Origin of the sequence: Shewanella sp. Iso12 (genome assembly GCF_012030025.1) — a bacterium.
Classification (GTDB): domain Bacteria; phylum Pseudomonadota; class Gammaproteobacteria; order Enterobacterales; family Shewanellaceae; genus Shewanella; species Shewanella algae.
This window is the reverse complement of the sequence record NZ_JAAUHW010000004.1, coordinates 230687-286117: the sequence shown is the minus strand read 5'-3', so window position 1 is coordinate 286117 and position 55431 is coordinate 230687. Positions and strand designations below refer to the sequence as shown.

67 protein-coding genes and 3 tRNA genes (2 of these 70 only partly in view) are annotated in these 55431 nt (G+C 51.1%); 26 read left to right on the top strand and 44 right to left on the bottom strand.

Annotated features, from left to right (window positions below; genetic code table 11):
• The 34 genes from HCX89_RS10155 to HCX89_RS09990 form a co-directional block, all read right to left on the bottom strand.
• On the bottom strand, positions 1–2846 hold the 5' portion of the coding sequence (locus HCX89_RS10155) for an LPD38 domain-containing protein (protein ID WP_167715962.1). The gene continues 5356 nt to the left of window position 1, outside the view; the window shows 2846 of its 8202 coding nt (coding positions 1–2846); its start codon is at positions 2844–2846; the stop codon falls past the left edge of the window.
• Between the two features lie 62 nt (positions 2847–2908).
• Positions 2909–3733 (bottom strand): hypothetical protein, encoded by an 825-nt coding sequence (locus HCX89_RS10150; protein ID WP_167715960.1) that lies wholly within the window; start codon positions 3731–3733, stop codon positions 2909–2911.
• Between the two features lies 1 nt (position 3734).
• On the bottom strand, positions 3735–4256 hold the full coding sequence (locus tag HCX89_RS10145; RefSeq protein WP_045282808.1) for a hypothetical protein: 522 nt from the start codon (positions 4254–4256) through the stop codon (positions 3735–3737).
• Between the two features lie 3 nt (positions 4257–4259).
• A complete protein-coding gene (locus HCX89_RS10140) occupies positions 4260–4697 on the bottom strand; it encodes a hypothetical protein (protein ID WP_167715958.1) in 438 nt (145 codons plus the stop codon).
• The gene (locus tag HCX89_RS10135; RefSeq protein ID WP_167715956.1) at positions 4637–5056 is read right to left on the bottom strand and encodes a hypothetical protein; all 420 of its coding nucleotides are present in this window, start codon (positions 5054–5056) and stop codon (positions 4637–4639) included. The genes HCX89_RS10140 and HCX89_RS10135 overlap by 61 nt, the downstream gene beginning before the upstream one ends.
• Positions 5057–5272: 216 nt before the next feature.
• Entirely contained in the window at positions 5273–5734 is a 462-nt protein-coding gene (locus tag HCX89_RS10130; protein ID WP_045282811.1) for a GNAT family N-acetyltransferase, read from the bottom strand.
• Positions 5735–5736: 2 nt separating this feature from the next.
• Positions 5737–7092 (bottom strand): hypothetical protein, encoded by a 1356-nt coding sequence (locus HCX89_RS22760; protein WP_217351528.1) that lies wholly within the window; start codon positions 7090–7092, stop codon positions 5737–5739.
• 112 nt (positions 7093–7204) lie between these two features.
• Positions 7205–8527, bottom strand: coding sequence for a hypothetical protein (locus HCX89_RS10120; protein ID WP_167715954.1), 1323 nt, complete (start codon positions 8525–8527; stop codon positions 7205–7207).
• Positions 8524–9483: a hypothetical protein gene (locus HCX89_RS10115; protein ID WP_167715952.1), complete on the bottom strand. Its 960-nt coding sequence runs from the start codon at positions 9481–9483 to the stop codon at positions 8524–8526. Before HCX89_RS10115 ends, HCX89_RS10120 begins: the two co-directional genes overlap by 4 nt.
• Positions 9483–9929, bottom strand: coding sequence for a hypothetical protein (locus HCX89_RS10110; protein WP_167715949.1), 447 nt, complete (start codon positions 9927–9929; stop codon positions 9483–9485). The genes HCX89_RS10115 and HCX89_RS10110 overlap by 1 nt, the downstream gene beginning before the upstream one ends.
• Positions 9929–10576 carry a hypothetical protein gene (locus HCX89_RS10105; protein ID WP_167715947.1) on the bottom strand — a complete coding sequence of 216 codons (648 nt, stop codon included), beginning with the start codon at positions 10574–10576 and terminating at the stop codon, positions 9929–9931. The genes HCX89_RS10110 and HCX89_RS10105 overlap by 1 nt, the downstream gene beginning before the upstream one ends.
• An 8-nt stretch (positions 10577–10584) precedes the next feature.
• Complete coding sequence (locus tag HCX89_RS10100; RefSeq protein WP_167715945.1) at positions 10585–12174, bottom strand: hypothetical protein; 1590 nt, start codon at positions 12172–12174, stop codon at positions 10585–10587.
• Positions 12174–12800, bottom strand: coding sequence for a hypothetical protein (locus HCX89_RS10095; protein ID WP_167715943.1), 627 nt, complete (start codon positions 12798–12800; stop codon positions 12174–12176). Before HCX89_RS10095 ends, HCX89_RS10100 begins: the two co-directional genes overlap by 1 nt.
• Positions 12800–13306 carry a hypothetical protein gene (locus tag HCX89_RS10090; protein WP_167715940.1) on the bottom strand — a complete coding sequence of 169 codons (507 nt, stop codon included), beginning with the start codon at positions 13304–13306 and terminating at the stop codon, positions 12800–12802. Before HCX89_RS10090 ends, HCX89_RS10095 begins: the two co-directional genes overlap by 1 nt.
• Before the next feature lie 68 nt (positions 13307–13374).
• A complete protein-coding gene (locus tag HCX89_RS10085; RefSeq protein WP_045282820.1) occupies positions 13375–14385 on the bottom strand; it encodes a N4-gp56 family major capsid protein in 1011 nt (336 codons plus the stop codon).
• An 11-nt stretch (positions 14386–14396) separates the two neighbouring features.
• Entirely contained in the window at positions 14397–15371 is a 975-nt protein-coding gene (locus HCX89_RS10080) for a hypothetical protein (RefSeq protein WP_167715939.1), read from the bottom strand.
• Positions 15372–15463: 92 nt separating this feature from the next.
• Positions 15464–15646 carry a hypothetical protein gene (locus tag HCX89_RS10075; protein WP_045282823.1) on the bottom strand — a complete coding sequence of 61 codons (183 nt, stop codon included), beginning with the start codon at positions 15644–15646 and terminating at the stop codon, positions 15464–15466.
• Positions 15647–15649: 3 nt separating this feature from the next.
• Entirely contained in the window at positions 15650–17878 is a 2229-nt protein-coding gene (locus HCX89_RS10070) for a hypothetical protein (protein ID WP_167715937.1), read from the bottom strand.
• Entirely contained in the window at positions 17878–19380 is a 1503-nt protein-coding gene (locus tag HCX89_RS10065; RefSeq protein ID WP_167715935.1) for a terminase family protein, read from the bottom strand. The genes HCX89_RS10070 and HCX89_RS10065 overlap by 1 nt, the downstream gene beginning before the upstream one ends.
• Positions 19381–19386: 6 nt before the next feature.
• Entirely contained in the window at positions 19387–19929 is a 543-nt protein-coding gene (locus HCX89_RS10060; protein ID WP_167715933.1) for a terminase small subunit, read from the bottom strand.
• Complete coding sequence (locus HCX89_RS10055; protein WP_045282901.1) at positions 19922–20185, bottom strand: HP1 family phage holin; 264 nt, start codon at positions 20183–20185, stop codon at positions 19922–19924. The genes HCX89_RS10060 and HCX89_RS10055 overlap by 8 nt, the downstream gene beginning before the upstream one ends.
• 83 nt (positions 20186–20268) lie before the next feature.
• Positions 20269–20808, bottom strand: coding sequence for a hypothetical protein (locus HCX89_RS10050; protein WP_167715932.1), 540 nt, complete (start codon positions 20806–20808; stop codon positions 20269–20271).
• Between the two features lie 80 nt (positions 20809–20888).
• Positions 20889–21401 (bottom strand): lysozyme, encoded by a 513-nt coding sequence (locus HCX89_RS10045; protein ID WP_167715930.1) that lies wholly within the window; start codon positions 21399–21401, stop codon positions 20889–20891.
• Positions 21398–21826, bottom strand: a complete 429-nt coding sequence (locus HCX89_RS10040; protein WP_045282826.1) for a hypothetical protein — start codon at positions 21824–21826, stop codon at positions 21398–21400. Before HCX89_RS10040 ends, HCX89_RS10045 begins: the two co-directional genes overlap by 4 nt.
• Positions 21826–22434: a Gp49 family protein gene (locus HCX89_RS10035; RefSeq protein ID WP_167715928.1), complete on the bottom strand. Its 609-nt coding sequence runs from the start codon at positions 22432–22434 to the stop codon at positions 21826–21828. Before HCX89_RS10035 ends, HCX89_RS10040 begins: the two co-directional genes overlap by 1 nt.
• A gap of 143 nt (positions 22435–22577) precedes the next feature.
• Entirely contained in the window at positions 22578–22901 is a 324-nt protein-coding gene (locus HCX89_RS10030) for a hypothetical protein (RefSeq protein ID WP_144406715.1), read from the bottom strand.
• Between the two features lie 20 nt (positions 22902–22921).
• Positions 22922–23131 (bottom strand): hypothetical protein, encoded by a 210-nt coding sequence (locus HCX89_RS10025; protein WP_167715926.1) that lies wholly within the window; start codon positions 23129–23131, stop codon positions 22922–22924.
• 169 nt (positions 23132–23300) lie between these two features.
• Positions 23301–23894 carry a hypothetical protein gene (locus HCX89_RS10020; protein WP_167715923.1) on the bottom strand — a complete coding sequence of 198 codons (594 nt, stop codon included), beginning with the start codon at positions 23892–23894 and terminating at the stop codon, positions 23301–23303.
• 84 nt (positions 23895–23978) lie between these two features.
• Complete coding sequence (gene ssb, locus HCX89_RS10015; protein WP_167715921.1) at positions 23979–24545, bottom strand: single-stranded DNA-binding protein; 567 nt, start codon at positions 24543–24545, stop codon at positions 23979–23981.
• A 5-nt stretch (positions 24546–24550) separates the two neighbouring features.
• Positions 24551–24811 (bottom strand): hypothetical protein, encoded by a 261-nt coding sequence (locus HCX89_RS10010; RefSeq protein ID WP_167715918.1) that lies wholly within the window; start codon positions 24809–24811, stop codon positions 24551–24553.
• 10 nt (positions 24812–24821) lie between these two features.
• Entirely contained in the window at positions 24822–25253 is a 432-nt protein-coding gene (locus HCX89_RS10005; RefSeq protein ID WP_129978509.1) for a hypothetical protein, read from the bottom strand.
• A 307-nt stretch (positions 25254–25560) separates the two neighbouring features.
• Positions 25561–26250 (bottom strand): replication protein P, encoded by a 690-nt coding sequence (locus tag HCX89_RS10000; RefSeq protein ID WP_167715915.1) that lies wholly within the window; start codon positions 26248–26250, stop codon positions 25561–25563.
• A complete protein-coding gene (locus HCX89_RS09995) occupies positions 26247–27128 on the bottom strand; it encodes a DNA-binding protein (protein WP_167715912.1) in 882 nt (293 codons plus the stop codon). Before HCX89_RS09995 ends, HCX89_RS10000 begins: the two co-directional genes overlap by 4 nt.
• Before the next feature lie 105 nt (positions 27129–27233).
• On the bottom strand, positions 27234–27467 hold the full coding sequence (locus HCX89_RS09990; protein WP_144225498.1) for a hypothetical protein: 234 nt from the start codon (positions 27465–27467) through the stop codon (positions 27234–27236).
• 167 nt (positions 27468–27634) lie between these two features.
• Between HCX89_RS09990 and HCX89_RS09985 the strand changes: the two genes are divergently transcribed.
• The gene (locus HCX89_RS09985; RefSeq protein WP_167715910.1) at positions 27635–28081 is read left to right on the top strand and encodes a hypothetical protein; all 447 of its coding nucleotides are present in this window, start codon (positions 27635–27637) and stop codon (positions 28079–28081) included.
• A 2-nt stretch (positions 28082–28083) separates the two neighbouring features.
• On the opposite strand, the gene HCX89_RS09980 is transcribed toward HCX89_RS09985, so the two are convergent.
• Genes HCX89_RS09980 through HCX89_RS09965 form a run of 4 tightly spaced genes read right to left on the bottom strand, consistent with a single transcriptional unit; the run spans position 28084 to position 29723 of the window.
• The gene (locus HCX89_RS09980; RefSeq protein WP_167715908.1) at positions 28084–28554 is read right to left on the bottom strand and encodes an Sbal_3080 family lipoprotein; all 471 of its coding nucleotides are present in this window, start codon (positions 28552–28554) and stop codon (positions 28084–28086) included.
• Between the two features lie 21 nt (positions 28555–28575).
• Positions 28576–28869 (bottom strand): hypothetical protein, encoded by a 294-nt coding sequence (locus HCX89_RS09975; protein ID WP_167715906.1) that lies wholly within the window; start codon positions 28867–28869, stop codon positions 28576–28578.
• The gene (locus tag HCX89_RS09970) at positions 28866–29366 is read right to left on the bottom strand and encodes a hypothetical protein (RefSeq protein WP_167715904.1); all 501 of its coding nucleotides are present in this window, start codon (positions 29364–29366) and stop codon (positions 28866–28868) included. The genes HCX89_RS09975 and HCX89_RS09970 overlap by 4 nt, the downstream gene beginning before the upstream one ends.
• Before the next feature lie 12 nt (positions 29367–29378).
• A complete protein-coding gene (locus tag HCX89_RS09965) occupies positions 29379–29723 on the bottom strand; it encodes a hypothetical protein (protein ID WP_167715902.1) in 345 nt (114 codons plus the stop codon).
• Positions 29724–30808: 1085 nt separating this feature from the next.
• On the opposite strand from HCX89_RS09965, the gene HCX89_RS09960 reads away from it, so the two are divergent.
• The 21 genes from HCX89_RS09960 to HCX89_RS09865 all read left to right on the top strand — a co-directional run bounded on the left by HCX89_RS09960 (position 30809) and on the right by HCX89_RS09865 (position 45984).
• Positions 30809–31183 (top strand): hypothetical protein, encoded by a 375-nt coding sequence (locus HCX89_RS09960; protein ID WP_045282840.1) that lies wholly within the window; start codon positions 30809–30811, stop codon positions 31181–31183.
• On the top strand, positions 31173–31502 hold the full coding sequence (locus HCX89_RS09955) for a hypothetical protein (RefSeq protein WP_167715899.1): 330 nt from the start codon (positions 31173–31175) through the stop codon (positions 31500–31502). Before HCX89_RS09960 ends, HCX89_RS09955 begins: the two co-directional genes overlap by 11 nt.
• A 193-nt stretch (positions 31503–31695) precedes the next feature.
• On the top strand, positions 31696–32919 hold the full coding sequence (locus HCX89_RS09950) for a PD-(D/E)XK nuclease-like domain-containing protein (RefSeq protein WP_167715896.1): 1224 nt from the start codon (positions 31696–31698) through the stop codon (positions 32917–32919).
• Entirely contained in the window at positions 32916–33854 is a 939-nt protein-coding gene (locus HCX89_RS09945) for a RecT family recombinase (protein ID WP_217351527.1), read from the top strand. Before HCX89_RS09950 ends, HCX89_RS09945 begins: the two co-directional genes overlap by 4 nt.
• A 46-nt stretch (positions 33855–33900) precedes the next feature.
• Positions 33901–34473, top strand: coding sequence for a 3'-5' exonuclease (locus tag HCX89_RS09940; RefSeq protein WP_167715893.1), 573 nt, complete (start codon positions 33901–33903; stop codon positions 34471–34473).
• A 117-nt stretch (positions 34474–34590) separates the two neighbouring features.
• Positions 34591–35769 carry a hypothetical protein gene (locus tag HCX89_RS09935; protein ID WP_167715891.1) on the top strand — a complete coding sequence of 393 codons (1179 nt, stop codon included), beginning with the start codon at positions 34591–34593 and terminating at the stop codon, positions 35767–35769.
• Between the two features lie 64 nt (positions 35770–35833).
• Positions 35834–36349 (top strand): hypothetical protein, encoded by a 516-nt coding sequence (locus tag HCX89_RS09930; RefSeq protein ID WP_167715887.1) that lies wholly within the window; start codon positions 35834–35836, stop codon positions 36347–36349.
• Positions 36336–36515: a PA3496 family putative envelope integrity protein gene (locus HCX89_RS09925; RefSeq protein WP_129978528.1), complete on the top strand. Its 180-nt coding sequence runs from the start codon at positions 36336–36338 to the stop codon at positions 36513–36515. The genes HCX89_RS09930 and HCX89_RS09925 overlap by 14 nt, the downstream gene beginning before the upstream one ends.
• A gap of 8 nt (positions 36516–36523) precedes the next feature.
• Complete coding sequence (locus HCX89_RS23085) at positions 36524–37129, top strand: hypothetical protein (RefSeq protein ID WP_368039295.1); 606 nt, start codon at positions 36524–36526, stop codon at positions 37127–37129.
• 14 nt (positions 37130–37143) lie between these two features.
• The gene (locus HCX89_RS09915) at positions 37144–37446 is read left to right on the top strand and encodes a PapB/FocB family fimbrial expression transcriptional regulator (RefSeq protein ID WP_167716029.1); all 303 of its coding nucleotides are present in this window, start codon (positions 37144–37146) and stop codon (positions 37444–37446) included.
• Between the two features lie 38 nt (positions 37447–37484).
• The gene (locus HCX89_RS09910) at positions 37485–39419 is read left to right on the top strand and encodes a phage N-6-adenine-methyltransferase (RefSeq protein ID WP_167715882.1); all 1935 of its coding nucleotides are present in this window, start codon (positions 37485–37487) and stop codon (positions 39417–39419) included.
• Complete coding sequence (locus HCX89_RS09905) at positions 39400–41145, top strand: DNA cytosine methyltransferase (RefSeq protein WP_167715879.1); 1746 nt, start codon at positions 39400–39402, stop codon at positions 41143–41145. Before HCX89_RS09910 ends, HCX89_RS09905 begins: the two co-directional genes overlap by 20 nt.
• Before the next feature lie 537 nt (positions 41146–41682).
• Positions 41683–42174, top strand: a complete 492-nt coding sequence (locus HCX89_RS09900) for a hypothetical protein (protein ID WP_167715875.1) — start codon at positions 41683–41685, stop codon at positions 42172–42174.
• Positions 42138–42422, top strand: coding sequence for a hypothetical protein (locus HCX89_RS09895; protein ID WP_129978534.1), 285 nt, complete (start codon positions 42138–42140; stop codon positions 42420–42422). The genes HCX89_RS09900 and HCX89_RS09895 overlap by 37 nt, the downstream gene beginning before the upstream one ends.
• A gap of 10 nt (positions 42423–42432) precedes the next feature.
• Complete coding sequence (locus tag HCX89_RS09890; RefSeq protein WP_167715872.1) at positions 42433–42948, top strand: hypothetical protein; 516 nt, start codon at positions 42433–42435, stop codon at positions 42946–42948.
• A gap of 14 nt (positions 42949–42962) precedes the next feature.
• Positions 42963–43358 carry a hypothetical protein gene (locus HCX89_RS09885; protein WP_167715870.1) on the top strand — a complete coding sequence of 132 codons (396 nt, stop codon included), beginning with the start codon at positions 42963–42965 and terminating at the stop codon, positions 43356–43358.
• Complete coding sequence (locus HCX89_RS09880) at positions 43358–43660, top strand: hypothetical protein (protein WP_167715867.1); 303 nt, start codon at positions 43358–43360, stop codon at positions 43658–43660. The genes HCX89_RS09885 and HCX89_RS09880 overlap by 1 nt, the downstream gene beginning before the upstream one ends.
• An 11-nt stretch (positions 43661–43671) precedes the next feature.
• On the top strand, positions 43672–43797 hold the full coding sequence (locus HCX89_RS22985; RefSeq protein ID WP_302476690.1) for a hypothetical protein: 126 nt from the start codon (positions 43672–43674) through the stop codon (positions 43795–43797).
• 346 nt (positions 43798–44143) lie between these two features.
• Entirely contained in the window at positions 44144–44671 is a 528-nt protein-coding gene (locus HCX89_RS09875; RefSeq protein ID WP_167715864.1) for a hypothetical protein, read from the top strand.
• Positions 44672–44716: 45 nt separating this feature from the next.
• On the top strand, positions 44717–44965 hold the full coding sequence (locus tag HCX89_RS09870; protein ID WP_167715861.1) for a DUF4224 domain-containing protein: 249 nt from the start codon (positions 44717–44719) through the stop codon (positions 44963–44965).
• A gap of 8 nt (positions 44966–44973) precedes the next feature.
• A complete protein-coding gene (locus HCX89_RS09865; RefSeq protein ID WP_045282856.1) occupies positions 44974–45984 on the top strand; it encodes a tyrosine-type recombinase/integrase in 1011 nt (336 codons plus the stop codon).
• An 85-nt stretch (positions 45985–46069) separates the two neighbouring features.
• Here the strand turns inward: HCX89_RS09865 and HCX89_RS09860 are convergent.
• The 4 genes from HCX89_RS09860 to HCX89_RS09845 all read right to left on the bottom strand — a co-directional run bounded on the left by HCX89_RS09860 (position 46070) and on the right by HCX89_RS09845 (position 48371).
• Positions 46070–46156 (bottom strand) — tRNA-Leu (locus tag HCX89_RS09860).
• Between the two features lie 43 nt (positions 46157–46199).
• Positions 46200–46273, bottom strand: a tRNA-Cys gene (locus HCX89_RS09855).
• Positions 46274–46293: 20 nt separating this feature from the next.
• A tRNA-Gly gene (locus tag HCX89_RS09850) sits at positions 46294–46369 on the bottom strand.
• Between the two features lie 559 nt (positions 46370–46928).
• Entirely contained in the window at positions 46929–48371 is a 1443-nt protein-coding gene (locus tag HCX89_RS09845; protein ID WP_028779943.1) for a glyceraldehyde-3-phosphate dehydrogenase, read from the bottom strand.
• Positions 48372–48563: 192 nt separating this feature from the next.
• Between HCX89_RS09845 and HCX89_RS09840 the strand changes: the two genes are divergently transcribed.
• The 4 genes from HCX89_RS09840 to HCX89_RS09825 all read left to right on the top strand — a co-directional run bounded on the left by HCX89_RS09840 (position 48564) and on the right by HCX89_RS09825 (position 53715).
• Complete coding sequence (locus HCX89_RS09840; protein WP_306295296.1) at positions 48564–49523, top strand: DUF2989 domain-containing protein; 960 nt, start codon at positions 48564–48566, stop codon at positions 49521–49523.
• Positions 49524–49734: 211 nt separating this feature from the next.
• Positions 49735–50745, top strand: coding sequence for a type I glyceraldehyde-3-phosphate dehydrogenase (gene gap / locus HCX89_RS09835; protein WP_044734523.1), 1011 nt, complete (start codon positions 49735–49737; stop codon positions 50743–50745).
• Positions 50746–51082: 337 nt separating this feature from the next.
• The gene (locus HCX89_RS09830) at positions 51083–52633 is read left to right on the top strand and encodes a YjjI family glycine radical enzyme (protein WP_144220099.1); all 1551 of its coding nucleotides are present in this window, start codon (positions 51083–51085) and stop codon (positions 52631–52633) included.
• An 11-nt stretch (positions 52634–52644) separates the two neighbouring features.
• Positions 52645–53715, top strand: coding sequence for a YjjW family glycine radical enzyme activase (locus HCX89_RS09825; protein ID WP_306822564.1), 1071 nt, complete (start codon positions 52645–52647; stop codon positions 53713–53715).
• Here the strand turns inward: HCX89_RS09825 and HCX89_RS09820 are convergent.
• On the bottom strand, positions 53702–54637 hold the full coding sequence (locus HCX89_RS09820) for a LysR family transcriptional regulator (RefSeq protein WP_025010311.1): 936 nt from the start codon (positions 54635–54637) through the stop codon (positions 53702–53704). The two genes, HCX89_RS09825 and HCX89_RS09820, sit on opposite strands and share 14 nt — an antisense overlap.
• Before the next feature lie 120 nt (positions 54638–54757).
• Positions 54758–55431: the 3' portion of a CDP-diacylglycerol--serine O-phosphatidyltransferase gene (gene pssA / locus HCX89_RS09815; RefSeq protein ID WP_144224234.1), read on the bottom strand. Its footprint extends 640 nt past the window's final position; only the last 674 of its 1314 coding nucleotides appear in the window; its start codon lies beyond the right edge, outside the window; it ends in the stop codon at positions 54758–54760.

The following is a 55431-nucleotide window of genomic DNA, read 5'->3' as shown; positions in this document are numbered from 1 at the left end:
TCGCCGATCAGCTTTTGGTAGTCAGGTTCAGGCCATGATTTTGACAAAGGCTGTGACTCGGTTGTCCCGGTATCTTCAAGGGCTTTTATCGTAGCCTGCCAAGTGTCTTTTTTGGCGCCGCCAATCTTCTCGCCAAAGTCGGTTATTGGTTCGGCTTTCTCAGATTCACCTTGCGCCTTAGCAGCCTCATCCTTTGATGGCGCGGCATCATCGACGGCAAACTCTTTGCGCAATTCTTCATAGGCTCGACGGTTTATGCTCTCCGGGGTATCGCTGTTGAACTCTTGGTAAACTTCGAAAGGAGACTGTGCCAGCGCCTTATCGATCTCAGCCTCGTAGTTGTCATCGACATTGGCCAAAGCCTCAGCGTATCCAGGGGAACCCTTCTTGATGCCCAGGCGCTTCAACTCCGACTGGCGCCACTTGGCTTTTGTGGTTCGCAGTATAGCCGGGGTATCGCTATCGGCCGGCGCCTTTGATTGAATCGGCTCAGTTACCGGCAGCTCTAGCTGGGCTGGCTGGGCCGTGGCTTCCGGTGTCGCTGGCGTTGCCGTAACAGGTTCAGGGCTTACTGCTTCTTCCTTAGTTGCTGCCTGATCTGCGGCCTGCTGCGCTTCTGTTTGTGAACTTGGGAACTCGTGAGCAAGGTCTACCAGCTCGCCGATTGGTGCCTTGAGGCGGATCACCTTGATCGGCTCGCCCTTCTCTTGCTTAGTCAGCCACTGGTGATGGCCGTCAAGCACATAGTTGTCCGAGGAAATCAGAATAGAACGATCACCACCATCATAGCCAAGTGCCTTCTTGACTTTGGCTGGTGAAAACTCGGCCTGTGTAGGCTTCAATGAATCGGCCGGCACCTCTTCGCTGACATGCTCAACACCGCGCGCATTCATAAAGTTAACCATGGCGCCGCGATGTTCTGCCTTGATCTGCGGCATTTTTGCCCTGGGAATGTTCAGGGTTCCTGTCTCTGGCTTGAAAGCTACCCATTCATTGTCAAGCTGATCTACAGTCATGTCTGCGGCTTTGGGTAACGCCTGTGGTGTAAGATCTGGCGCTTGCTGTATCTGTTCAGTCTGTTGCGGTTGAGATTGACGCGAATCTTCCCATCCCCATCCATCACCAAATTTCACCGCTTGAACCGTCGCGCCTTCACGCTTGGCAATCCTGGCGCCCTTGCTGGCCAGTGCCTCTTTTGCGGTTTTAAATGGGCGGCCTGAGCTCATCACGTTCACGCCCGACTGGTTACCAGAAAACACAATCCCTTTGTCCTCGATGGCCAGTGGCCTGGCTGCGCTTTCGCGTTCCGCTTTGCGCCGCTGTTGCTCTATGCTCTCCCGGCGCTGCTGTGAAGGCCTGCCGTCATCGGCAAAGATGGTCGAGGACTTGCCAATCAGGTTAGTCGGCTGCGAGGTCATTGCCTCCCTGGCGCGCTGGGCATTTAGAGTTTCACTGTCGATAGATGGATTAACCAGTAGCCCTGTGATTGGACGCGCCTGTGTTTCCGGCGGCAGCCATTCGCCTTCACGGCGGTTATCGGCAAGTCTTTGCGCTTGTTCAATAGCATCGCTCAAGCGGCTGCGCTGAAAGTCAGAGCCTGGCACAGTTGGAAAGCTTCGGCCTTTCATCGCATTATCTCTTGCGATAACTTCGTCTCCAAAGCGGCCAGCATCCATGGTGCCACCCATGCCAGCCTGACGCGCTGCCGCAGGTTGGTCGTAGTCTATAGCAGGTGATGCAGGCGTCTGTGTGGCTGCTATTTCGGCCATATCAATCTGCCTCGCAACACTTTCGCCAGCGAGTGAATCCATTGCGCTAGCTAGCCCTGGGCTATCCTCCCTTATTGGATCCGCTGCATCATTTTTAACTTCCGGCTTTGGTTTTCTATTCAGAAGCCCACCACCAAAGCCAGCGACCCCACCAACACCAGCCCCAAGAATCCCTTCATTCAGTGCGGCAAGTTTTACATTTGCAGTTGGATCCCTGTTATCCAGCTTTGAGACTGCACTATCAACGGCATACTGGCTTGTGCCAGCCTGCGCAGCTTCCGTGGCGCCTTCGGTAAAGGCTCCTGCCAGCGCCGAGCGGAACGCTCCAGACTTAGCCAACCTTATCCCTGTCAACGCTTTACCGAGGATCGGATCTCCTATGGCTGAGGCCGCAAAGTTAGCCAGCAGTGTTTTAGGATCGGCTCTGACCTCTTTTGCTACCTGTTCAGCAACTTCTGACTTAGCAGCATTCCACTTGGCCAGATCATCAAGTTCCGGGCTTTGCTGATCCAGCTCGATAAATTTCCTCTGAAAAATGTCGGAATCGGCTAACACTTGATCCGGTATGTTCATCACCTCTTGGCGTGCCTGATTCATTGCCTGGCCGGTAGCCGAAGACCCGCCAGTTAGGCCCATACCTGCTACCTGTGCGGCCTTTGCCCCTTTGGCTCCCAGACTTAAAGCTTTGGTTGCGGCGCCAGCCATACCGGCACCAGGTATCATGGTTGGCGCCAACTGTCCGGCCATGTTGGCCATATTGAGGATCCATGAATCCAGATCTGTCATGCCTTCACCAAGCGCGACCTCTCCCAATTCATTGAATTCAAACATGGGCTTGCTCATAGCTTCTCGCCCACGGTCAGACAGCTGGCCGAATTGGTCGTCTGATATGCCATACAGTGACTTGGCTATGCCGTCAGCACCAAAGAAATCGAAGATCCCACCAAGACCAGAAGCAGCACCGGCCTGAAACATATCGACAGAATCGGCAAACCGGCCTTGCTGTTGACTGGTTTGGCTTTGCTGGGTTGGCGACTGGGTACGATACTGGTTTGGATCAAAGTTGAGTAACGACATGGGGAATCTCCGAACACAAAAAACCCGGCGCTGAGGCCGGGTTCAGAATGATGATGGTCTGCTTATTTGTTCAGTTGTTGCAGAAGGCCTGAGCCTATCAATGGGGTGCTGTAATCTGGTTGTTCTGGCAATGACATTGCTTCAGTCTTGGAGTAATGCTGATTCAAAGGCCCCCTTACTCGGTTCGTCATTTGCTCAGATCGTTGCAGCATTGTGCCGGCATCATCACCATAAGCGCCGTTGCCAAAAAGAACGCTCGGCTGATTCTTTTCCCTTACCTTGCTTGCCCAGCCTGAAACATTGAAAGGCTGTGGTGCTGGGGTCGGCTCAGGTGTCGGCGGGGATACTGTAGCTTGTGACAAGGCGGGTTGTTCGCTGCCATCCAGATACATCCCAAATCCGTACTGGTTGGCTTCAGATTCCGTAAGACCTGACCTGGTAACCATGTTCTTTGCGTCACTCAGATAACTGGTATTCAACGCTGACATTGCAGCTTGATACCCTGCTGCGTCAGTGATCTGCTTCGTCATTGGGTCAGTGAACATTTCCCGGATCTGCCTTTCCTTGTCAGCCTTCATGCTGTCGAGCCGGTCAAGGCTTTTACTCAGCATGGTCACGGTCTGGCGGGATTCAGCACGAAGCTCCCTGCTATCAGCTCTTGCGTCCATACGTTCTTGACGTTCAACCGTATCTTTATAGCGTTGCTCATCCCTGGCCTCTCTCCGCGCATACCTGGCATCCTCAATCGCCCATCGCTTTTCCATGCTGGCCTGGCGCATCCGCTCAAAGTCCTCTGCTTGCAGCATCCGGGCATACTGAGACAAGCCAGCGCCTATCGCTTGCCCGGCTCCTTCCAACCCTTTACCGATCCCCATCAATAGTGACATATCAGACCTCCGGCATTGGTGTTTTAGGCTTACGATTCAATAGGCCTGTAGTTTGTTGTTTCGGCACGATGCCCAGGGCCTCACCTTCCTTGGTGGCTTCCTCAACTGATTGCTTGAGCTCGTTCACATCGAGCTCGCCCATTGCTTCCTTAGCGCTTATATACGCTGAATAAGCGTTGCTGGCCGCTGCATCAATGAACTCATCATTAACCTCATCCTCAGCCAAGGCTCCGGCGTCAACCGCCAAGGCTGTGAGCTCCATCAGTATTTCCATTGCAAGGATCAGTTTGATGTCGTCGCTGTATTGCAACTGACGGCCGACAGCAATCAACACGGTCGCAGTGGCATTGCCAATCCCTCTGGCAACGTCCTGATCTTCTCTTACCATGGCCGCAATCTTATCCCCGGTTTCACCTTCTCCGTGGATAATGACCTGGGAGATCTTCATCGCCTCAGAAAGCTGAGCTTCTTCCTCTTTGGTAAGATCCTCGCCCTCTGGCTCTTTGATTTGTTTGAGGTCCATTGCTTATCCCACCCTGTCGGTTAAGTCATCAAGGGTTTGCGGCTGCCAGGGTTGCTGCTCATACGTACCTGCTTGAGGTATAGAGGCCATTGGCGAAAGGTTAATATTCTTCAGCAAGCCACCGATATTCAGATCAGCAGCATTGCCTTCACCATCAACACCCCAGTAAGTCATCCGCTTCCGAGCTTCCTCCGCTTCCTTCTCTGCAGCCCGGCCTTGAACAGCACCACCTATCAACTGTGTACCGGCGTTGATACCTGTACTCCAGAGCATGGCCTCACCTGCCGATAAGCCACCAAGTAACCCGCTGCCTGTTGCCGCGCCCCCGGCAGCCCCTGCTGCACCGGCCGCCCCTGCACCACCAGCCACGGCAGTACCAGTTACACCAGTGGAAGCGGCGCCGCCCATCGCGTTGATAACGGCAGTTTCACCGGCTGCCAAAGCTCCTGCACCGCCGGCCGCGCCTCCTGCAGCACCACCAGCAACGCCACCGGCCACACCAGTAGCAGCACCGCCAGTAGCCCCTCCAGCGACGCCTCCAGCACCAGATCCCCAAATTCCGGCACCGATATTACTTGTCGCCGTTGCTGCTCCAGTTCCAGCACCTGCGGCACCAGTGGCCGCCGTTGAAGCAGCGGTATTTGCTGCAGCGCTCGCGGCAGCAGAACCAGCAGCTGCAGCAGCGCCACCAGCGGCACCTGTCCACCCACCGGCAATGGCAGAACCTGCCCCGGCCAAGTTTCCTGACATAAGCGCGGATCCTGCACCTTGCACACCGCCCCAGGCAGAAGCAATGCCACCTGCAGCCGTACCGCCGGCACTCATGGCCCCAATAAGGGCCGCACCTCCGAAATAGATAAGGACGGCCGCGGCCACCACTTTGAATATTGGACTCGATTCAATTTTGTTGCGAATCTTGGCTGTTTTCTTGTGAACCCATTTGAATACAGGATCAAGTGTTCCAGTAATTTTATGGGCAAACTTTCTCAACTTCTTAAAAGCTTTGCCGACTGCACTCATGCTGCCTCCTGTGAAAAGATTAGACTGTAGAAACCACCGACTATGGTAAAACCATGGCGCTCATAGAGCTGACCGATACGTCCATCGGCATCCATTCCGCTACTCACTCCAAGCAGAATACTTTTGACTTTTGGGAATGATTTGGCCCAGCGAATAAATCGCCTTAATAACCAAACCGCTTGATCTCCATGCTCTGGCAGAACGCAGAAAGTTAAGTCTGTTGCATAGCAGTCTTTGCTGAACCAGTGTTCCTCCATCATTCCCATGATGAAACCGACAACCTCGCCGTCGACCACTGCAACAAAAATCTCCATACTCCTGTCTGAAATACAGCGTCTCACCATGTACCTGGCTTTGTTGTCGTCAAGGGTGACAGGGTAAGTTGGAGACTTCTCAAGCGTTGCTTTGCCGATTGAGACAATGGCGTTCATGTCTGCGTGAGTCGCTGTTCTAATCATGGTTACCTCTGGAGTTTGTTAATCCAGTTATTGGATCCAGGTGTACCGACAGGCTCAGACCATCCACCGCCGGATCCCCCTAGAAGCCCACCAGTGCTGCTACTTCCACCACCAAACGAACCTCCTGAACCACCTCCGGTACCGGCACCAACTGTTCCACCCGGGTTACTGGTCGTTGGCGGTGGCACTCCTACGTCTGGCGCAGGGCCACTGTTGCCGCCAATGCCATAGATGGTGCCGATAATTGCTGTCTGAGACTTGAGCGAGTCGATGATGTTCTTAACCGCGGCTTGCTGCTGGGCCTGGGTCATATTCGGATTGGTCATGGCCATACCAATAGCCTGAAGCGCAGCATTCACAGCCTGGCCAGTAGCATTGCCATATTCCATCTTGGTTTGCTGATCGAAGCCGCGCATTTGCATTTCCATCTGCGTACCAAGTTGAGCGGTTAGCTCTTTCCAACGCTGGTCGTTTTGCAGTTGATTGAGCTCAACCTGGTATTGCTGAAGTATTGAATCCCTTTGAACCTGCAGAACGTGACTCGTTTCCATCTGCTTGAGCTGCAGCTCCTGCTGCTTGTCCAGCGTCCCGAGCTGCTGGCGATACTTCAGGTCTTCAAGTTGTTGCTGGAATTCGCGATTGGCGTTGTTTTCACCTGTCTGCCATTCCATCTGATTATTCTGGAGCTGGTTGTTGGCGTCGTACTGTTTATCGGCCATGGCAGCATCTTGCTGGTTTTTCTGGTTGAGCTGATCTTGCTGCGCCTGGGTTTGCCATTGCTGCGACTGAGCTTGGTTGTAGGTCTGGGCATCTTGCTGAGCTATCGGCAATGCCTTGTCTATCATGCTGGACAGTGCCAGCTCTGAACCGATTGAGCTAGATTGAAGTCCTCTGGATGCTGCGAGCCCATTTGCATTCGCAATGGCTTTTCGCATTATGTCGCTGTTCGGATCCAGCAGGCCTGTAATCTGATTCTGGACAAGCGATTCTTCTCTTGGGTCGTATTGATACTGCTTGTCGCTGGTGACGCCTTCAAAGCCGTTTGACTGGTATTCCCGGGGCGTAAACTCGGTTTGAGGTGCAGGCTTAATCGGTACGTTGTAGTTGGCCGGCCGATTCCCCCCATCGGTAGGTCTTGGTGGAGATCCTGCCGCCGTAGTCTGCATAGTGTTGCTGGCAGTGTAGGAGCCTGAAACAGGTTCAATATTTGGCTTGTTTAGGGGCTGAGTATTCCCAAGCAGACCACCGGCTTTCGGCGCTGAACCACCGCTAACAGGATAAATGGGTTTGTTTTGACTGGATTCAGGCACAGGCAAAGCGCTCACCTGCCCGGTCTGGATAGGCTTAATTTGTTGCATGATTAATGCACCTCAGATTTTTAGGTTTGTGCTGGGGGAGTTAAAAAGGAGGAAGCTGCAACAAGCCGCAGTATGGGTAAATCTTAGTGATACTACATTCTATTGCAATCGGTTAATCAGGGTTAAAAGCCCAGTTCTGCGGCCGGTAATCTCTTATGATGGCGTTATCCATTCCACTTGGAGAACCATCAGTATTGAGGATTGGTTGCAGCTCGCCAGGCAAACCTGTTTCCGGATAACTTTTATGGTCCATAGCCAGCTTTAGGCCTGACGCGTAGGTCGGTGTAACCACAGTCACAGCGCTTATTGAACCACGCAAGCAATTCATCATGCGGCCGCGCGTTCCGCTCATGGCTCCAATTTTGAGCGATGAGTATTCTGATGATTCATAATTCTGGCTCACCTTAACCCTGTGAGAAATGTATCCACTTTGGCCGCTCGGTTTCACGCTGACCGTAAGATATGTGCCAGTTTGCTCTGTCGTGACTTCGCTGAGCCAGTGCCCTGGTTGCAGTTGAAATGGTGCCAGAGACTCAAATACTCTGCCGCCATACAGCACGCGAACAACATTATGGCTTTGGCCTGTGAAACTCACGGCCATCATTCCACCATAATACCCTTCGACCTGGGCCATTTGATGCGACCAAAGCGCTATATCAGGCTTGTCCAACTCGACAGAATCAAGCTGGATACCGATGCTAAATTCGGTGTTCAGCTGCAGCATGTCTGCCCTGAAGTCGATCACACTCTGATAGCCATTCAGAAAGTAACTCCAACTGCCAGGCTGCTCTGGCTGTGTCGGAGGCTGTGGTGTTGGTGGTCTATAGTCCGGAAGTAGATACCTGTATTTGACCTGATATCTGTTGTTGATAACCATTCCAGCATCAAGCAATTCCAACCCCTGCTGTGTTACTGGTTCTGGATATGCTACTTCCCATCTATCCTGCTGTTTCCGTCTATACAATGTTCCATTGTCGACGTAGAAAAGTGCGAGTTCCGTGTCCTGTCTGCCAGTATTTCTCAGGTTATCCATGCCTACCACTGGGAATGATCCCGGGCAAATAGCTCTTTCTTCGTTGGCTTCAGTCTCAGGGTTATACCAAAAAATTCCGACATTGCCGTCATCATAGCCAAGTGAGACAACAGCATTACCTGTCTGGTCAAATGCCAAGTCAATATTGCTGACCTTCTTCGACAAAATACCAAGGTGAATATCCTGGCTCCACTCGCCTTGTTCAGCAACACATAGGATCAACTCTGTGCCGTCCACTCTTGCCATCCAAACCGCCGATATGACATTACCACCTGAATACTGCAAAACCTTGGGGCCTGGAGCCAGTGATGAAACTGAATGGTTCTCATAACTTGGGATCACCAACCCGCCAAAGTCCCTTTGAAACGACTCAGCTCTTGATGTGAGCCAATCAGGGATCATCCTATCAACTCCAACTTGACACCAAGATTTAACGCATAGGAACTGGTTTTAGGAATTGGAGGCGTAGCTTTGACATGAATCATTCCATAAGGAAATTGGTAAGCTGATGATGAATTGGAAGTCAGTGAGGAAATTATGATGCCTTCTACAGTATTGTCCTGGAAAACATCGGCACCAGACATACTTGCAGAATAGATCTCGGATATTTTTCTGCCGACGGCATCATACTCTGTGGTTGGTGAAAAAAGGTTCGATTTAAAGTCGCTATTATTACCCGTTAAAGCACCGGAGCCTAAAGTGTTAATATCTTGAGGGTAAACACATGCCAATGCTGACTGTTCACTATATATAGCCCCGTATTGATAATTCAAATTGAAATACCTTGATGGAACATTAGCGTTATAGCTAGTACTCGTTTGTGGATACAGCCTAGACGTAATAAACACATCAAACGTTGTTTGAACCCCATCAACATCAATAACTTCTGTAGTGTGCCAAGGCAGACTGGTTTGAAGTTCATATTCAACAATTAGTTGATCTTCAGCTGTTACTGGAATTACAACTGGATTACCAAGATCATCCTTGAACAGGACTCTCGACAGACACTGAGTATTGTTTGATGATTCCGAAAGACCTGCCTCTGATATATTCCCAACTACGCTGCCTATGTTGAAAACTGCTGTCATTGTTTTCTTATAGATGAAGCTTGAGCCATCAATTGTCCTAGATGCAGTTATAGTGGTTATTTGTGATGATGCAATTGAGTTCTCTAACCCTGAGTCTGTTGTTTGTGGCTCCGTTGTTCCAGTTCCTACCAATACATATCTCATGTACTTAAATCCTGAGAAAAAGTACCCAAGCAGTACATTGTCAGTCAAATGGGAAGAAAAAACCTCTTTCCCACGCCGCAAAACTCGGGCTCTTGCGGAACCTTTAATTTTAGCTTGTACTTTCATTATGCTGGATTCCTCTCAAACACCACGCTGATTGCCATTTGTAATGGCTCGTCTTTTCGCGCATAGATCGCTTGATTGCGTTTAAATACAATCTCAATTTGCGCATTAACAATGTCGTCCAGGTGCTTCCTTATAACGACTTCTTTGAAATAAATATCTACCGATGGAAGCAGAGCGAAAGTTTCTGAAACGCCAGCATTAATGACTAATTCCCTGAATTCAATTTCTATTGATGCAGATATGCTGAATATCTCAGTCTCAAACCCTAGTGCGGTATCATTGGTGGCAAAACCGATAGAAGGCGTTCCCATCTGAAACTGCTCATTCACTCGGTTTGGGTACAGCATGCTCGTCAGCGACTCAAGCTTCCAATACCGTCTTTCCTTTCGCATGCCACCGGCCAATACCGCCAGCAGTGCCTGGGCCTGAGTCATTCGTTCCGCCATTACGGCACCACAACATCAGCCGGGTAAACATCACCCACCAAAAACCACACTGTTTCGCTTATGCTGATCAGGGCTACAGCAGAGTTTTCACCGTATGCCCTAAGGATGCCGCTGGAAAGGATGGTAACCCCTTCGGTTTCACTGCCTTGAAACCATAGTTCCGCGCCACTCTTGTTAGCGAAGAAGATAATTGACCCGGGTGCCACAGTGGGATCACCGGCAATAGCTCTAATTGAGCGGCCTACTGTGACCAGTATTTTGCTCTGTGCTTCTGTAGGGTTGTCTGGCACCAGGTATTCGCAGTTTATCCACTGACTGTGGTTTGAGCCTGAAACAGCTATCGCGTTTGAACTGTTGCTGACAATGGCCACTTCATGATCTGCTTGCAATAGAAGTGCTGTCGCCGGCAACAAATCCATATCACCCTGCTTGTTGATATAGAGCAGACTGTCTGTATATGGCTGCAAGGGGATCTCTGTGTCACCCACAAAGTTACTTGGCAGCTTTATCACAAAGCCATTTATCTGCGCGGTAATCTGCTGCAGGTTCGCAGATATCCCGCCAAGCTTTGTATTCATTGGGGTGGCACGTATCGTAGTGCCTTGAATGAAAGGGCTGTTGTCTTGCCAGTATGGAAGCGGTGGCATATAGCTCCTTAGCGCCTGCGGCTGACTGGTTTACTGTGCAAAAATAGGTTGGATAAGATGAATGGCGGGATCCGCTTTGACGTTGTTTCCAGGTAAATGGCTATGTTCCGCGATACCCCACTGATATACATATCAGCCCAGCTGGTAGAGCTTCCGCCCCAAGTCGCATTGTCCCACTCTGACAAATCCCATTTACTGCCAGATCCGATAATCACTTCACTGTCAGGAATATCTGGGCTCATAAAGTCAAAGAATGCCGCGGCCGACATGACTACCTCTGTCACGCTGTCGCACTCGATTACAAGCTTGTGCCATTTCTTCCTGGCCTCAGGGCTGCCGAAGTTAATAAATGTGGTTAACAGGTAGCTTGAGTATTCGGCACCATCGAATGAAGTTCCGCGATCAAGTTGGTACACATACCCGTCTTGGCCGCCGGCGAATACCGCTTCTTTCCCCTCCAGATCCTCACCGCCAAACCCGCATGAGAACGGCTTGCCGTAATTGACCTGGGTATACTGTGGCGCTCCATCCGGTGAGAAAGTGGTAAACAAGCAACTGCCATCGCCGAAAAGTAGCCGATACTGGTTTTTTGACTTTACCGCCAAGCTCGATACTTCCCTGCCGGCGTATTGGTCCAGTAGTGGCTTAACACCTTGGCTAATCGCCGCCTGGGCGAAGTCACCAAATTGCTGCACTCTGGCCAACATTGTCAGGCCGCGGTCATCCAGAAACAGTGTGTCACTCAGCGTTTGCGCCGTTCCCATGCGCATACCGACCTTAGTGGACAAGCTCTTTAGTTGGAAGTCAGCCTTGCTGGTCCCATAGAGCATATAGGTTCTATTTCGGCATCCAATTGCGCATGTACTGTCAGCCTGTACCTGAAGCTCGGTAATTTCATCCCCGACGGCAAACTCTACCCCGCCGTCCGTAGGGGTCCACTTGGTTGGGTCACCAACCGCACTCGCGACCAGGCTCCCGCCTCGGTAAGCCATGAGCAATACCTGGCTTGGCAGCACTTCAACCAATATCGGTGCGTCAGGAGCTATTGGCCCTGTGATTTGGGTGAAAGTGGTACCGTCAAATCTGAATGCCGGGTTTTTACCATCTACGCCAATGATCTCCATGCTGCCACTGCCGCCGCTGAAGTTGGTTTGACGCGTAAACAACCGCCCGCCAGGTGATAGTGCCGGAGTTGTGACTTCTTGCCATCCGGTTGCCGTAGCTCTATGCAGCTTGGCAGCAGCGCCCCCGGCAGTATTGCGCATCGCGTAGACAATGCCTTCAAAAACAAACCCGCCAATGATAGGGCCATCACCCGGCACACTGCCTATAGTTCCGCGCCTAACCTCAATTTCAGCTTCCCATGCTGCAAGCGCATCTTCATCAGTTGGGAAAGGGAACCCGGGAAGATCAACAATCCTCACCGCAGAAGGTGAAGGCTTTCCATCATAGCGCTCAAAGCCAGATACTCTTTGGTACCTGCCGGCAGTATTGACCTCGAAATTTACCAGCTCACGGCAAGTGCCTGGTGGAGCATCGTTATCTGAGTCGGCCATGTTGAGGCCGCCACGAAGGGATATTGGCGCAGGTGTAAACATCAGAAGTTCACCTTTGGCAGCTGATCACGGCACAGCTCCTTAAATGCCACCATATAATCAGCCGATGCCGACTGATACAGAAACTGGTCTTCTTCGAACTTGGCATACTTTACGAGCGCCGCTTTCACAACCACATCCTGATAGTCGTCTGGAATTTGGCTTTGATCATCGTTCCCCAGGAGCCTAGCCGCAGACTTGAAGTAATCCACTTGTATTGGCAATGCTGAATCAGGCACTGGAAAAAACAACAACGAACCAGATGGGCTTTCAGTTACCACTTGGACGCCGGGCCCAGTGCTGATATCGCCATCGTAGTAAGCCAGCCATTCATCCCAATCAACGACCTTCACACGCTGCCCGGAAACTTTTACCTGCTGCAAGGAGCTGAACTGACTCATATTCAGTTCTGCAAGTGTGTATTCCTGCTGAGAAGCAGACAAACTGGAGCTGTTCCTGGCCCAAAGAAAGCGCCAATCGCGCCGAGCTCGCTGGACCTCAAGATCAGCTTCCTGCACCCAAGTACAGATCTTTTTCAAGACGCCGACCTGCCCAGTCACCGAGCCAGGGCCAGTACCGGACACTCCGGACTCTTCCCTGACCTTTTGGCACAGCTCCAGATATGTCATTACCGGATCCCCTTGTCACCTTCGATGCCGAAATGCTTATCCGGATCTTCAATGTCGAAATGCGTATCGACAGTTTGGAACGGCCAGCGCTTTTTCTTGGTTTCGATGGTGACCTTCTGCCCGTTGACTTCTTTCTGCTTGTAGTTGATTTCAATAGCGTTGTTCAGTACGTCGACAATCCCACAAGGCACCTTGACTTCTTCGCCCTTGACGATCTGATACATGCGGCCATTAAAGCCAACTTGGATGTAATTCATGGTCTCATCGCCATCGTCTTCTACGATGATGGTGTAATGAGAAGCCTTGGCATCGGCCTTTGACTTTTTGTCTTCGCTGCCTGGCTTGCTCTGGTTGGTATTGCCACCATTAAACAAGCCTGGCTTCAACTGCTCGAGTTCTTCGATAAGTTTTGGCCGGTCATCTTTGAGGTGACTCAGGTCCTGACCGAGGTGTTCAGCAGCAAATTTAATGAGGTTGTCGGTGCTGGTTTTCTTGTTGACATTCATCTTCACGCTCTCCGCTATGGAAATAGAAAAGGGCCCCATAAAGGAGCCCTTTTAGTCTTTGGCCTTACTTATGCCGGATTAACCTCACCGGCGACCTCGATACGGATCATCCAGGCATCGTTGAGGATTTTGGCGGTGTAGTATGTCTTCCACGCCACACTACCGTTTTGCCCCATTTCGTCACCGTGTTGCGGTGTACCTGGGTTACGCACCATCGGCTTAATCGCACCGCCTGACTCCTTGGAGCCCTTCAATGCGATGTGACCAAACGCGCGCTGGCCCATGACCAGAACCGGATAAACATCGGCATTGGTGCCTGAAGTAGACAGCGCTGTACCGCCAGCTGCACCACCGGCATCAGCCCATGGGTTAAACAGCGGTGAGCAAATGAAGCGAATATCTTCAACACTGCCGATCTCTTCTTGGCAGAGTGGCTGCCGGCTGCCGTATTCGGCTACCGGAGTAAAGCCAGGGATCTTGCGGATTGAGCCCACGATATCCGTATGGCAAATAGCCACAAATGCTGCTTCAATCGGCTTGGTCGAGATATTCACGCTTGGACCCAGAATTGAAGTCAGGCGCTTTGCACGTTGCGCCATAAGCGAACGAGACGCCAGGCGCACATGCGACAATCCCAGGGGCGCGTTCACAGCGTTCCGTGCTGCACCGTTGGCGTAGATCACGTTGGTACCGGCAATCAGCTTGCCGTAGCAAACCATTTCCACGGTTTCACCAGCCTGCTCGCCGGCCATCATGGCCATATCTTTACCGACTTCGTTTTCGTGCAGATCTTCAACTACGTCAGTCAGTGGCATCCAGTCACCGAACTGCTGAAGCTGGGCCGTTACGTCTTCGTAGCGGAAGTTAGTGCCGGCAGGACGAACACCCTCAGTCAGTGGGGTTGTCGCTGGTTGCAGCGGAATTGGTCGGCGCCACTTAACAGTATTGGAACTGTTCTTAGGCATCGGCTTGTGATCGCCGAGCTTGTTGAGTACCAGAATTGGCTCAGCATGCTCCAGCAGTTTTTTCTCGGCGTAGACACCTGCGCGCGTGCCGAGATCACCATAGTTATTAGACATGGCGTGTCTCCTTATTCAGATGTGATTTGGTTGAAAAAAGCGACGGGATCAACGTCGTCCGGTTCTGCTGACGCGCGGCTGGCGCCCTTGCGGTCAAGCTCTGCAAAATCCGAAAGACTGTTTTTGCCTTTACCGTTTGCGTTTGGTTGTTGTGGCTGTGCCTCAGGCGTTGCCTTGCCAAACCCGGTATCAGCCTTGAACTGGTTGAGTAAGGTGATGTTGTCACTGGCCAGATCGCTATTCGCCATCTGTTGAACGCCTGGCGACTGCATCGATAACCATTGACCAAACCGCGGATCCGCCGATGCTTGCTGGTAGTCAGGATGCGCTTGGGCCAACTGCTGATACTGAGACTGAATAAAGTCTTCGTGATCACGTTGCTCCAGTCGCTGCCTGTGTTCCTGCAAAGGCGTGAGCTGTTCGGTAAGCGGCTTTACTGCCTGTTCAAGCTTGGCGTTGATAAGGGCTGCAATTTCCGGGAACTCCTGCTCTATCTCGGCCATTGACATGCCAGAGAGTTGTTCCGCTGAAGGCGCTTGTTCTTCGCCACCCTTGTCTTTCGCCTGACCACTTTGCTGCGACTCCTTGAGCCTGCGATTCTCAGCCTCAAGCTCATTGGCTTTTCGGGTGAGTGCAGACACTCGGCCGGCATTGGCTCTGTGGTCGTTTTGGAGTTGAGAAAACTGACTACGCACATGCTCTGGTACAGAGGCCCATGGATCTTCTTCATCGGCTGCAACCTGGCCTTGGTCTGTGGCCGCTGAAGTATCCTGTGCGTCTGACTTTGCCTGCTTGTCGGTTTTTCCACCCTCCTGATCCAGCCCTTTACTACCTTCTTCACCTGTGGAGTCTTTCGAGTCCTCGGCTGAGATTTCGTTAAAGAAGCTGACAGCATCCAGTTCTTCATCAGAACGGTTGTCCTGTTGATCCTGGATTTCGCTCTGTTGTTGTTGAGCGAGTTTTTCCTGCTCTTGCTTTGGGTCCATAGTGAGTGCCTCATGCAGTCAATAAAAAACCCGCTGCAAGAGCGGGTCGATGTGTAAATTGGCAAACAAAAAGCCCGGCTTAATTGCCGGGCTCAGTCTTCATTTAGTTCCAGTCGTTGCGGGTATTCTTTGAGGATCTTGTCGATTTGGTTAACTTGTCCTCTGCATACATTGGCTTGAGCTTCGGTGATCCCTATCTGCAGCAGGGTCCGAATTGCATTTTCGCGGTCTTGTTGAAGCACTTTCTTCAATCTGTTCCAACTGATATCGCTCATGCGTTACTCCAGGCCATAGTTGCCGGTATTGCCTAACTGATTCTTCATTGAGATTTCAGTCATCACCTTGTCCCACTCCAACTGCCGCTTGGCGCTGGAGTCCTGCAGCTTGGCGATCAGCTCATTCTCTTTCAGTTGCCCGGACTGCTGCAGCTTGAACAGCTCGATGCGTTCAGCGCGTTCTTGCTTTTGCAGATCAGCAGACAGTTCCATTTGCTTGATCTGCATTTGCATCTGCATCTCTGCATGCTTCTGCTGAGCATTGAAGTCGGCCAGCTTCCATTCCTGTTCAGCTTTAAACTTCACCTGCTCAACCCGCAACTGCTCTACCAGCATTGCCGAGTCTTGTGGCTGACCGCCTTGGCTTTCTTCCTGCTGTTTCTGCCAAGCCTTCAGTTCATCGTCGGAAGGTATAATGCTCGACGGTAGTTGCTGGGTCTTTGCCCACTCGCGCAATATCTGGCTGCTTTTCAGCTGCAGCACAGGAGCAAACACCGGCGAACTGCCAGCGACATTGATAAAGTTGGTCAGCGCTGCGCCTACCTGCTCTTTGATTAGCAGTGCAGAAGTGCCGCGCGCATCAACTTTAAAATCACCCTTCACAGCTGAATCGTCACTGTGGAGCATGTTGAAATGATAAAAGTCGCGGATCATTGGCGTGGTCACCCAGTCGTCCCACTGCTTAACCTGGGCCCGTCTGACAGTGTTGGCAGCATTCATCAGCATGGACATACCGCCGAGCGTTTGAGTTGACTGACCTTGCTCGCCATGCTGTAGCATCGGCACGCCAGATACTTCATCAATCATTACCCGGTTGGTTTGCAGAATTAGATTCAGATCCTGAAGGTGACTGGGCACATCAAAGGTACTGAATGCCGCCTTAATGTCAGAAAACTGCCCTTCCACATTCCACACTTTCCAAGGCCTGATTTTCCAATCGTTGTCCTGGGGGGTTACTGCGTTCTTGTTTACGCCAAGCTGGGGACCTGAAGATATGGCGCCGTTATCGAGCATCATTCTCCAGATGCTGTTATAGCTGGACTGCTCATCGTGAATGATCCTGGGGATCCCGAAGCCGAAGATGCTTGAATCATCTTCCTCCCAATTGAACACCACATAAGGCAATCCCTTATCGTGGTCCATCATTGACAACCTGGCACCGAGGACAATGCCACCGCAATAGAACACAACGGCGTCAATTTCTTCCTCGCTATAACCTGTCAGGATTCCGTTGTCATCAGCGTCAATCGGAATGATGCCAACCTGCTGCAGAACGGATTTAGGTACAGGGCCATGGTATTCCCAGGTTTCATACCTGGTGTCGTTGATTTGGTCAGACAGCCCGGCCAACTGCCTCACATCATCCTGATAAGTCGACCTGTGCTGAGTCTGGTTGCCGGTCATGGCCAGCACCTTCTTTATCTGCTCGTCAGGGAATCCGCGACGCCCTTTTAGGCTCCTGATTTGGCGCTTGCTCATATAGCGGCGCTCGAACACAAACTCAGCTTCTTCGATACTCGCCGCCGACATGTCAGGGTAGAAGTCCCATGGCCTCACCAGTTCAACGCACGGCACGAACTCTTCTTTAATAACCAGCACATGCTCGCCGTCTTTTTTTATAAAGGCTTTCTGCCTGTCTTTTCTGACAACTGGGCCCTTTAGAATGCCGGTGCCGATGATCCCGGCATCACGCAGCATCTGACGACACTTTGCGTTGTACTGAGTTTCAACCAACTGGTCATCAATCAGCTTTGCCATTTTTTCGGCAGCCGTCTTTGCCAGTTCCTCTTTGCGGTTCGCTACGTCGGCTTCGGTGACAATGTTACCCTCGCCGTCTTGATACATTGTGTCACCCAGCTTAAATGGCTTATCACCATTGGCCATCATGTCTACCAAGGTCGGGTTGGGTGTGGGGGATATTCCCCAGTTCTTATCGTCATTGGGGAACAGCAGATCAACCAACTGCGCTATGCCGGCATTTGTCTTTGAGCGGGTCAGCTTGATAAATACCCTGGCCCTATCTGCTTCCTTCAGATTTTTCTCAGTCTCAGGATCGTACTCGCCATAGTACATACGCAGGTCTTCAACCATACGCAGATCCGTTCTGCCACGGTCATAGATGGCTTCAGCGAGTTTACGCTCCAGCTCAATTGCCAAAACGTCGATACGGTCCTTGTCGTCATACTCATGTCCGTATTGCTTTGGCTTCGGCCCGTTGCGCTGCTCAGTCATTAATAACCCGCCTTGCTGTCTGCTGCCCTAGTCTGTGCTGTGGTCTGATAAAGTTGGTCTGTGCGTTCATAGTCGATTTCACCCTGGGCACCTTGTGCCAAGTACTGCAATGCGTCATGTGGGTGTGAATATCGGTTCTTGTCAGCTTCGGAGTGATATCGCTCGTCGCCTGACACCTTTAGGCGCCGGAAGTGGTATCCGCTGATGAAACCTTTGCGGATCACCTTACAAACAGGACTCAGTTCAAACGCTGGCGCACCGTCAATATCACCGTTAAGGAAGAACCTCACGGCCTCCCATCGGTGTTCTGGTTTGTTGCTGCTTGTTGAATAAGCGCGGATCTTGAATTCCCGGTTAATGATTTCAATCGGGCTGTTTTCATCGTTGCCAGACTTTGCCCAACCGGACGGATCACAGTAGCCTTCCATTTCCGCTTTGGTGTAAGCCGGGAAGTCCTTTCTGAGCTGGGGGATCAGCTCCTTCATAAACTTACGGATGCCCATGTCTTCACTGATGTACTCTTTGAGCACTCTCAGCTTATGCTGCACTGTCAGTTGTCCAACAATGCAGGCCGGGGTTCGGCCGAAGTCGAACCCAAGCAGCAGTTTTCCATGGGACTTGATTGGCAGCGTTGGATTTCGGGCCACATGGATTGGGTCCTTGTAGCTGCCTCGGTAAATTGGCTTTCCAGTGACTATCGTTCCGTAGTCGTTGGCCAAGTTGACGCGGATCCAGTCGTCATCCTTACCTTGGATCATTCGGATGTAATAGCCGTCTGGCAGGTTGTTTAAATTCTCTGCCTCAGGGTTAGGCCGCCAAATAGAATAGGCAGCCTCCCCTTTTCCGATAACTTCTTCGGTTACTCCCCCGGGCTGACGCAGGAATGTCCAGCCCTCCGGCTTCGTTTCCTCTGCCAGCTTGTAATACCAGTGATCATCGTCTGGGGCGTTGGTATCCCCAATCATTCCATGCCAATAATCAGAGACTTCGGCATTGCTTGGGTATCGACCATGCCGGCCGTCGCACATGTCAACGATCGGCTTTGAAAGTTCCTTGACTTCGTTGAGCCAGAACCCGGTAGCCTGGAACCCCCTCAGCTTCCTCACTGAGTCGGGCCTGTCCAAAGCGAAGAACACCAGCTCTGCCAGCACTCTGGTGCCGTCTTCCAGGTCAAAGTCCAGATAGTGAGTTGGCGGCGAGTCCATCACCAGCCGACCTAAAATAACTTCCTCGTTGTGGTATAGGTCGCACCAGTCCTTAATTGTGGTGTTTTTTAAGTCGGTGTAGGTATTTCGCACCGCCGCCCAGCGTGACTTTCTCACGCCATTTGCATTGGGCGTTTGTTCGCACATCTGGTCAAAGACCCGCATGGCTGAACAATACGTTTTACCAGAGCCGATAGGCCCCATGATCATTGTTACGCGGTCGCGAAGCTCCATATACTGGCGCAGCACTTCGCCCTGGGGCTTAACCCAGAATTCAATTTCCTGTTGCTGTGCCACACCGGATCAGCCCTTTACGCCATCGTACCGACGAATAACCTTGGGCCTTTCTGCAACCTCCACCTTATCTGTCCACATTTTCTTGTGCTTACCGAGTAGCTCAAGTGCAGCGACCTTATTCCACTGCTTAAACTTCTTGGTAAACCCTATTTGTTCCCGGTCCTCTCCCTGCCCCTCAAACAACTCATCAACTTCCATCCCTGACAATGCTCTGCGGCAATGCTGTGGCCACTCCTTGAACGGTTTAAGACTGCCGTCGTCATTAAAGATCGGCGCCATGTCGGCAAAAGCGACCATTGCAAGCTCACGAATGATCCGCTCAGAGGACACGCCTGCTTCTTCAAATGACTTGTTGATATGCCAATCGATAGCTTCTCTGACATGAGTCCGGTTATATGTGATATAGCCAACCTTCGCCGGTTCCTTTGACTTTGAGCCAGCTTTGACAGCAGCTTCTTTCTTGCTCGACAGCTCGACATAGGCAGCAATAAAGCGACGCTCGAAGTCTGTATATTTGTGGATACTCCAGTCGAATTGAGACTTACTCATTGCTCAACTCTTTGGCTAGCTTAGCCTTGGCTAGTTCAGTCTCAACGCGCGTTAACTCTGACTCCCTGCGCTCCCTGCGCCACTGATATAACCAGTTGATGATAAACGTCAAAAACGCCAGCAATAAGCCACCCCATAGCGCCAATTCATTCACGGTAAATGCGCCTCCTGCCGCTGTTGAAATTGAAGCGCCGTAGGAAGCAGCTGCCACTACTTTTGCTGTTCCGGCCTCAGTTGCTTGTATGCTGTGATTCATTGAGTTTTCGCTCCCTCCAGTCATGCAGGCTCTGCCAACTGACATTGCAGTCATCCAGTGCCTGAATGAGTGTCATCGCGTAATTAAGCAGCTCCGGATTTTTGACTTTCCGGCCTTCGGTTTTCGGTGCTGATGGGATTTCGCAGAACGCCAGCAGTTCTTCCGGTGGAAGTACAGGCACCTGCTTTGTTACCGTCACCGTTCGCACAATCGGCTGCGTGCTCGAGCAACCTTGCAAGATCACTAGGCACATGATCAGCAGCCCAACTTCGCGTATGTTCATCGTTCGAATTCTCCAGCAGTTGTGATACCTGGGTTTTCAGTTCAGTGTATGCCTGCTCCAACTGCCGCCGGTTTTGTTCCCGCTCAATTAGCGCCGCTGCCAGCGCCTTGGCGTCACTGATCGCCACCTGTTTTTCAAGTTCGGCCGCCTTAATCTGCTCGGTCGCGTTGTCCAAATCGGTTTGAAGCACGAACTTGGCCGCAGTTTCATTGGTTAAGTTGGTGTTAGCCGTCGATAACTGGCCTGCAGTCACCGCCCACATCGCACCGCTAACAATCACGGCAATGGTGAGCAAGGCAATAGATACCATCGCAAAGTTATCTTTAATTGTTTGAAACATGGGTAAGCTCCTATTGGAGTGAATTAACACAAACTTGGTGACGTTCCTGCGCCCTGAGCCAAACGCCGTAACAACGCTTATTACCGGGTGTCAAAGGGTTCATTGGCGTTTCCTTTTAGGTTTGATAAACACAGTGCGAGCTCTTTTGCACGACGATTAACCAGGCCATTTAGCTTGCGGCCCTTTGAGTACACCCAGCGTATAAGTTCATTGCAGGCCCCAATGTGGTCACCTGCCAAAAGCTTTTTGCGCAAAGTGGATGTGCGGAACGCCTCGGCGCCGACGTTGTAGATGAAACTGAGGTAAGCGGCATTTTCGCCTTCCGTAAGTTTCACCCCGTCGGTGAGGCGCAACAGTTGGCTGTTATAAGTCGCCAGATTGTCGGCCAGTTGATTCAGGCAGTACTCCATTGAGCGATGTTGCCCAGGCTCCTGTCCGTCAGCCCGTTGCCCGGCGCATTCAGTAACAATGCCAACTGGGTCAACGTAGGTACCAAGTACCAATTCTTCTTGATCCACAATAAAAACGCCGCCAGTTACGGCGGCGCCTGAAAGGCCTGCAGCGAGAAGAAAGGCGCGGATGTTGAGTTTCATGCTGGTGCCTGCTCTGGATGCTCGGCAGGCACATCCTCGCCAGAAGCAAGGTAGTCGAAGAACACACGTTCATGCTCTGCGATAACGGGAACTAACTTTTCAGCAGAGCGCTTTCCAGCTTCCAAGAATATTGCCTGCATGATTTTAGCGCTTGGACCACCAGCCCGGTAGAAACTGTCAGTGCCGAATTTTACAGGCTCTACATTGACACGCCTTTCAAGGCAGGAAACATTTTCACCATTGGCAAGTGCAACCGACACGCTTAGCTTGCAAGAAACGCCAGAAACCAAAGCCGTCTCACCGTCAACGCCACTAAACTCTTTAACCTGCCCCTTGCTTAAATTTGATTGCTCTACCTTCACGGCGACAATCGCACCCTTGTTTAACAGCCTGTCGCCAATGCGAACGAAGTTGGAGCGGTCCATTACTTACGCCCCCACATTCCGGCCATCAGCGAATCACCGGCTGGGGCAACAAACTGCTCACCCACCAACGAACCATCACCAAAATATTCAACGAGCTCTGGAAAATTGACGCCAGTGAATTGGATGCAACCAGATTTTTTTAATCGAGAATCCAAACAGTCCGCATAATCTTCCATTGAGTCCCGCTGTTTCTTCAGCAGCGTTCTGGTCCCGCTCTCCAGCGATTTAAACATATCCCCGTTTACAAACTCATTGAGTTTATCCAGGCGTGAAGTGAGCTCGCCGTGTTCAGCAATCATCCGGTCGATGTGGTCACCGATGACTGGGGCCGATATATCACAAGCTAAACGGTAGCCCTCGAGTTCCCACAGTTTTTCGTTGGCTTGGGCCATTACCTTTTCAGTGGCGTATTTCTCCCCGAGAGCAGGGTCGAACTTCTGCGGATCAGCACAGCCGCTGATAGCTGTTGCCAGCGTGAAGTGATTGCCTTCGCCCATCGGCAGCATAGCAGTAGCCACTGTAGTGGTAGTGCCTTCGATAACGTGACAATGACAAGTGACTGTTGCCAGCAACGACTGAATGCGAGCGACGTTGATTGATTTAACCATTGCGGGAGTCCTGTTTCTGGAGTCCAAAGAAAAGCCCCGGCGAATGCCAGGGCTCAGAAACGCAAAAGGCCACCGATGTGGTGGCCTGCTGTAGTCGGTATTAACCGCACTATGGGTCAATCTTAGTGTGGTGTTATTCTATGTCAACAGGGATTTGATGAATCAAATTCTCGATACTGCAGTTTGGAAGTCATCATTCCGTCATGGTGAGACATGGTGGCATCGTGTATTTCCAAGATAGCTTCGCCATCTAAGTACAGAGTTTGATAGGTATCACCATAGCGCCTAATTGCTTTCAATCTTGGCTTTAGCGCTTCCAGATCGCTAACGTCAACGCCGCGATTAACCAAAACCATTTTAATCAAGTCATCTTCTTTCTTGACTATGGAAGCCGCTAATCTTTCAACCATTGATGATTGCAAGTCAATTCGCGCCTCAAGCAGCTCAGCCCATTGTTCATCATTCATAAAACCACCTTTAAAAGTTGTCACTTTACTGACTTAGCAAGAAGCCCGGCATTTGCCAGAGCTCTCGCTATTCCGTCAGCACTGGTTGTTGGGCAGCTTCGTATTACCTCGACCGCATCGGATAATACATCGTTACAAGCTGGATTGCTCGGTGCTGCATTCTGGCGCTTGGCAATAAACTCGAATGCTTCCCGTTCTTCAGGTGTCTCGATGCCGATATCTGCCATCATTACCTCCACCTGTTTTGACGGTTGCGCTTGCGGTCTGACTTGTTGCGGCGCTTGGCTTCGCATTGCTCTACATACCTAGTCAGATTGTTGAAGTCGTTAATAGCTCTGGCAGCAGTTTTGGCAGAAAGACCTGCGCTGTAAGCAATGGCCAGAGTCAATGATTGCCTTCTCATGCCGCCCACCCCTGCTGCTCAGCAACCAGTCTAAGGATCCGCTTGCACTCACTGTCGGCATCACCAGCTGCCCGGTACATCCAATCAACAACCTGCGAATACTGATCGTAATACTCTGATACAAACTGCTCTCGGCGGCTTTTGGTCATGCGCCAGTTTAGAATGCGCCCCATCATGTAAGCCAAGTCATCACAGCTGAGGATGATTTGCCCGACGCCGTTACAACCATGGCAGTCAACGCGGGTCCCTTTGGTGAAATTGGTTATGTTGAACCCATTGCCATTGCACTTGGGGCAAACCTTCGTTCCGCAAACCTCATGCACAACCAACTTGGCCAAGGCAGCTGCTTCGCTCGACTCTCGGCCCTCGCCTATCAGTTTGTCCTTCACAATCTCGCGAAGCTCCAAAGACGCGCCCTTGTTCCCGGCAATTCGCGCCTCCAGAATTCTGACTCCGACCGGGCAGGTTTTCATGGCCTGGGCAATAACACCGGCAGCATCTTCAGCGCTGAATACACCACGGCCGTTTATCGGCTCAAGTGAAATCGCTTTCTGAGCTGTCAGGGTGAACAGTCTTTCTATGGAAATCATCTGCGGCTCCTAACTCTAATCAAATCCAACACTTCAAATCAGTGCGCCACACTAAAAACCATCGGCGCATCAATACCTTATCAGTCAAAATGGAATATCATCATCCCAACCATCATCAAGGTCAGGCGTATACGACTGCTGTTTAGGTGGTGCCGATTGCTGCTTTTGATGGCTTTTTGGGGGCTGATATTGCCCTTGGTTAGCGGTATTTTGCTGTTGTGGAGCCCGATACTGCTGCTGGTGCGCCGGGTCCTGGTAGCCACCACGTCCCTGCGCGTTCTGCTGGACATTAGCAGGCATTCCATCTTTTCGTCCCAGCATCTGCATGGTGCCGCCCATATCAATAACCACTTCTGTGGTGTACTTATCCTGACCGCTCTGGTCTTGCCACTTGCGGGTCTGCAGCTTGCCTTCCAGATACACTTGCGAACCTTTGCGCAGGTACTCACCGGCAATTTCAGCGAGTTTCCCGTACATAACAACCCTGTGCCACTCGGTACGCTCTTGCTGTTGACCCTGTTGGTCCTTCCATGACTCACTGGTGGCCACGGTGATATTTGCCACAGCGTTGCCGTTGGGCATGTATCGCACCTCTGGATCCTGACCAAGGTTGCCGACAATGATCACTTTATTAATTCCGCGTTGTGCCATGGTTATTACTCCACTAGCTCGTATGTTTTATCGAAGATTTCAGGCTGACATGGGTAGAACTCACCATTAACGCCCTTGATGATGTAGTCGCCATTTGAAGCGATATGCAGGCCTTCAAGAGTTTTTACATAGAAAGACTTTGTTACCATCTGCCCTGGTTCCCATTTCATTTCTGGGAATGTAGAAGTAATTTCTTCAAAAGATTTAGCACTTCCAGTCCACTGAACAGCATCGATAACTACATGTTTATTTTTGTACTTAGCCATACCACCCACCTCATCCAAATAGCGCGATTAATGCAGCATCGCGGGTATCTTCGTTGCTTCTGCCGTTCCAACCAGTGAGCTTGTTGAAATAGGCGCTGTTTGTTTTCGCTTGTTTAACCGGCCCACGCAGTGGCTTAACCAGAATGACGTTTATGCCTTTGCTGTTGAGCAAATCCTTAATGTGCGTGGCCGTTGCTTTTACTTGCCCGACGTTCTGGCTTATCTTGCGCATAACGAGGTCGTTTGTGCCCGGGCGCTTCTTGACGCTTTTCCAAAGATTGACGTCTTCAAGTTTCACAACCACATCGTTGTCAGCTGCCAGCGCAGTGATGAACTCAATCAGTTCAACAAATGGCATCTTCTTCAGCTCTGCGATTTTGTTGCGGTTAACGATAGCCAAACCACTGGCTTCCAAATCGGGATCAATGCCTACGACTAACATTGTTCAATTCCTCCTGTATTCAGACGCAACGGCGTGCAGGTATTCATTTGCTGCACGCCGTTGCTCTCTTGTTCTGCCGTTGGCAAACAGTCGCTCATATTCGGATGAGACAGCATGCTTGTGTTCCGTAGGAATGACCGCCATTCGTGACATGACGAACTTACGGTCAGATACTCCCCCTCGGCAGAAATAGAATCTTGGGTATTCAAGAAATGGATTAGCAGGGGTGCCAAGTGACGGCTCTGATGCAACTGGCGTTGCAGGCTCAGGCTCCCCATTGCAGATCGCACTGTAAAAATCCGGCGCATCATCTGGAACTGTCCGCATTGGCTTTACTCCGCTGACGGATCCCCAACAACCGGATTTGCAGATCGTGCGATGGCGAACTGCATTTATCATGCAGCTCCTCCAGATACTCATTGCGCGAAGTGGCAGTGTTACAGCTGAGCAACTTCACCCCACGCCGCGGTATGGGCTCCCCCCTGGCGTCCATCGCAGCATATCGCCGAAGCTCTGCAGTCCACGTTTTGATTGCTGAGTCCCTTGGTAATCGTCTGACATGAAACTCACAGCTGAGGCGAGCCGCATACTCCGGATCACTGAGCGGCTTCTTCCGGTCAATCATGCGAGTGAACGCTGCGATCGCTTCAGCATCGTCAATCTCGCCTTCTTTGCACCAAGCAACGAACTGACCGGCTGAAGGCATCCATGGAAGCCTGTCAGCTCTTGCGTTTGTCATTCCGCGCTCAATCTTCTCAACGGTATCGATGCCCTGCTCTGCAAAAGCAGTCGTCCACTCCCGCTTCCAAATCTCAACCGCTTTGGCGTCTTTCAGGCTGGCTACCCAGGCAGGCTTAACAGCCATTAAGCGCTTGAGTGTCTGGTTAACGATACTGACAACTGCACTGTCGACCGTTGCATGGCGCCGTTCTGCCAGTTGGCCAGGTAGTCCGATATTGGCCGCTGCTTCAGGCATCAGTGTTTGAATGGGTTTCATCTGTCACCTCCAAGGATATGCATTCCTTCAGCCCATCCCGTATCGTCCAAACCAAGCGGATCGGAGTTTTCTGTAAAACGGCCGTTGCCAACAGAATGGGAAGTGATCGTGTAGTTTTGCTTCCAGTGCTCGTCAGGCCCGAGGAAAGTGCTCGTCATCTTCACCTTGTCTGTGCCGATAAGCCCTTTGGCTTCGCAATAGCGGCGATAGGCTTCTATGCCGTTCATCAGTTGCTGGTGCCCAACACCTTGGCGAATACGTGCCTTGTAGGCCTTGAAAGCGGATTTCTTTGAATCAGCTCCTTCCCTCCTTGGCCTGGCCGACCACAGTTCTTCAAACTCGGTTGAATACTCCTCTTGATTTCCGGTTTGAGACGTATATTGTTTATCCTGATCTTGTTCCTGATCCTGATCCTGGCTTCGAAGGGGCTTTGAAGGGGCTTTGAAGGGGGTTATCTCTCCTTCTGGTTTTTGTATATCAAGCAGCTCCCAATACTTGATTGCAAAATGCTGTTTTTGTGGGGTTTCTTGGAGGTCGCTATAGGCCTTTTTGATTGCCTTTACCCTGTTATCTCGCTGGCTCAGGTTCTCTCCTACCTGATAGCGGAGCATATTCACGACAAACACGGTGTCAGAATCACTATCGAAGGTACAAAAACCGGCTTCGATGAGGCTTTGAAGCCCCTTTAAAGCCCCTTCCTCAGTCATTCCTGTTTCATAGGCGATATACATCACTGGGCAGTGAAACACACCTATCATGCTGCTATGGGGGCTAGTCATAAGGTAAAGAGCAACAACCTGGGCCTCAGCATTACCCCGGATTGACTTCCCGGTTTTACCAAGCCAAAAGCTTGGCTTCACAATGCTATAGTCACGCATGCCTGGCACCTCTGATTTCAAAACAAGGCTTCAAAGGCTCTACTAAGCCCCTTGCAAGCCCCTTTGAAGGGGTTGCCAAAGGCTCAAGCAAATCCTTGATACAAATCATGCCTCTACCTTTTCTTTACCTTTTGCGTTAGCCGCGCTGGTTTCCAGCTCCTTGGCCAGGGCCATTTCTATTTTCCTTCCCTGCTCAAATGATGGATTGCTGATCAGCCCTTCAGCTACGCGATACACATAGTTGTAATTGAGCTCATGTGACTTACAGAACGCGTTGAGCTTTCCGCGGGTCTTCATCATCTTCTTGAGCTGCTTAATCATGGTTTTTTTATCTGGCATCCTCTGGCCCTCGAATTTCGTTAACGAAACATTATTGGCATGATAGTCCCATAGTTTCGTTTTCGCAACAGCGAATATACTCAGAACCAAAAGCGAGATAAATTCTTGCGTTGGCGCAACTTTCACACCATAATTGCGGTTACTTGGAAAGAATTGTTAGGAAAAACATGCTGACTCAGGTCGTTTCAGACAACCTGGCCGATGTGATGCAGAAGCACCAACTGAGGCCGTCAAACATCGTGGACATAGCTGAAAGCATCGGAGCGGATCTGAATAAAACATTCATGTCCAGGGTGCTTAAAGGTGATCATGATTTTTTGATGTCTAAAATCGACTCGTTGTTGTCAGTGCTCAGAACAATTGAGCCAGGACTCCAAGATCATGAACTGTTTATTCCTGGAATTTTTAGGAAGGAACGCGAAACAAGGCTAACTGTCGAACAGTTAAACCACATAGCCAGCTCAATGATTATTGACCTAATTGATTTGAATTGGGTTGAAATAAAAGAAGGCGTGCCGGTATCAGTTGTCGGTGACTACATGACTTCTCAGCTCAAGAAAAGAATGCCTGACAACATCATTGATCAGGAAAACAAGGACCGCTTTGTAGGATAGCCCTATCTCACCATCTGGCTAACCAATTCTCTTATTTTGTCTTCAGCATCAATCCACTTGTTTGGTGAAACCACGCTGCCGGCATCATACGTCGCCTGCGCAATAACATTTTGGCCGCTGGAGTCTGTCATCCAGAGATTGGCGAAATACATGTAGGTGGTGATATCCCAGCTCCAGTTTGCAACGTAGAAAAGCATAGACTGGCAGTTTGCAGCCTGAGCTTCTGGAATTTGCCAATAAGGCTGCCACATGTTGTGCTGCAGAACGTAGTTTCCTTGAATGACGATTGGCTGAATGCCATAGCTTTTCACTTGCGATTGAATAGCTGAAAGCACTCCGTCCCTTACGGCGTCATGCTTAACAATGCATACATTCGATGGCTTGGCTGTTGCGCCAATATGGGTGATTTGCTGCTTTGCGGTACAACCTGACAGAGCGACCATTGCGGCCGCCGTGATGATGAATCTATTCATTTGCTTCCATGCCTGCGGGTGTTAGACCTCGTTATCTATGATAAGTCTAACTGCAGATCCTGCGTTTTTCACCATATCTTTTCGTTTCATTTCGTCTGCATATATCGCTACATCCTCGCGCCATCGTTCCATTGCAGCGACCTTGCGCTGATCTGGCGGCATTTCATCTATAGCAGCCCGCATCATAATTAGCCTGTGCGCCCTCGCCTCATTCTTCGCGAACTGTTTGCGCTGTGCAATCTGGATCATGATCCATCCAGCGACAAGAATGAATGACGCCATTAGAAATACATTTGCCACGGTAACAAAGCTCATACTGAAATCCTTTTCCTTAAATATTCGATAGCTGCAGCTGACAGGATCAGCACCATTAAAAACATGGGTGTCATTGAAAACGTCAGTATTCCATACTTGTAAATATTTGTTGTTATATCAGCATCTAACACCATCCTGTCAACGTATCTCATAAGCTGCAGGCATGCCATGAAGAAAAATGATGCACATACCATTTCACTGAATCGCGTGAATTCAATCTTCATCTTTGTGTGAATCATGTAGATTGCTGCTATTGCGATAACGTCGACAGTTATAAAACTCGAGTACCAGAGCTGGCGAACTAAAACGGCGTCCGTCTTGGCCATTTCAAGCATGATCTGCGCCCAGCGTTCCATTAGATAGTTACTACAAACCCACACAGCTAACGCTATGTTGTTGGAGGTAATTCTATAAAAGTAGAACGATATGCTCAGAAGAAAGAATGAAATCAGCGTCTCAACATCGTCCAATTTGTAAGCCAAGTCCTGCCAGCTCATCGTGTTACTCCATTAACCTATGGTTGGTGGTTCAGTACCAGAACCGTTGCCGTCAGTCTCTTCCAGGGGAGGTTCGTCGCCGCTGGTCCCGTCAATCTTTGGGGGCTCGGTCCCGGATCCATTTCCCTGGGTGTCCATTTTTGGTGGTTCTGTTCCTGAGCCATTGCCCAGCACGCTGACACTATCGTCTTCATATGCTTTCAAAGCTTCAGACGAAATCGTCACAGTATCTCGTTCGGAAACCGTTCCGATTGTATCAGCTTTTTCACGAGTTTTAACAACCTCGTTACCCTGCTGAGTTTGTTTTGACGCTGTTGACTTCAGTTCAGTACCTACCTGGGTCTGTCCTATTTGCATAACTACTCCTTCACGTTAGTCAAAAAATGCACACTAATTTCAAGTGCGAATCAACTTTAGCAGCAATCTTTCGTAATAGAAACTTTTTTCTTGACATGTTTCTTTCACGCAACTAGAGTTTCGTTAACGAATCGCAATAATGATTCGGTCGCACAGGCGGCACGTTCTTTAACAATCAGTCCCATGAACGACTAACCTTGGCACCCTCACGAATGAGGGAACCAAACTAGGTCACTCCGAGGAACACGCAGCGGAGGACAGAAATCTGCGTAAATAGACTTGTGCGCCTCTTGCGGCGACCGGGTATCAGATTGCTCAGATAGGCAAACAACGGCCGGAAAAACCGGCTGGCTGATAAGGATCTTGAGTCCGCCCTGAGAGCACGACCCGCAACGCGCACAACCCCGCCCAGTTCCGGCGGTGAGGTAGGAACACAGTGCCCCTGGCAACAGGGCGCATTGGGAAGGTGATTGATGGTTGACGCCATTCGGTGGGCGCTGAGCGCGTTCGATTCCCTCACAATCACCTTCGCCAATGCGATGACAGATAGCGCTGTAAGTTGGCGAATCTCTTAATAGTCGCGCAAGCCGCTAAACAACTTACCATCGCATTACCGGGTGACGCGGTTAACGGTCTGGTATTCGCGGAGCAACGAGGCGGCGCCGTGAATGCCGATACCGCCTAGAGCCCAAACTGTGAAAGCAGGTTCAAGCTCCACGCAGGCTGGGAGGTCTGCCCCTCTTTTTCAATGCTACTGGAAGCATCCATCCAGACAACTAACTGAGGACCTTGTTATGTAATCAGTAGCCGTTAGGAGCGGCCACCTATAAGCACAGGTAGTGACTGTGCCCCGAGTCCTCCAGTTGAGGGGAGCTGGCTTCGCATCCAGTCAGGGTTAGATAAATCAAGAAGCGCGGGTAGAGCAGTGAAGAGGCTTGCGACCTTCACACCCTGTTATAAGCGGCCGAGGCGACGACAAGACGGGAGCAAGCCGCCGGATGACGTAACCGGCACTCTATTCTATCTGATCCGCGCCAGTGGCGACCTAGCGGAACATCATTCAACCAAATCACAAGGAAATCACCATGACTACTGGAGAGCGCGCCCTGCTCCATCGGCTGGCTATTGCCATTTTGATGGTTCCAGTTGGCGAGAATGTCGAGCGAAATCCACGCGTGAAAAAGAAGCTGTTGCTGATTTCTCAAATGGCGCTGTTGGGGATGTTCTCCGACGATTTCATGAGCCGTTTTTTCGGATTCATCGCTTGCATACGGCAATACGATGAACAATTCCTTGCAATGTTGGAAATTGTCGACGGTGAAGCGCATATCAGGCTAACCGGTCACGACCGCAAATTACCACAGATATCCATTGTTGATAGGCGCGGTAGATACCGAATGAATCTAATCAACAAGGCTATCGACAGTATTGAGATTGTGGAGGTGCAAGATGCTGCTTAATGCAAATACCGCCAGTGATTATCTGACTGACATGCTGGCCAGTGCCTCTGCAAACGATTCACTGGAACAAGAGGCGATAACTGCAAAGGCCGAGTGGATAGCCAAGACTATCTCCAACGGCGGTGAAGTTGAAGGTCACGACATTGAGACAGTACTGGAAACAGTGCTGCCTGAGCCCAAAGCGCTTGAGGCTCTAGCCCAGGTTTTCACGATTGATGATGCACGCGAGTTCAAGGCCATGGTCCAGGTCGAAATTGACCGTGTTGCAAGTCTGATAGCGCCCGACTTAGTGCGCGCAGAACGTGAAGGAGGTTTTTGATGAATCGGAGAGAGTCACTTGTGTCTCAAATTTTTGAAAACCAAGTGAAGATGATGCTTGGTAATGGGTTAAGTGTTTCTCAGATATCTAAGCGACTTGGCAAGTCTTACAGGCACACAAAGCAAATAGCTGACCGCTTAGCTCAAGAGTCGAATGTTTCACCAGAATCAACCGATTCTAAGGAGTTAAATTCATGCAATTCAAACTGACATTTGAACCCATGGCCGCGGCCAGAAAGGCTCGTGGACTGGTCTCTATCAGCTACATAGTTGAAGCTGATACTCGAGTAAAAGCCGAGTTGATGGCCGTTGAAAATCTGGAGTCTGAGGGTTACGTCCGCACCGACTTCAAGCGCGCAATCAAGTGCACTGAAGTCGCGCCGGAAACTGCACCAGAGCCAGATGAAACTGAACTGCCAGCTGCCGCGGTAGCTGGCAATAGTAATGCGGATCAGGAAGCGGCCAATGATACCTGGGATAGCTGGGATGACTTTGACCTTGCGCCAATAGCCAATGCAGCTCCGGTTTGGACCATCGAAAGCCTCAACGCCAGGCTGGAGCAACTGAGGCCAGGTGAAAACCTGATAATCGACAACCTCAGTGACGAGATTTATCACGGCTCAATTGGCGTTAGCTGCAGCAAGATAAAGCTGTTTTTGGAATGCCCTCAGAAATATCACGCCAAGTACAACCTGGGTATCTGCCGTGAAACTGAAAAAGCGTACTTCGACTTTGGCAAGGCTGCGCACTGCGCACTGCTAGAGCCATGGCGTCTAAATGAGTTTTTTATCCGCCAACCGGATGAAATCAAGGTGCGCAATGGCAACAAGTGGGCCGAATGCAAAGCAGCTGCTGAAGCTGCCGGGCAAACGGTTCTGACAGCTAACCAATGGGATGATGTGCAAATTATCCTCAATGCAGAAAAGCCGAAGGCGCTGCGCGAGCTCATCACAGGTGGCATTTGTGAGCGCAGTATATTCAAGCGTGACCAAGAGACAGGCTTGGTTATCAAGGTGCGGCCAGACTACACCATTGGCCGTCTTATAACTGACCTCAAAACATGTGCTGATGGCGAGCCAAGCACATTCAGTCGCAATGCTAAAAAGCTGGGCTACCACATTCAGGATGCTATGTACTCCGATGTTGCTGGCGCTGAAATGTTCGTTTTCCTCGCTATTGAATCAAGCAGTCCATTCGTTGTGACAGCACCAATAGTGATGGATGCAGACGCCAAGCGCCTTGGATATCTTCAGTACCGCAAAGGCCTGCGCGGGATCAAGCAATGTATTGATACCGGGGTCTGGCCACCGTACACCACAGACCACGTAAGCGTCAGCCTCAGCCAGTGGGAAAAGCAGCAGCTTGAATACCTCGAAGCTGAATTAATGAATCTCGAACATAAGGACGATGCAGCATGAACAACCAAATGCAAGCGGCCCCTGCCCCGGCTAGCTCATTCGACTTGATGGTTAACATACCAGTGATGGAGGCAATGTATCGCCTGGCGGAAACAATGGCCGGCGGAAAGGCTACAGTACCAGTCCATCTTCAAGGCAATACTGCAGACTGCATGGCAATAGTGATGCAGTCTGCGCTGTGGAAAATGAATCCATTTGCAGTGGCGCAAAAGACCCACCTTGTAAACGGCACCATGGGATATGAAGCCCAGTTAGTAAACTCTGTAGTTACGAGTTCAGGCATGGTTGAAGGTGCGTTTCATTACGAATTCTTCGGGCCATGGGAAAGAGTACTCGGGAAGTTTATAAGCAAGACCAATGACAAGGGCAAAGCTTATCACGTTCCTGGATGGAGCGGAGAAGATGAAGTTGGTTGTGGAGTCCGGATCTACAACACTCTGGTCGGTGAGTCTAATCCACGCATGCTGGAACTAATGCTTCAACAAGCACAAGTGCGAAATTCAACACTTTGGGCCTCGGATCCAAAACAGCAACTGTCATATTTGGCAGTCAAACGATGGGCGAGGCTGTACTGTCCGGCAGCAATCCTTGGTGTCTACTCAGTTGACGAGCTCGAACAAGCACCTGCTGAGCACGATATAACCCCGAAGGAAAACGTATACAGCGCAATGCAGCAAGCAAAACAGGGTGCTGAAACTATTGCTGAACAGGATCCAAAAGCCACAAGTGATACGTTTCAACGCCTGGCACTCGCAGTACGTGACTGCACAGACATGGAGTCACTCACTGAAGTAAAAGAAGCTGCAATTAAGGCTGGAAATAACGGCGAATTTAGCAAGGAGCAAGGTGAACAGCTCAAGAAAGCGCTAAATAGCCAGCGGTTAAAAATAACAGCTCCGGTCGACACCGAAACAGGCGAAGTAGCGACAGCATAACCTCTACCCATACAGCCCGGCGTATGTCGGGCCACAAGGATCACCAATGAAAATCGCATTCTTAGACACAGAAACCACGGGTCTTCCAGATTGGAAGTCACCAAGCGACGCAGAACACCAGCCGCACCTTGTACAGTTGGCCTGCATTCTCGCCGATGACCAAACAGGCGAAACGCTCGAGAAGTTTGAAGTGATAGTGAAGCCTGACGGCTGGATCATCCCTGACGAAGTTGCTGCTATCCACGGCATTACCACTGAGCGAGCTCTCGCCGAAGGCATCCCGGAACGCGATGCGCTGGACAAACTGCTTGAACTGGTGAGCAAGGCGGATAAGCGAAGCGCCCACAACAAGACATTCGATCAACGCATTATTCGCATTGGGCTCAAGCGTTACGGCTACAGCGAAGAAGTCCAAGAAGCCTGGGCGCAGAAGGACGACTTTGAATGCACCATGCGCCTTTTTCAGAAGAAGTTTGGAGGCAAAAGTACTGCGTTGTCCAAGTGCTTTGAACAGCTGACCGGAAAGACGCTGGAAGATGCGCACACCGCCATGGCTGACACCAAGGCGTGTATGGAAGTTTACTTTTCACTTAACGCCAACCAAGGCACCCCAGCCTAACCCACCACAAGCCCGGCCAAGAGCCGGGCGACACCTCTCCAACAACTGCATATCAGAGTGCGCTCACAATCGAGTGCGCTGCGCTATGTATTTGTCTATTGCAGCAAGGAGCAATCAATGACTGAGCAAACCACTCTTCCTGTACCAATCGAGGAAATCACAGAGGCCAAAGCCGTCGAACTGGGCCCCAAACTTTACTCGGTAGCTGGCGCACTGGACGCCTACTTTGAACACATCCGCACCGAAGCCACCAGCGAAGTGCCGGACTTAACAACTCAAAAAGGCCGCGACCGCATCGCTTCTCTGTCAGCCCAGGTAAGCCGCAGCAAGAAAGTCATTGAAAAGCCCGGCCGCGCCTACCTCAAACACCTCAAGGAATCGGTAAAGCCAGTTGAGACTCACATGCGCAAGTTTGTTGATGACTGCGACAAGTTGCGCGATGACGTGCGCAAGCCTCTCACTGACTGGGAAGAAGAACAGAAAGCCAGAGCCCAGCGGCTACAAGCCATGGTCGATGAGTTTGGCGACCAAGTGCAGTCTATGCGCCAGACGCTGCTCAGTATCGACGTCCACGAGCGTGAAGCGTTTATCGACGAGATCATTGCCGAGGTACAAGAAATCCCTGTGGATGAGTCATTTGAAGATTTTCAAGAGGCCGGTCAACAGGCGAAGGACGCCGCACTGCGTGACCTGCGGCAATCTCTTGAAGTCGCGATCATTGAGTCAGACAAAGCTCGAAAAGCCGAGGAAGAAGCCGAGGCACAGCGCCAGCGCGAAATCAAAGAAGCTGCCGACAAAGCAGCTGCTGATGAAAGGGCCAAGGCCGAAGCGGATAAAGTCGAGCGCGAGCGCCAGGAACAGCTGGCAAATGAGCACCGAATGACCGCAGATGCGGCCATTACCAACCTCACAGACAAGCTATCTCAAATAGGTAGCATCAAAACTCGGGTCGATGCCTCGGAGTTTTATCAGGCTATCGCAGGGGCTGACTTCACTATCGGAACAGGCCAAGAGTCCGGGCGAGTACTGGATGTTTACGACAAGGTTTATGACGCAGTTCAAGCCAAGTTAGATGAGCTCACAAAGGCCGAGGAAGAATCAGCGCGCCAAGCTGAAGCTGATCGCCTGCAGCGTGAGGAAGAAGAACGCAGAGCATCAAACGTAGCTCACCGCAAGGCTGTAAACAACGATGTGCTGAGCAAACTCAAAGCGCTTGGCCTCGATGAACAGACAGCCAAGGCGGTAATCACCGCGGCTGTCAAAGGTGAGCTTGGCGCCTTGGTCATTAACTACTAAACGGGGGCACAGCAATGGGCCGAGGAAGAACACTTGGCGCCATTCCTGAAATGGGCGCCATTGAATGCCCGAGCGAGCAGCTGTGCAAGCGCGGGGATATCATTTTTGGCAGCGCTACAGTCAAGGCATTCAAGCATGGCTGGGCGCTTGTTGGTGGACGTTTCACGAGCAAGAAGCGAATTGCTGTGAACCACGCAAAGCAGATCCACAGGTTAATGATGGGGGGCTGATTATGTTCAGGGTATTTGGTGTAACCAGAGCTCAGGCCGAAGCTGCTGCACTTCGAAAAGTGAAGCGCACCGAAGGCCGGGGCAAGCAAAGGAAGGAAAAAACTGAAGCTAAGTATCAGGCCGAACTCAAAAAGGAAATTGAGCATCAGTTGCTAATCGCAAGGCCAAAGCAGCTTAGCCACGACCTCAGCACACCTGGTCGTTGCCGTGAGTTTATGAAGTTGGTAAAGCCAGGTGAAGCAGCCTCCCTCAAAATCATGTATCGCGCATTCATGGGCAAATACACAAAGCGCGGTACGCAGGTTATCGAATGGAAAGAATGGACTGGAGATAGCGATGTCACCACTTGATGAAGCTTTTGGTCGCCGGGTTGGCGGCTTCAATAACAGCCACGTTCTGGGCGACATGCGACAGTCCGCTAAAGTCCAGCAAGCTCAACTGAAACGCGGCCAGGTTCGCCGGCGGATCGAAGATATTCTCGAAGACCGCGAACTCAATAAGCAATTAGAGATTTAGGGGGAAGTATGAGCAACATCAAGCAAGCACCTGTAGTCCGCGACGACTGCGGCTATTGGACACATCCCGATTTACCTATGTGGGATGAAGGCACCACGATAGAACAAGTTAACGATTGGGCTAAAGAGAACAACGGCACAATCGTTGTTGAACTGATGGATGGTGACGCCCCAGAAGAAGTTGCTGACCGTTACTTTGAGGCAGGAGACGCCGATATCAGCTATTGGTACCCGCACTGCTCCAAAGCCGGCAACTTCTTGCTGAGCATTCACGACACCGAACATGGCCCTGTTGCCATGTTTTTTGTGCCGACTCCATCTCAAGCTGAACTTGATGTTATCGCAGAGCGCCAACGCCAAGTATCGGCAGAAGGTTGGATGCCAGAACATGATGATAATTATCGGCATGGCTTATTAGCAATGGCAGCCAGCTGCTATTGCTTGTCTAGCGCATTTAGTGAAAGCAAGGAGCGTTTATGCACACCTGGCACATGGCCATTTGACGAAACTTGGTGGAAACCAACAACGGCTCGCCGTGACTTAGTTAAAGCTGCGGCGTTAATCCTCGCAGAGATTGAACGCTTAGATCGCGCAGAGGGCAAGGAGGCAGCATGACCAAACCGCGCCAAATGAACTACCTGCTGCCTGGCGGAGAATCGGAAAAGCGCTTTGAGCTGTTGCTTTCACGCACCAAGATCCGCTCTGAGGCCGTCATTGGCGCACTGCGTGAAATATACGTCAATGGGCTGCCACAGGAGAGAGCAGCGGCACGATTCGGACTTGATAAAAGCAACCTGTCACGCGACATGAGCAAGCTCGAAGAAGTAGCCGCAACGGTTGAAGCTATCAAAGAGATTGATTACTGCCACCTCAGTGAGCGCAAGATTCTGCGCGTTCCAGTCCCACAAGTTAACTCCACTCCAGTTAAATAAATTCAAGTCAGTTAACTGACAACTTCAAAGGTTTTCCAATGAAAAAGGTCGTTAGCTTTTCAGGCGGCAGGACTTCTGCTTACCTGTGTTTTTTAGCGGTTGAACAGTTTGGCCGTGAAAATGTCGATTTCATTTTTTGCGATACCGGAGCTGAGCATCCAGCAACCTATGAGTTCATCAAGCAATGTGATGAATATTTTGGGCTGAACTTAGTCTGTTTGCGTGGCGTGTTTGATACCCCGCTCGGTACCGCTAACCACTATAAGGTCGGCGGAACGGAGATTATCGGCCCGGACTGCGAGCCGTTTTCTGGGGTGATGCAGAAGTATGGAACTCCATACGTCAGTGGTGGTGGGTTATGTAGTCGAGCAATGAAAGAAGAGATTTTCGACCTTTATTGCAAAGAAGCGTACGGCAAAGGGAACTATGAGACATGGTTAGGAATACGCTTTGATGAGCCAGCCAGGCTGGTTGGTACCGCGCTTAAAATCGAGGACTCAAACTACAAAATCCTATCCAAGATAGCAGGTATGGATGACGAAGAAATCACTTTGCTCTATCGATATATGTTCAACGAAACTGCATCTGAAACCCTCAATTTTATTGAGTCACACCAAGACACCCTTGTTCAGACTGCAGTAGATAGAATTAAGCGTGTAATTTCGAAGCGGAAGTCCAAAAACCTGTTCCATATGGCACTGCTTTGGGATGTGCCAAAGCCGGAGATAATAGACTGGTGGCATGCAATGCCATTTAACCTTGCTATTGAAGAACACCTGGGAAACTGCGTGTTCTGCATCAAGAAGTCGGTCAACAAAGTGGCACTAGCTGCGCGTGACGAGCCAGAAATGCTCAAGCAGTTTTTGGGTTGCATCGCAATTGCAAACCCGCGCCAAGACCTTAAAAAAAGGCCTCCAAAAGAAATCATGTACCGAGGTCGCAACAGCTTGCTGTCCGTTGTGCAGAAATTCGCAGACCACAGCCGTGACGAGATAGCAGACACCCTTCGCGGCATGAAAAAACAAGAATCAGGCTCCTGTACTGAATCCTGTGAGGGGTTCAGTGATGAAGCCGAAACTGAAGCAGCACCAAGTTTACTTAATGAGGCTATCCATATGAACAACTATGCCCGCCGCTTGGAAGAGCTAAAGGCGCAACCATGCCACAAACTAAAAGAGGTCGGTGACCAATGGCGCACCCCAGACTGGCTTTACTGGGGCGTGTTTGCCAACTTCGGCCCATTCGTTATTGACCTATTCAGCGATGGTGATAACGCCAAGTGCGGCCGCTTCTATACAGCCAAGGATAATGCCCTGGTTCAAGACTGGACCAAGGACTTGGCAGGCGGAAAGGGCTTCTTTAACCCTCCTTATAGTCGCTCAAGCTATGAAGATGGCCAGGCGATTACGGGCATGCGCAACATCATCGACAAAGTGATGCTTGAGCGCGACAAAGGCGCCGCAATGGTTGGAGTAATCAAGGCGGCCACATCAGAAGTCTGGTGGCCTGAAGAAGCGGATCGCGTGGTGTTCATCCGTGGCCGTATCGGCTTCGAGTTACCAGAGTGGTTTATCCCGGCAGACGATGATCAGAAGAACACCGGCGCCTCGTTCGCCTCCGCCATCTGTATTTTCGACAAGTCCTACCGCGGTGAACGCATTGGCTACATCAGCCGCGAAAAGCTCCGGCAGGATGGTGAAACCCTTATGGCGCTTATGAGTCAGCAGCAAGCAACCAGCACTGGCAATGGTGTATGGCCAAAGGAAATAGCCGAAATAGTCGGCCTGTTCCGTCAAGCGGATCCCAGCGTAGTTGACGAGTTTGGCGATGAGCTGTGCGCACTGGCAAACAAGATGCACTTGGCCGGTTACAAGGTGAGCGCCACTGTCAATAACATAGTTGGTGCCATTGCATCGGCAGACAGAACCAACAGCTACAAAAACGGAGTCAGGTATGCGTCCACTGATTGTTGACAACTTCGCCGGGGGCGGCGGTGCCAGCACAGGTATGGGCTGGGCTATCGGTCGCAGCGTCGATATCGCTATCAATCACAGCCCTGAAGCTGTCGCAATGCACGCCGCCAATCATCCAGACACCCTGCACTACTGTGAATCAGTGTTTGATGTTGACCCTATTGCGGCCACTGGCGGTCATCCGGTTGACCTGGTGTGGTTCAGTCCTGACTGCACTCACTTCTCCAAGGCTCGGGGTAATGTGCCGGTCAAGAAGGAAATTCGCGGGCTGGCATGGGTTGCTATCCGATGGGCCCTAAAGAAGCGCCCTCGGGTGATGATGCTGGAGAACGTCGAAGAATTTAAAACCTGGGGGCCGCTGCACACCTGCGAAAAATCGGGCAAGTGCTACCCGGATCCTGATCGGGCTGGTGAAACCTATCAGGGTTTTATTGCCATGCTCACCACCGGCATAGCCCCTGACCACCCAGCACTGCAAGAATGTGCGGAGTTTTTGGGGCTGGACAGGAAAGACACGGCCAAGCTGGTGCGAGGCCTTGGTTACACGCTCGATACCAAAGAACTGAGGGCCAGAGATTACGGCGCCGGCACTCTGCGCAAACGCTTCTTTATGGTGGCTCGCTGCGATAAGCAGCCGATTGTGTGGCCAAAGCCAACCCACGGCGCCCCGCACAGCGAAGCAGTGCTGCGCGGTGAGCTACAACCATGGCCGGTGACTATCGATGCGCTGGACCTGTCCTTGCCCTGCCCCAGTATTTTCATGGATGCGGAGCAGGCAAAGGCTTACACCAAGGAAACCGGGATCCGGGTTAAGCGCCCGCTGGCAGAAGCCAGTCTAGAGCGTATCGCTATCGGCGTGGTAAAAGAAGTATTGAACCGGCCGGATCCGTTCATCATCGAGATAGCCAATTGGTCCAACAAACGCAGCTTCTCAGTGCGTGAGTCGGCCAGAACAATTACCGCAAGCCCAAAAGGTGGCAGCTTCGCCCTGGTCAATCCGGTAACAGCGCCATTTGTGGGGCGACAGTTTGGTAAGTCGGTGAGTCATGCGGCAAACGAATCATCGGCCACCATAACGGCAGGCGGTGGCGGCAAGTCTGCCTTGGTGGCGCCTGTCATGGTGCAGGCTAATGGCGGGTTCAATACCAAGGTATCGCGCAGTGCCACAGACTCCTGTTCAACCATCACTTGCACCGGCAGTCAGCAACAGCTAGCCGCCATCTTTATGACCCACCTGCGAAACAACATGGTCAGCAGCGCAGCCAATGACAGCACTCCAACTATCACCGCGGGCGGCACCCATCATGCTGAAGTGCGCCTGACACTTGTTGCCCCGGGTGAAAGTGGTTTATCGCCGGAGCAGGAAGCCGGAGCGGTCGAAGTGGCTGCGTTCCTGATGCGTTACTACTCAAACGGTGGCCGTTGGAGTGCGGTGGACAAGTCACTGCCCACCGTTACTACCAAAGAGCGGATAGCGCTGGTAACAGTCACCTGGAACCGGCAAACCATGGTGATTGTGGATATCGGCATGCGAATGCTGACACCAAGGGAGCTGTTCACGCTGCAGGGCTTTCCGGTGAATTACATCATCGACGGTTACATGGATAAGCCAGTCAGCAAGAAAGACCAAGTGGCGCGCGTTGGTAACTCGGTACCGCCGCAATTCGCTGATGCGCTGGTCAGGGCCAACCTGCCAGAGCTGTGTGTCAACAGGATTGCAGCATAATAAACTATTCATCCCTCATCTGAACCGGCGTTATCTCGGTTTGAAACCTGACATGCTTGGCCAGCATGAATGTCTCACCTCTGTACTCAATGCAGGGGTATGCAACAGTGTAAAACACTTCTGTGCTGCAATTTGAGCATGAGTGCTGCCACATTTTAGGGTTTGAATGAATAACTCTTGCACCGGGGAGTACTCGCATGTACCCCCGCTTGCAGCTTTCACAGAGCATTTCGACAAACTCTGCGCTTATCACTTTCTTTCTCATAAAACCACCTGAAACCAAACCATACATGGAGGGCACTATGCGCCTCGACAAACGTGAAACCGACCGCGGACTGTGGGCCTTGTCATGCATTATTGCATCAATTGTTCTTGGCCTCCTCATTCTTGGTGCCAGCTACGTCTTGCCGCTGTTTCAGTAACAACTATGGATAGCTACGAAGAAGATGCCCGGTTTACCTGGTGCGTCACCGGGGCGCTTGTGTCCGTTGTCGGTGGCCTGTTGATTTACATTGGATTTGCCACAGGAGTGTTTGCATGAAAATCACAGATGAAGAACTGTTGCAGTGCATATTTGCCAACCAATTACGAAGGACGGCACAAGGCGTACTGCATCGTTATGTCGGTGACAGATACGGGCTGATCAACCAGCAGGACAACAGCTGGATTGTGTCAGCTATGACAACATCAACCACTGCGCGCCACTGTGTAACAACAAAGATAAGCAAACAGCAATTGCTGCACAGGCTGCGCGAGCTTGGGCGCCAGGGGGAGCTCAAGATTGACCACTTCAGTTTCTACATCGAGTCTTGCCGGGCGCGCCAGGCGGTAGAAACAGCATGTGAATACTGGCGTTCAATTGGCGTTCCGGTTGGATTCGACAATGACAACGGCCGTATGCGGTGCGTGCCACTTCCCCACTTTCAGCAAAACCTCAACGAGTGCATTGCGACACTCGACGCCAAATTTCTCAACCATTTTGGAGCCAAGTCATGGAACCAGACAGCAAAACTATCATTCAGGCATTAAACAAGGGTGCAGGCGAGCTCCATTTGATGCAGGCGCTTTTTGAGCAAGCTTCCCGTCGAATATCACAACTCGAAAGCGAGCTGAAGCTATTGAAGGCACAGCACGACTACGCGGTAACGGCTATTCGAGAGGCGCCAACAAAACTGGAGGCGCTAAGCGGCCAGCCAAAGATCAATACCGATGACCTCAGGAGTTTTGTCAACAAGCTGATGTTCGATATTAACCGAAGCAACGAGGCGAAAAGCTAAGGAGTACACCATGGATATGCCAACACCTTGCCCAGAGTGCGGCGATATTGTTGAACTTGACGATATGGTTAGCCACCCTGAAAACTTCAGGGTTCTGGTTTGCGAAGACTGCCGCTCCCGCATTGAAGATGAAAACAATCGTGGCGAACATACTGACGCCTTTAACAATAAGCTGGAATGGATAGCCACCCCAGATGATGGGCTCATTGAATTTAAAGTGAATGGTGAAGACCTGACCACTTGGTCATTTGAAGATGATCCAGAGATTTGTTTTGCTGATTTTCTCTCGATCTGGAATAAGGCACAGGAATTGTCCTGGCAGCCATTATCAAGCCCGCCCCAAGAGTCAGGGCGCTACACAGTACACAGCAGTTACGGTGTCCGCGACGCCTACTTCACGACTGGACTCATCCAAGGTGACTTCAGGTGGCAGGACTGCGAAACCGGAAACGATGAAGGCATGCAGAACATGGAAGGCGTTGTGTACCAGGTTTTTTCATGGACGTATATGCCCAAGGTAGCATAAACAGGGGAACCGCAATGACCGACAACAAATCAAAAAACATGAGCCAACAACTCGCAGAAGCTAGGCGAGAAATAGAATCGCTTAAGGCCGCCGTCAGGCTTTCAAACCAGATAATTCACGATCAGATTGTTGCTAACCAAGCGGCATGGATTGAGTGGCGCCACGGTAAAGGCGCTGAAGCGGCTATGAACTGGATCCAGAATGGACTCTTTGGCCCTGGCAATATACCGGATGAAAACGCTCTGTGGGGGAAGGATTCACAAGCATGGTTTGATGCCTACCAATATGAGCCATTCCCAGAGTGTGCCTGCGGCAGACCATCAAACATCCTGTGGATGGGTAAAGGTGCATGCAGTCCGAAATGCTTAACTGTTCTGGAAAAACAGGCAGAAAATCAAGGTGGCAACTAATGGCAGGCGCAAATAATGACTTCCTGCACCGGCAACTGATAAAGCTCGGTGACATGATGGGGGACGGCCTTCACCTTGAGCCCGATGGAAAATGGATTTCGACAGAGTACACCAGAATATTGAAAGAGCTGGGGATGCTCCCCAAAAGAAAGCCGGTTAACAGTGAGAAAATCAACCAAGCCATGCTGCGGCGGGTTTCTGAGGTTACTTGCGGCAAGTGTGGCGGCGAGCTGACTCAGACCCGTTCAGGCTCAAAACGCGCCATCTGCCAAAACGGGCACAAATGGCAACTTTTAAAATAAGGCGGTGAATAATGGAAAAGCTTGCTTATATCGCTGGAGTTCTGTGGGTGTTTGTTGCCTGCTGCGTTCTGTACTCAGTGGGCAGCCTGTTTCTTTGGCTGCTGCAGCTGGTCGGGGTAACAATTCAAATCAACTGACCGTGAAATAAGCGGCTAGTCCGCTTGATTGCGTTGTTAGTTGTCGGAGGATAGATGAAAAAGTTTATTAAACGCGCTTTTTGCATGCACATTAACTGGAAAGAAGGCCGGCTCCTAGGCCAGACGCCGCACCATAATGATTACGCATTGGTTTACGGGGAAGGACGCCTTATACCGTGGACATGCTGCCAATGCGGGAAGGTTAAGCACTTCAAGGAGATCGATCCCCCAATACAGTATTTAGGCAACTAACAGAGAGTTAATAGGCTCATCCTATTAGCGATGTGTTATGACAATTCAACTGACCCGCTCCGGCGGGTTATTCAATTAATAAACGGGTGAAAACATGAAAGACCTGAACGCACTTGCAAAGCGCATCTATGAGCAAAACAAGGCCGTTGGGTGGTGGGACAACCCACAGCGCTGCATCCTGACTACCCTGCAGCTCGTATCTACCGAAATCTGTGAAGGCACCGAAGGGGAGCGTAAAAACCTCATGGATACCCATCTGCAACACAGGCTGATGGCGGAAGTAGAGCAGGCAGACGGCGTTGTTCGCTGCCTTGATTTGGCTGGCCGCTTCGACATTCCGATGTTTGTCAGCTACCACGGCCTGCCATTCGATGAATCAATGGATCCAGCAGCACACCATGCAGTTTGCACTATGTTCCTCGGCAAGATTATTGAAGGTTATCTCATCGGTAAACTTATTGATGGAGAACGGCTGAGAACACTCGTCTCATACATATACCGCTTTTCGGAACACATGGGTTACGACCTCGATAACGCGATTGAAGAAAAGCTCGAGTACAACAAGCATCGACTAGATCACAGCCGGGAAAGCAGAGCTGCTGCTGACGGCAAGAAGTTTTGATAATCAACAACCCGCCACGGCGGGTTTCTTTTTGAGGTAATCAGAATGCAGACAGCAACGGTACTACAAGAAATCGACTCAATGCGCGCGCTGATGACTCAGGACGACATTGCAGAAGTGACAGGCGCCAAACAACCAGCTAAGCAAATTGCTATCCTGTGCCGGAACGGCATTCCCCACCTGGTGGATGCCAATGGGCGTCCTAAACTTACTTGGTATCAGTACAACAACGCGCACATGATGCGCCAGCCAATTAACGACGGCCCGGACTTTAGTGCGTTAGATAGAAAGTGAGGTGTGCCATGGTAGGCAAACGCAAAAACAAAGCTGACAGTTCGCTACCGCTTAGGGTATACCGCGGGCGCAGTGCCTTTGAATGGAAACCGAAAGGCGGCGGCACAGTCCGCCTCTGTTCGCTTGATTCTCCTATGTCAGAAGTATGGCGCCAATATGAGGCCGTAAGCAGCGAAGCCGAGAATGCGGCCACTGTTTCTGGCCTGGTATCGAGATTTTTTGCAAGTGCCGACTTCATTGAACTGAGCAAGGAAACACAGAAGGACTATCGCAAATACTCCAAAAATATCTTGGCAGTTTTCGGCAGTATGCACGTTGACAAGGTGGAGCCCCAGCACATCAGGATCTACATGGACAAACGAGGCATCAAAAGCCGGATCCAAGCAAACAGAGAGCACGCGTTCTTCAGTCGCTGCTATCGCTTTGGCTATGAGCGAGGCCTGTGCAAGGGTAACCCCTGCAAGGGAGTGAGAAAGTTCAAAGAAGAAGCTCGGAAGCGGTATATAACCGACATGGAGTATAATGAGCTATACAAGAATGCATCAGCTCCGGTGAAAGTGGCTATGGAGTTGGCTTATCTGTGCTGCGCCAGACAAGGGGATGTTCTTGCCATGCGTACATCACAGATACTTGAAGAAGGGATATTCATCGCCCAGGGCAAAACTGGCGCGGAACAAATCAAGTTATGGTCCCCTCGCCTTCGTGCAGCGATAGAGTTGTCTAAGACGCTTTCGGCGCCGGGTGTTGCCTCGACGTTTGTGGTATGCAAACCCGATGGCGGCAAGTGGACTCGAGACGGATTTAATTCTCGATGGTCAGAAGACCGGCGCAAGACAAGGGAATTAACCGGGTTACCTTTAGACTTTACATTTCATGATCTGAAGGCAAAAGGCATATCTGATATAGACGGGACGCTGCAGGAAAAGCAAGCGATATCAGGGCACAAAAATGCCAATCAAACGGCCATCTATGACCGTAAGATTAAGCAAGTTTATGCAGTAGATAGCGCCAAGAAGTAGCGCTTTTATTCTGAAATCATCTTCTGAAATTGTTCTGAAGATGATTATTTCAAACAGGAAACTTTTCGTAACCTGTTGATTGAATTGGTACCCGAGGACGGACTTGAACCGTCACGCTGTTACCAGCGAGGGATTTTAAATCCCTTGTGTCTACCGATTCCACCACTCGGGCAAACTGTGTAACAAGGAGATATTACCCATTGTCACTGAAATAGTGGAGGCGCGACCCGGAGTCGAACCGAGATCGACGGATTTGCAATCCGCAGCATAGCCATTCTGCCATCGCGCCCCGAGCCATAAGGCTGGGATTGGAGCGACATATCGGGTTCGAACCGATGACCTGTACCTTGGCAAGGTACCGCTCTACCAACTGAGCTAATGTCGCATCACTTGTTTGCTTCATCTTCCGAGTTGACAATCAACAAAGGTACCAACCTTCTGTTTTATCAACTGAGCTAGTGTCGCATACCTGTTCCGCTATTGAAGCGGAAGCCAGAGTGTTATCCCCTGACTGCGGATTGGCATTCTACCGATTTGAGGCCGGGAGTCAATCGGCAAATTGGCATTTTTATGCCAAAATCACTCGGATGCTGGCAATTTGCTCAAAGCGGGTCAAATTTTCATTATCATGATTAAAATACAATCCGATTCAGTAGCTTGTCAGCGCCCTCTCCCACCGAATACCATCACAAAAGCCGTTGTAAAACACCCTTATCAAGGCCCTTATCAAAATATTTGATAAGGATTCCAGTAAAATGAGCGTATTGAGGCTTAGGGAATCTTACAAAGGACTAAGGCCATTTGCTGCGAACCACGCCTTGCATCCAGGCCCGTAAGCCGACGCAGAGCACGCATGGGACTTGTTCGCACCTTCCTTAGCTACACAATGCTTGAATACAACAAGGCCCGGTACTCAGACCGGGCCTTGATAGCAAGAGTCGAAATTACTCTTCAGACAGAGGCAGAGACAGGTAGTTAAGCCCCAGCATCTTCTGCATTACGCCAACCACCTGACAGCTGTAACCGAATTCGTTGTCGTACCACACATAGAGGATGGCGCGCTTGCCGTCGGCGATAGTGGCTTGAGAATCAACCACACCGGCGTAGCGTGAGCCCACCAGGTCACAGGACACAATTTCAGTAGACTCGGTAAAGTCCACCTGGTTCTGCAGCTCAGAGTGCAGCGCGATATCACGCAGATAAGCGTTCATATCTTCTTTGCTGGTTTCGGCGTTCAGGTTCAGGCTGATGATGGCCATGGACACGTTCGGAGTTGGCACCCGAATCGCATTACCTGTCAGCTTACCGGAAAGTACCGGCAACGCCTTGGCAACCGCTTTGGCGGCGCCGGTTTCAGTGATCACCATGTTCAGCGGTGCACTGCGACCGCGACGGTCTGCTTTGTGGTAGTTGTCGATCAGGTTCTGGTCATTGGTATAAGAGTGGATAGTTTCCACGTGACCATTTTCGATACCGTACTTGTCATTAACGGCCTTCAGTACAGGCGTAATGGCGTTGGTGGTACAGCTGGCGGCAGAAACAATAACATCTTCCGGCAGAATATCGCTGTCGTTAACACCATAGACTATGTTCTTGATGCTGCCCTTGGCAGGGGCAGTCAGCAGAACCTTGGACGCACCTGGGCTCTTGAGGTGCAGACCCAAACCGTCTTCATCTTTCCAGATGCCTGTGTTGTCGACCACCAGGGCATCGGTAATACCGTACTTGGTGTAATCCACTTCATCGGGTGAGTTGGCGTAAATCACCTGAATATAAGTACCGTTGGCGATGATGGCGTTGTTCTCTTCATCCACCTCGACAGAGCCGTTGAAAGGTCCGTGTACTGAATCACGGCGCAGCAGGCTGGCACGCTTTTCCAGATCGCCCTTACGGCCACCGCGCAGAACGATAGCGCGCAGGCGCAGCTTGTTGCTGCGGCCGGTTTTTTCAATCAACAAACGGGCCAGCAGACGACCGATGCGGCCAAAACCGTAGAGAACAACGTTACGTGGCTCAACTTCATCTTTGCTTTCAATGGCACTGGCCAGCTCGCGGCTCATATAAGCTTCGATTTCGCTGCCGTCGGTGTGGTTACGCCAGTACTTAACCGCCAGTTTACCTATATCCACTTTGCACTGTTTGACATCCAGTTTGCTCAGGGCTTCTACGAAGGGGAAGCTCTCACGCAGGCGCAGCTTATCGCCCACATGGCGACGAACCAGACGATGGGCCTTGATAATATCGATGGTGGAGGCGATCAGCAGGGGTTTACCATAAACCACCACTTCTACGCCCTGATTGCGATACAACTTGCCCAACAGGGGCTGCATAGCCTCCGCCAGTTCGAAGCGTTCTTGCCAACTTTGTAGGTGTTTATCAGCGCTCATTTACAGATCCTTTATCTCACTTTTCCACTTTATTGTCGGGAAAGGTTTGAGTAACAAAAAGAAAAGACCAATAATCATATTTATGACAGCTAAACCTGCCCCTTTTGGTCGGCGCTATTGTAATGAAAACTGCTGCGTCAGGCTAGTAGGAGATTTTCGCTAAATCTCTAATTAAATTACAGATTTAGTCAATTGGAGCGTATTTTGGCGCGTAATCTAGTAATAATTACATCATTTGTCCTTTTAGCCGGGGTTAGTGGCTGTGATAATGGCGGTAACCCCGCCACTATTTGTAAGAATAATCCTGAACTTTGTGACGATTTGCATAAGGACAGCTGGTGCAGACGGGAAAAGGCTAGCCTGATCATTCAGCGCTATCAGGTCAAAACCACGCCGGAGCCCTCAGGCGAACAAGTCTATCGCTTGCTCGTTAATCTGGAAAACTACAATCGCTGTGTGGGGCTTGCCGCCGGAGTACAGCATATTCTCAATCCTGAACGCACCAATGACAGAGCCAGAGCCTATGGTTTGAGCGCGCAAAGCTTGTCTGAGCTGCAAGCCTCTACCAAGGGCAGCAATGACATCTATATTGCCTTCTATCACTGGGCACATTTGGGTGACGATGCAGCACTCAAGGTATTACTGGAGGCAGAGAAACAGCAACAGATAGATTCGCCCGAGATCCTTGCCGGACTCGCGGGCTATTATCTCAAGTTTGATGCCATCAAAGCGAAACAACTCTATCTTAAGGTGTTGGCAAAGAGCACCAAAGAGAACTTCGACCCCGATTGGTTGTTGGGGCTGGCAAGTGCTTCCAGGCAGTTGCAGGATATGGAGCAGGCCTATCTGCTCTCGAGAACCAATCTGCTTTTGACCGACAACCCGGTCGATGAGGTTCAACTGAAAGCCATGATAGGCAACAATAGTCAGTTGAGTACTCATTTGGATCAACAGGCAAGTAGTCTGGCGGACGCTCTGAAAGGCGGTGATTACCTTGAGAGTGATTGGCCAAAACGCCTGCAAGGCAATGAGGGGAAAGATGATGGGAAACAAGCTGAGACTGAGCCGGTAACAAAGCAAGCCGCTGATAGCAAACCCATTGATAGCGACAGCAAGCTCGAGAAAAGCACCGAAGGGGCCAAACAAAACTGATGATGTATTCTCCGGGCGGCAAATTACTTGCCAGTTTGTAATTTACGCCTGCCGGTCGCACAATAAAAGCATTGTTTCGCGATCGCTGTAATAAAAACACCTAATTTGTTAACGGAATAGCCAGTTACAGCGTGATTTAACTTGACGACCCGCGTCATTTTTGTAATTTTACTACCAATTACTGTTTTTACATTCACCAGAGGGATATGAGATGACTATCCGCGTAGCAATTAACGGTTATGGCCGTATCGGACGCAATGTTCTGCGTGCTCTATACGAGAGCGAGAAAGACTATCCAATTCAAATCGTTGCCATCAACGATCTCGGAGACGCTTCCATCAACGCTCACCTGACCAAGTATGACTCTGTTCACGGCCGCTTCAACGCCAAAGTAGAACACGACGACGAAGCTATTTATGTCAACGGCGACAAGATCCCAACCTTCCAGGAGCGCGATCCTGCCAAGCTGCCATGGGCTGAGCTGCAGGTAGACGTAGTCTTCGAATGTACCGGTATCTTCACTTCCAAAGAAGCGGTACAACCACACCTGGATGCCGGCGCCAAGAAGGTTATCATCTCAGCTCCCGGCAAGAATGTTGATGCCACTGTGGTATACGGGGTTAACAACCAGGAAATCACCAAAGAGATGACTGTTATCTCCAATGCTTCCTGTACCACTAACTGTCTGGCGCCTGTGGCCAAGCCATTGAACGATGCTATCGGCATTGAATCCGGCCTGATGACCACCATTCACGCCTACACCAATGACCAGCGTCTGTCTGATGTGTATCACAGCGATATGCGTCGTGCCCGTGCGGCGGCTCTGTCGATGATCCCAACCAAAACAGGTGCAGCGGCGGCTGTTGGTTTGGTTGTACCTGAGCTTCAGGGCAAATTCGACGGCCTGGCGGTTCGGGTTCCGACTGTCAACGTGTCTCTGGTTGACCTGTCCTTTATCGCTTCCCGCGACACCACAGTGGAAGAAGTTAACGCCATCATAGAAGCGGCGGCCAAGACTTCACCCATGAACGAAGTGCTGGCGGTTAATAAGGAGCCTCTGGTTTCCATCGACTTCAACCACAACGCCTTCTCGTCCAACTTCGACGCCACCCAGACTCGCGTCAAGGGACGTCTGGTGAAAGTCATGGCCTGGTACGACAACGAGTGGGGTTTCAGCAACCGTATGCTGGACAACGCCGTTGCCTTGATGACAGCCAAGTAATCCGAGTTCAAAGCCAAACGCCTGCCGAGTGCAGGCGTTTTTTATGCCAGTTACTCTGTCTTGCCAAGGCCGAGGTCTTTCTCAAGCGACCATAGCCCGTTTTTATCCGTCTCTCAACAGTGCTTTCACTCCATATCTCCTTGCTTCTTCATTGCCTTTGCAATACTTGATGCAAAGCAGCGGATTTCCATTTTCGACAAGCACCATCAAGCACATTTCACTTCCGGAAAATAAAGCCCCTACTTAGACTCAGGTTAAAAGCCGTTTCAATTATTGTGTTTGAAAGCCAATTCGGCCATTGCGCCGGTTAGCGCCTTGCCTTTAGCGGAGTCTCATTATGGACAATCAATTTCTCAGTCTTATTACCGATCCCCTGCTTGACCCCAAGCAAAAGACCCTGGCGCTGGCCGGTGCCGCCGATGCCAATATTCCCTATCTGCCTCGCAGTGAAGCACTGACCCAAGCCATGGATAAAGGCATTATCTGCGATATGTTTGAGGGTCATGCCCCGTTCAAACCCAGATATGTTTTGCCCGATTACCAACGTTTTCTCGAGCAAGGCTCCGAGTACCTGGAGTTGACACCGGCCGAAGATCTGGATGATGCCCTGATGAAGCTGATGGTGCTGTATCACCATGTACCATCAGTCACCAATATCCCGGTGTTTCTTGGCTATCTCGATAGTTTATTGTTGCCTTACTGCCAGGATATCAGTGATGACGCCTTGTATCAGAAACTGAAACGCTTCTGGATCCAGTTGGATCGCACCCTGCCGGACGCCTTTATGCATGCCAACATAGGCCCAGAGGACAACCGTGTCTGCCGCACTATTTTGCGCATTGATGCCGAGCTCAAGCAGGTGGCTCCCAATCTAACCTTTATGTATGACCCCAAGCGCACTCCCAAAGCGCTGCTGCGACTGGCAACAGACAATATCATTGCCTGCAGTAAACCTCACATCGGCAACTGGCCGATACATGCCCAAACCTTTGCCTGTGCTCCCGGTGAGGCGCCAAATCAAACGTTCGGCATTGTCAGCTGTTATAACGCGCTCCCCACCCGAGGCGGCGCTAATACGCTGGTCAGACTTAACCTAAAAGCCGTCGCCGAAGAAGCCGGTACCCTGGAGGAAATGCTCGAGCGCACCCTGCCCCATTACTGCAACCTGATGTATGAACTGATTGAGCTGCGCTGTGAGTTTTTACACCATAGGTCCCATTTCTTCGACTCTTTCCTGGTAAAAGAAGGCCTCATTGACGAATCCCGCTTTGCACCCATGTTCGGCGTCTATGCCATGGCCGAAGCCGTCAATCATCTGCAGCAGTTGGCAGGTATGAGGGGCGAATATGGTCACAGTGAGCAGGCCAATGCGCTCGGTTTAGCCATTAGCCGCGCGCTCAGTGATAGAGTGACCACGACCCAAGTCAGTTTCGGCTTTAATGGCCGCGCCTTACTTCATGCCCAGGGGGGGCTTTCCATCGACAAAGGCACCACTCCGGGCGCCAGAATCGCCTATGGCCACGAGCCGGATCCTGTCACTCATGTGTTGGCGCTGGCGCCGCAACACGCTTTCTATTCTTCCGGGATCAGCGAGATCCTGACTCTGGATGAAACCATCAAGGCCAATCCTGAAGCCCTGCTTGAGCTGTGTATCGGCGCGCTGGATGCCGGCTTTCGTGAATTTACCGCCAATACCGCCGATACCGATCTGGTGCGCATCACGGGTTATATGGTGAAAAAGTCGCAGATCGCCAGTTACCGGCAACAAGGCTCACGTACCAACACCACCTTCCTGGGCACAGAGGCCAGTGAAACCACGGCCGTGACCCAAAGGGCACCGAGGGTAGTGAGCGCCGAGTTCCATGCCGCCGGCAAGTCCCCGGTATAAGGGCGTAAGCTATGAAGAGTGAAGCTCCCGGAGTGTTTGATAGCCCGTTCAATCATTCTGAGCTTAATCGCTATAAGCTGAATGGGTGTGAGTCGCATAGCCGTGAGTTAAGTAGCGGCGATACCGATGCTTCAGCATTGGCTATGGGCTCCGAGGTTGCCAGTGCCGAAGTCGCCAGGGTGCTGCCCTTCTCGACCGTAGATGGCCCGGGCAATCGCATGGTGTTTTTCCTTCAGGGTTGCAATTTTCGCTGCCCGGGTTGCCATAATCCGGAAACCATCACTCTGTGTGACGCCTGCCGAGAGTGTATTGCGCACTGCCCGGCAGGCGCCTTGAGCCTTAAATCAACTGCGGCTGACACTCAAGCAGCTCCCAATAGCAAGGCGTCTCTCAGGCTTGCCTGGGATAGTACAAGCTGCATCGGCTGCGACACCTGTCTCGATGTTTGCCCTTCGAGCAGCCAGCCTAAGACCCAACGCCTGTCAGTCGGAAAAGCGTTGGCGCTGATTAAAAGGCAGCAAGCCTTTATCCGCGGTATCACCTTGAGTGGCGGAGAAGCCAGCTTGCAGCTGAAGTTCGTCAGTACCCTGTTCAAGGCCATTAAACAAAGCACAGAGCTCAAACACCTGACTTGCCTTTTGGATACCAATGGCAGCCTGGGAGCAAGTGGTTGGCAACGTCTGCTCCCTTGGCTTGATGGCGCCATGGTTGACCTGAAAGCCTGGGATGAGCCGGCTCACCGACGACTGACAGGCCGTGGCAACATCAAGGTCAAGCAGAGCCTGCAACTGCTGGCCGAAGCAGGGAAACTGGCGGAAGTCAGGCTACTGGAAGTACCCGGAAAGAGTGATTATTGGCAGCACTTTGACGCCCTGGCGTCGTTTTTGCTGGACTTGCAACGCCGGCAAGCGCTGAAGGGTGAGCCGATGCGGCTACGCCTAAACGGTTACAATCATCATGGTGTCAAAGGCGAGGCCTTGCGCTGGCCCAAGGCAAGCCAACAGCAGATTAATGATCTGGCCAAGGCGCTCAGCCGTGCCGGCATAGCCAATATCAGTCTGCCACCGGTTAACCTTGGCTGATGGACTGCTTAAAGCCACTGAGCAGGGTCGCTTTTAGCCATTGCAGCGCCGGATCCCGGCTGCCACTTTGATGATGCACCATGCTATAGCCCACCTTGCCATAGGCAAAGGGCAATGGCTTAACCACCATGCCGCTTGCCTGCGCCGCCATTGAAGCCCACAGCGCCGAGCAGGTAAACAGCAAGTCCGAGTGACGACAGATACTGGCGGCAGCGCCGAAGTCGGCGACTTCCATCGCCAGATTCCGCCTGCGGCTCAATTGTGCCAATGACTGCTCGAAAAAGGGTTGCTGCAGATCGGCATCCAAAATGCCCACATGGGCGAAGCTCAGATAGGCATCCAGCGTCAGCTCTTTTGCTGCCAGCGGGTGCTCGGCTCGCATCAGGCAACACATCTCGTCCTCTGCCAAGCGCTCCCAAATCAGTTCATTGCGGCCTGTTGGCGGCTGTCCCAAATCGTGAGGCAGAACCAGCAAGTCCACCCGTCCTTCACACAGGGATTGAAACCCCGTGCTCTCTTTGGCATGCACCGCCAGTGTCATTCCCGGCGCCTGCTGCTGCACGCTGGCGATAGCGCTCGCAAGCAGTTCGAAGCTGCTTTCCCTCAGCGCCAAATTCATCCGCCCTTGAAATCCTTCCGGGCGAAAGCCCTCTTCGGTAAACAGGTTGTCCATCTCTCTGAGCATGGCGCTGATAACCGGCCCGAGTCGTTTGGCCTTGGCAGTCGGCAACAGCTGGTTACCCTGGCGGTAGAAGAGCTCATCGTCGAGGCAATCCCTGAGCTGGGAGAGTATTTTGCTGACCGCCGAAGGGCTCAAACACAGACGCGTGGCCGCCTGGGTGACGCTTTGCTCTTCCAGCAGTTGCCTAAGCACCAGAAGATGACGGAAATTGATGCGGGATAAGCGGACGATATCACTCATTCTGGCTGTGTTTAACCTTGGCTGGATTTAACCTTGACTGAATAAGCCAAGGTTAAACCATAACTGAATGAAGTTCTGCAATCATGCTCTCATTCGGCCAAGCGCTTGGGGAAAGCGCTATCAGAGAATACGCCGCAGCAGAAAGTCGGCCTTGAGCCTGCGAATGCGGTTCATGATTTTCTTTACCGGCTTGGGGTAACTCTGCAAGGTATCTATCTGGCTGTAATGATACAAACGCTGGCTGTGCAGCAGCAGATGTTGTTGCTCTTTGACAAAAGACTCGGCCAGCACTTGTTTGTCATCATGCAGCAGCAAACCATTTTCCAGATCCAGGGCCCAGGCCCGCGGATTGAGATTGCTGCCGGTGAGCAGGTGTTTGCGACCATCCATGCTCACCCCTTTAAGGTGATAACTGTTGTTGTCATGCTTCCACAGATGGATATTGAGTCGCCCCTGATCCACCGCCCACTGCTGGCGTTTGACAAACTTGCGCAGCGACTGCTCATAGAGATACGGCAAGGCACCTATGGTGGAAAAATCCTGCTCCGGTGGGATATAAAAGTCATTGGCCGTCTTGTCACCCACCAGAATATCCAGACGCTTTCCGTTGCGCAGGTGTTTAACCAGCGCCCGCACCAAAGCATAGGGCGGGTTAAAATAGGGAGTGCAAATAAAAAGCGATTCCTTGGACTCCTCCACCATGGCGAGTACCGCCTTGTTGAGCGGATTGCGCTTGCGTCCGAGGCCCAAAAGCGGCGTGACCCGCAATCCCTCTTCAACGCCCTTGAATTGAT

Bases quoted from the DNA above. Each gene is read 5' to 3' on its own strand.
- HCX89_RS09895 (WP_129978534.1), top strand. From the start codon at position 42,138: ATGGAACCAGACAGCAAAACTATCATTCAGGCATTAAACAAGGGTGCA.
- HCX89_RS10060 (WP_167715933.1), bottom strand. From the start codon at position 19,929: ATGAGTAAGTCTCAATTCGACTGGAGTATCCACAAATATACAGACTTC.
- HCX89_RS10020 (WP_167715923.1), bottom strand. From the start codon at position 23,894: ATGATTTCCATAGAAAGACTGTTCACCCTGACAGCTCAGAAAGCGATT.
- HCX89_RS10075 (WP_045282823.1), bottom strand. From the start codon at position 15,646: ATGAGCGATATCAGTTGGAACAGATTGAAGAAAGTGCTTCAACAAGAC.
- HCX89_RS10105 (WP_167715947.1), bottom strand. From the start codon at position 10,576: ATGCCACCGCTTCCATACTGGCAAGACAACAGCCCTTTCATTCAAGGC.
- HCX89_RS09830 (WP_144220099.1), top strand. From the start codon at position 51,083: ATGGACAATCAATTTCTCAGTCTTATTACCGATCCCCTGCTTGACCCC.
- HCX89_RS09870 (WP_167715861.1), top strand. From the start codon at position 44,717: ATGCAGACAGCAACGGTACTACAAGAAATCGACTCAATGCGCGCGCTG.
- HCX89_RS10095 (WP_167715943.1), bottom strand. From the start codon at position 12,800: ATGACATATCTGGAGCTGTGCCAAAAGGTCAGGGAAGAGTCCGGAGTG.
- HCX89_RS10000 (WP_167715915.1), bottom strand. From the start codon at position 26,250: ATGAAACCCATTCAAACACTGATGCCTGAAGCAGCGGCCAATATCGGA.
- HCX89_RS10035 (WP_167715928.1), bottom strand. From the start codon at position 22,434: ATGGTTAAATCAATCAACGTCGCTCGCATTCAGTCGTTGCTGGCAACA.
- gap (WP_044734523.1), top strand. From the start codon at position 49,735: ATGACTATCCGCGTAGCAATTAACGGTTATGGCCGTATCGGACGCAAT.
- HCX89_RS10120 (WP_167715954.1), bottom strand. From the start codon at position 8,527: ATGATCCCTGATTGGCTCACATCAAGAGCTGAGTCGTTTCAAAGGGAC.
- HCX89_RS10050 (WP_167715932.1), bottom strand. From the start codon at position 20,808: ATGTTTCAAACAATTAAAGATAACTTTGCGATGGTATCTATTGCCTTG.
- HCX89_RS10055 (WP_045282901.1), bottom strand. From the start codon at position 20,185: ATGAATCACAGCATACAAGCAACTGAGGCCGGAACAGCAAAAGTAGTG.
- HCX89_RS09970 (WP_167715904.1), bottom strand. From the start codon at position 29,366: ATGAGCTGGCAGGACTTGGCTTACAAATTGGACGATGTTGAGACGCTG.
- HCX89_RS09955 (WP_167715899.1), top strand. From the start codon at position 31,173: ATGCTGCTTAATGCAAATACCGCCAGTGATTATCTGACTGACATGCTG.
- HCX89_RS09875 (WP_167715864.1), top strand. From the start codon at position 44,144: ATGAAAGACCTGAACGCACTTGCAAAGCGCATCTATGAGCAAAACAAG.
- HCX89_RS09965 (WP_167715902.1), bottom strand. From the start codon at position 29,723: ATGCAAATAGGACAGACCCAGGTAGGTACTGAACTGAAGTCAACAGCG.
- HCX89_RS09915 (WP_167716029.1), top strand. From the start codon at position 37,144: ATGAACTACCTGCTGCCTGGCGGAGAATCGGAAAAGCGCTTTGAGCTG.
- HCX89_RS09960 (WP_045282840.1), top strand. From the start codon at position 30,809: ATGACTACTGGAGAGCGCGCCCTGCTCCATCGGCTGGCTATTGCCATT.
- HCX89_RS09990 (WP_144225498.1), bottom strand. From the start codon at position 27,467: ATGCCAGATAAAAAAACCATGATTAAGCAGCTCAAGAAGATGATGAAG.
- HCX89_RS10130 (WP_045282811.1), bottom strand. From the start codon at position 5,734: ATGATTAGAACAGCGACTCACGCAGACATGAACGCCATTGTCTCAATC.
- HCX89_RS10085 (WP_045282820.1), bottom strand. From the start codon at position 14,385: ATGTCTAATAACTATGGTGATCTCGGCACGCGCGCAGGTGTCTACGCC.
- HCX89_RS09820 (WP_025010311.1), bottom strand. From the start codon at position 54,637: ATGAGTGATATCGTCCGCTTATCCCGCATCAATTTCCGTCATCTTCTG.
- HCX89_RS09880 (WP_167715867.1), top strand. From the start codon at position 43,358: ATGGCAGGCGCAAATAATGACTTCCTGCACCGGCAACTGATAAAGCTC.
- HCX89_RS09885 (WP_167715870.1), top strand. From the start codon at position 42,963: ATGACCGACAACAAATCAAAAAACATGAGCCAACAACTCGCAGAAGCT.
- HCX89_RS10090 (WP_167715940.1), bottom strand. From the start codon at position 13,306: ATGAATGTCAACAAGAAAACCAGCACCGACAACCTCATTAAATTTGCT.
- HCX89_RS10080 (WP_167715939.1), bottom strand. From the start codon at position 15,371: ATGGACCCAAAGCAAGAGCAGGAAAAACTCGCTCAACAACAACAGAGC.
- HCX89_RS09950 (WP_167715896.1), top strand. From the start codon at position 31,696: ATGCAATTCAAACTGACATTTGAACCCATGGCCGCGGCCAGAAAGGCT.
- HCX89_RS09985 (WP_167715910.1), top strand. From the start codon at position 27,635: ATGCTGACTCAGGTCGTTTCAGACAACCTGGCCGATGTGATGCAGAAG.
- HCX89_RS09935 (WP_167715891.1), top strand. From the start codon at position 34,591: ATGACTGAGCAAACCACTCTTCCTGTACCAATCGAGGAAATCACAGAG.
- HCX89_RS10025 (WP_167715926.1), bottom strand. From the start codon at position 23,131: ATGATGGCAGATATCGGCATCGAGACACCTGAAGAACGGGAAGCATTC.
- HCX89_RS10010 (WP_167715918.1), bottom strand. From the start codon at position 24,811: ATGGCTAAGTACAAAAATAAACATGTAGTTATCGATGCTGTTCAGTGG.
- HCX89_RS10115 (WP_167715952.1), bottom strand. From the start codon at position 9,483: ATGAAAGTACAAGCTAAAATTAAAGGTTCCGCAAGAGCCCGAGTTTTG.
- HCX89_RS09995 (WP_167715912.1), bottom strand. From the start codon at position 27,128: ATGCGTGACTATAGCATTGTGAAGCCAAGCTTTTGGCTTGGTAAAACC.
- HCX89_RS09825 (WP_306822564.1), top strand. From the start codon at position 52,645: ATGAAGAGTGAAGCTCCCGGAGTGTTTGATAGCCCGTTCAATCATTCT.
- HCX89_RS09925 (WP_129978528.1), top strand. From the start codon at position 36,336: ATGTCACCACTTGATGAAGCTTTTGGTCGCCGGGTTGGCGGCTTCAAT.
- HCX89_RS10045 (WP_167715930.1), bottom strand. From the start codon at position 21,401: ATGAAACTCAACATCCGCGCCTTTCTTCTCGCTGCAGGCCTTTCAGGC.
- HCX89_RS09905 (WP_167715879.1), top strand. From the start codon at position 39,400: ATGCGTCCACTGATTGTTGACAACTTCGCCGGGGGCGGCGGTGCCAGC.
- HCX89_RS10150 (WP_167715960.1), bottom strand. From the start codon at position 3,733: ATGTCACTATTGATGGGGATCGGTAAAGGGTTGGAAGGAGCCGGGCAA.
- HCX89_RS10030 (WP_144406715.1), bottom strand. From the start codon at position 22,901: ATGAATGATGAACAATGGGCTGAGCTGCTTGAGGCGCGAATTGACTTG.
- HCX89_RS09890 (WP_167715872.1), top strand. From the start codon at position 42,433: ATGGATATGCCAACACCTTGCCCAGAGTGCGGCGATATTGTTGAACTT.
- HCX89_RS10005 (WP_129978509.1), bottom strand. From the start codon at position 25,253: ATGTTAGTCGTAGGCATTGATCCCGATTTGGAAGCCAGTGGTTTGGCT.
- HCX89_RS09900 (WP_167715875.1), top strand. From the start codon at position 41,683: ATGAAAATCACAGATGAAGAACTGTTGCAGTGCATATTTGCCAACCAA.
- HCX89_RS10070 (WP_167715937.1), bottom strand. From the start codon at position 17,878: ATGACTGAGCAGCGCAACGGGCCGAAGCCAAAGCAATACGGACATGAG.
- ssb (WP_167715921.1), bottom strand. From the start codon at position 24,545: ATGGCACAACGCGGAATTAATAAAGTGATCATTGTCGGCAACCTTGGT.
- HCX89_RS09945 (WP_217351527.1), top strand. From the start codon at position 32,916: ATGAACAACCAAATGCAAGCGGCCCCTGCCCCGGCTAGCTCATTCGAC.
- HCX89_RS09940 (WP_167715893.1), top strand. From the start codon at position 33,901: ATGAAAATCGCATTCTTAGACACAGAAACCACGGGTCTTCCAGATTGG.
- HCX89_RS10040 (WP_045282826.1), bottom strand. From the start codon at position 21,826: ATGGACCGCTCCAACTTCGTTCGCATTGGCGACAGGCTGTTAAACAAG.
- HCX89_RS22760 (WP_217351528.1), bottom strand. From the start codon at position 7,092: ATGCAACAAATTAAGCCTATCCAGACCGGGCAGGTGAGCGCTTTGCCT.
- HCX89_RS09930 (WP_167715887.1), top strand. From the start codon at position 35,834: ATGCCCGAGCGAGCAGCTGTGCAAGCGCGGGGATATCATTTTTGGCAG.
- HCX89_RS09910 (WP_167715882.1), top strand. From the start codon at position 37,485: ATGAAAAAGGTCGTTAGCTTTTCAGGCGGCAGGACTTCTGCTTACCTG.
- HCX89_RS09975 (WP_167715906.1), bottom strand. From the start codon at position 28,869: ATGAGCTTTGTTACCGTGGCAAATGTATTTCTAATGGCGTCATTCATT.
- HCX89_RS09845 (WP_028779943.1), bottom strand. From the start codon at position 48,371: ATGAGCGCTGATAAACACCTACAAAGTTGGCAAGAACGCTTCGAACTG.
- HCX89_RS10110 (WP_167715949.1), bottom strand. From the start codon at position 9,929: ATGGCGGAACGAATGACTCAGGCCCAGGCACTGCTGGCGGTATTGGCC.
- HCX89_RS23085 (WP_368039295.1), top strand. From the start codon at position 36,524: ATGAGCAACATCAAGCAAGCACCTGTAGTCCGCGACGACTGCGGCTAT.
- HCX89_RS09865 (WP_045282856.1), top strand. From the start codon at position 44,974: ATGGTAGGCAAACGCAAAAACAAAGCTGACAGTTCGCTACCGCTTAGG.
- HCX89_RS09980 (WP_167715908.1), bottom strand. From the start codon at position 28,554: ATGAATAGATTCATCATCACGGCGGCCGCAATGGTCGCTCTGTCAGGT.
- HCX89_RS10145 (WP_045282808.1), bottom strand. From the start codon at position 4,256: ATGGACCTCAAACAAATCAAAGAGCCAGAGGGCGAGGATCTTACCAAA.
- HCX89_RS10100 (WP_167715945.1), bottom strand. From the start codon at position 12,174: ATGTTTACACCTGCGCCAATATCCCTTCGTGGCGGCCTCAACATGGCC.
- HCX89_RS22985 (WP_302476690.1), top strand. From the start codon at position 43,672: ATGGAAAAGCTTGCTTATATCGCTGGAGTTCTGTGGGTGTTTGTTGCC.